At 72.4% G+C, this 41,771-nt stretch carries 43 protein-coding genes and 1 pseudogene; 27 read left to right on the forward strand and 17 right to left on the reverse strand.

Annotation, left to right across the window (positions count from 1 at the left end):
• Positions 1 to 96: 96 nt before the first annotated feature.
• Positions 97 to 1,533: a PDDEXK nuclease domain-containing protein gene (locus E6P78_RS29440; RefSeq protein WP_240799419.1), complete on the reverse strand. Its 1,437-nt coding sequence runs from the start codon at positions 1,531 to 1,533 to the stop codon at positions 97 to 99.
• Positions 1,534 to 1,827: 294 nt separating this feature from the next.
• Between E6P78_RS29440 and E6P78_RS29445 the strand changes: the two genes are divergently transcribed.
• On the forward strand, positions 1,828 to 3,714 hold the full coding sequence (locus E6P78_RS29445; RefSeq protein WP_136206685.1) for a bifunctional metallophosphatase/5'-nucleotidase: 1,887 nt from the start codon (positions 1,828 to 1,830) through the stop codon (positions 3,712 to 3,714).
• Positions 3,715 to 3,902: 188 nt separating this feature from the next.
• Here the strand turns inward: E6P78_RS29445 and E6P78_RS29450 are convergent, their stop codons facing one another.
• The 5 genes from E6P78_RS29450 to E6P78_RS29470 all read right to left on the reverse strand — a co-directional run bounded on the left by E6P78_RS29450 (position 3,903) and on the right by E6P78_RS29470 (position 9,285).
• Positions 3,903 to 5,339, reverse strand: coding sequence for a HAMP domain-containing sensor histidine kinase (locus E6P78_RS29450; RefSeq protein ID WP_136206686.1), 1,437 nt, complete (start codon positions 5,337 to 5,339; stop codon positions 3,903 to 3,905).
• On the reverse strand, positions 5,336 to 6,067 hold the full coding sequence (locus E6P78_RS29455; protein WP_136206687.1) for a response regulator transcription factor: 732 nt from the start codon (positions 6,065 to 6,067) through the stop codon (positions 5,336 to 5,338). Before E6P78_RS29455 ends, E6P78_RS29450 begins: the two co-directional genes overlap by 4 nt.
• An 86-nt stretch (positions 6,068 to 6,153) precedes the next feature.
• Positions 6,154 to 7,311 (reverse strand): trypsin-like peptidase domain-containing protein, encoded by a 1,158-nt coding sequence (locus tag E6P78_RS29460; RefSeq protein WP_136206688.1) that lies wholly within the window; start codon positions 7,309 to 7,311, stop codon positions 6,154 to 6,156.
• A gap of 111 nt (positions 7,312 to 7,422) precedes the next feature.
• On the reverse strand, positions 7,423 to 8,475 hold the full coding sequence (locus E6P78_RS29465) for a LacI family DNA-binding transcriptional regulator (protein ID WP_136206689.1): 1,053 nt from the start codon (positions 8,473 to 8,475) through the stop codon (positions 7,423 to 7,425).
• Positions 8,476 to 8,499: 24 nt separating this feature from the next.
• Positions 8,500 to 9,285: a response regulator transcription factor gene (locus tag E6P78_RS29470; protein WP_136206690.1), complete on the reverse strand. Its 786-nt coding sequence runs from the start codon at positions 9,283 to 9,285 to the stop codon at positions 8,500 to 8,502.
• 241 nt (positions 9,286 to 9,526) lie between these two features.
• Here E6P78_RS29470 and E6P78_RS29475 point away from each other — a divergent pair, with 241 nt between their 5' ends.
• The 7 genes from E6P78_RS29475 (at position 9,527) to E6P78_RS29510 (ending at position 15,153) form a co-directional block, all read left to right on the forward strand.
• Positions 9,527 to 10,435, forward strand: coding sequence for an alpha/beta fold hydrolase (locus E6P78_RS29475; RefSeq protein ID WP_240799420.1), 909 nt, complete (start codon positions 9,527 to 9,529; stop codon positions 10,433 to 10,435).
• Between the two features lie 62 nt (positions 10,436 to 10,497).
• On the forward strand, positions 10,498 to 10,752 hold the full coding sequence (locus E6P78_RS29480; protein WP_136206691.1) for a MoaD/ThiS family protein: 255 nt from the start codon (positions 10,498 to 10,500) through the stop codon (positions 10,750 to 10,752).
• Between the two features lie 10 nt (positions 10,753 to 10,762).
• A complete protein-coding gene (locus tag E6P78_RS29485; RefSeq protein ID WP_136206692.1) occupies positions 10,763 to 12,100 on the forward strand; it encodes a hypothetical protein in 1,338 nt (445 codons plus the stop codon).
• A 166-nt stretch (positions 12,101 to 12,266) separates the two neighbouring features.
• Positions 12,267 to 12,956: a DUF2993 domain-containing protein gene (locus E6P78_RS29490; RefSeq protein ID WP_136206693.1), complete on the forward strand. Its 690-nt coding sequence runs from the start codon at positions 12,267 to 12,269 to the stop codon at positions 12,954 to 12,956.
• A 486-nt stretch (positions 12,957 to 13,442) separates the two neighbouring features.
• Positions 13,443 to 14,288, forward strand: a complete 846-nt coding sequence (locus tag E6P78_RS29500; RefSeq protein ID WP_136206694.1) for a sulfurtransferase — start codon at positions 13,443 to 13,445, stop codon at positions 14,286 to 14,288.
• A 75-nt stretch (positions 14,289 to 14,363) separates the two neighbouring features.
• Positions 14,364 to 14,651, forward strand: a complete 288-nt coding sequence (locus tag E6P78_RS29505; protein ID WP_030925040.1) for a DUF1416 domain-containing protein — start codon at positions 14,364 to 14,366, stop codon at positions 14,649 to 14,651.
• A gap of 160 nt (positions 14,652 to 14,811) precedes the next feature.
• The gene (locus E6P78_RS29510) at positions 14,812 to 15,153 is read left to right on the forward strand and encodes a DUF3099 domain-containing protein (RefSeq protein WP_136206695.1); all 342 of its coding nucleotides are present in this window, start codon (positions 14,812 to 14,814) and stop codon (positions 15,151 to 15,153) included.
• A 12-nt stretch (positions 15,154 to 15,165) separates the two neighbouring features.
• Here the strand turns inward: E6P78_RS29510 and E6P78_RS29515 are convergent, their stop codons facing one another.
• Positions 15,166 to 15,528 carry a DsrE family protein gene (locus E6P78_RS29515; protein ID WP_136206696.1) on the reverse strand — a complete coding sequence of 121 codons (363 nt, stop codon included), beginning with the start codon at positions 15,526 to 15,528 and terminating at the stop codon, positions 15,166 to 15,168.
• Positions 15,529 to 15,636: 108 nt separating this feature from the next.
• On the opposite strand from E6P78_RS29515, the gene E6P78_RS29520 reads away from it, so the two are divergent.
• From E6P78_RS29520 to E6P78_RS29555, 6 genes are all read left to right on the forward strand, one after another.
• Positions 15,637 to 16,476, forward strand: coding sequence for a hypothetical protein (locus E6P78_RS29520; protein ID WP_136206697.1), 840 nt, complete (start codon positions 15,637 to 15,639; stop codon positions 16,474 to 16,476).
• A gap of 311 nt (positions 16,477 to 16,787) precedes the next feature.
• Positions 16,788 to 17,561: a hypothetical protein gene (locus tag E6P78_RS29530; protein ID WP_136206723.1), complete on the forward strand. Its 774-nt coding sequence runs from the start codon at positions 16,788 to 16,790 to the stop codon at positions 17,559 to 17,561.
• Entirely contained in the window at positions 17,558 to 18,478 is a 921-nt protein-coding gene (locus E6P78_RS29535) for a hypothetical protein (protein WP_136206698.1), read from the forward strand. Before E6P78_RS29530 ends, E6P78_RS29535 begins: the two co-directional genes overlap by 4 nt.
• A gap of 271 nt (positions 18,479 to 18,749) precedes the next feature.
• On the forward strand, positions 18,750 to 19,322 hold the full coding sequence (locus tag E6P78_RS29545) for an FABP family protein (RefSeq protein WP_136206699.1): 573 nt from the start codon (positions 18,750 to 18,752) through the stop codon (positions 19,320 to 19,322).
• Between the two features lie 67 nt (positions 19,323 to 19,389).
• The gene (locus E6P78_RS29550; RefSeq protein WP_136206700.1) at positions 19,390 to 19,869 is read left to right on the forward strand and encodes a Fur family transcriptional regulator; all 480 of its coding nucleotides are present in this window, start codon (positions 19,390 to 19,392) and stop codon (positions 19,867 to 19,869) included.
• Positions 19,870 to 19,889: 20 nt separating this feature from the next.
• Positions 19,890 to 20,855: a glycine cleavage T C-terminal barrel domain-containing protein gene (locus tag E6P78_RS29555; RefSeq protein ID WP_136206701.1), complete on the forward strand. Its 966-nt coding sequence runs from the start codon at positions 19,890 to 19,892 to the stop codon at positions 20,853 to 20,855.
• A gap of 28 nt (positions 20,856 to 20,883) precedes the next feature.
• On the opposite strand, the gene dtd is transcribed toward E6P78_RS29555, so the two are convergent.
• A complete protein-coding gene (dtd, locus tag E6P78_RS29560) occupies positions 20,884 to 21,333 on the reverse strand; it encodes a D-aminoacyl-tRNA deacylase (protein ID WP_136206702.1) in 450 nt (149 codons plus the stop codon).
• 117 nt (positions 21,334 to 21,450) lie between these two features.
• Between dtd and E6P78_RS29565 the strand changes: the two genes are divergently transcribed.
• The 5 genes and pseudogenes from E6P78_RS29565 (at position 21,451) to E6P78_RS29590 (ending at position 26,719) form a co-directional block, all read left to right on the forward strand.
• Entirely contained in the window at positions 21,451 to 22,107 is a 657-nt protein-coding gene (locus E6P78_RS29565; protein ID WP_206307952.1) for an ABC transporter substrate-binding protein, read from the forward strand.
• A 46-nt stretch (positions 22,108 to 22,153) separates the two neighbouring features.
• Positions 22,154 to 23,140 carry an asparaginase gene (locus tag E6P78_RS29570; RefSeq protein WP_136206703.1) on the forward strand — a complete coding sequence of 329 codons (987 nt, stop codon included), beginning with the start codon at positions 22,154 to 22,156 and terminating at the stop codon, positions 23,138 to 23,140.
• Positions 23,141 to 23,292: 152 nt separating this feature from the next.
• A complete protein-coding gene (locus tag E6P78_RS29575) occupies positions 23,293 to 24,546 on the forward strand; it encodes a GNAT family N-acetyltransferase (protein ID WP_136206704.1) in 1,254 nt (417 codons plus the stop codon).
• Positions 24,547 to 24,684: 138 nt separating this feature from the next.
• Positions 24,685 to 25,278 (forward strand): annotated as a pseudogene (locus E6P78_RS29580) (TetR family transcriptional regulator); the annotation flags it as partial.
• 325 nt (positions 25,279 to 25,603) lie between these two features.
• Positions 25,604 to 26,719, forward strand: coding sequence for a DUF4037 domain-containing protein (locus E6P78_RS29590; protein ID WP_136206705.1), 1,116 nt, complete (start codon positions 25,604 to 25,606; stop codon positions 26,717 to 26,719).
• Positions 26,720 to 26,733: 14 nt separating this feature from the next.
• Here the strand turns inward: E6P78_RS29590 and E6P78_RS29595 are convergent, their stop codons facing one another.
• Positions 26,734 to 26,958, reverse strand: coding sequence for a hypothetical protein (locus E6P78_RS29595; protein WP_136206706.1), 225 nt, complete (start codon positions 26,956 to 26,958; stop codon positions 26,734 to 26,736).
• 9 nt (positions 26,959 to 26,967) lie between these two features.
• A complete protein-coding gene (locus E6P78_RS29600) occupies positions 26,968 to 27,606 on the reverse strand; it encodes a sigma-70 family RNA polymerase sigma factor (protein ID WP_136206707.1) in 639 nt (212 codons plus the stop codon).
• 88 nt (positions 27,607 to 27,694) lie between these two features.
• Between E6P78_RS29600 and E6P78_RS29605 the strand changes: the two genes are divergently transcribed.
• Positions 27,695 to 28,567, forward strand: a complete 873-nt coding sequence (locus E6P78_RS29605; RefSeq protein ID WP_136206708.1) for an alpha/beta hydrolase — start codon at positions 27,695 to 27,697, stop codon at positions 28,565 to 28,567.
• A gap of 3 nt (positions 28,568 to 28,570) precedes the next feature.
• Here the strand turns inward: E6P78_RS29605 and E6P78_RS29610 are convergent, their stop codons facing one another.
• Positions 28,571 to 29,263 (reverse strand): TetR/AcrR family transcriptional regulator, encoded by a 693-nt coding sequence (locus E6P78_RS29610; protein WP_136206709.1) that lies wholly within the window; start codon positions 29,261 to 29,263, stop codon positions 28,571 to 28,573.
• 52 nt (positions 29,264 to 29,315) lie between these two features.
• Between E6P78_RS29610 and E6P78_RS29615 the strand changes: the two genes are divergently transcribed.
• The 4 genes from E6P78_RS29615 (at position 29,316) to E6P78_RS29630 (ending at position 32,180) form a co-directional block, all read left to right on the forward strand.
• The gene (locus E6P78_RS29615; protein WP_136206710.1) at positions 29,316 to 30,437 is read left to right on the forward strand and encodes an NAD(P)/FAD-dependent oxidoreductase; all 1,122 of its coding nucleotides are present in this window, start codon (positions 29,316 to 29,318) and stop codon (positions 30,435 to 30,437) included.
• A gap of 163 nt (positions 30,438 to 30,600) precedes the next feature.
• Positions 30,601 to 31,032 (forward strand): helix-turn-helix transcriptional regulator, encoded by a 432-nt coding sequence (locus tag E6P78_RS29620; protein ID WP_136206711.1) that lies wholly within the window; start codon positions 30,601 to 30,603, stop codon positions 31,030 to 31,032.
• Between the two features lie 51 nt (positions 31,033 to 31,083).
• A complete protein-coding gene (locus E6P78_RS29625) occupies positions 31,084 to 31,725 on the forward strand; it encodes a hypothetical protein (protein WP_136206712.1) in 642 nt (213 codons plus the stop codon).
• A gap of 119 nt (positions 31,726 to 31,844) precedes the next feature.
• On the forward strand, positions 31,845 to 32,180 hold the full coding sequence (locus E6P78_RS29630) for a DUF2516 family protein (protein WP_136206713.1): 336 nt from the start codon (positions 31,845 to 31,847) through the stop codon (positions 32,178 to 32,180).
• On the opposite strand, the gene E6P78_RS29635 is transcribed toward E6P78_RS29630, so the two are convergent.
• The 3 genes from E6P78_RS29635 to E6P78_RS29645 form a co-directional block, all read right to left on the reverse strand.
• The gene (locus E6P78_RS29635) at positions 32,162 to 33,505 is read right to left on the reverse strand and encodes a response regulator (RefSeq protein ID WP_136206714.1); all 1,344 of its coding nucleotides are present in this window, start codon (positions 33,503 to 33,505) and stop codon (positions 32,162 to 32,164) included. The genes E6P78_RS29630 and E6P78_RS29635 overlap by 19 nt on opposite strands.
• Before the next feature lie 672 nt (positions 33,506 to 34,177).
• Positions 34,178 to 35,260, reverse strand: coding sequence for a C40 family peptidase (locus tag E6P78_RS29640; RefSeq protein ID WP_136206715.1), 1,083 nt, complete (start codon positions 35,258 to 35,260; stop codon positions 34,178 to 34,180).
• Positions 35,261 to 35,642: 382 nt separating this feature from the next.
• Positions 35,643 to 36,422: a class I SAM-dependent methyltransferase gene (locus tag E6P78_RS29645; RefSeq protein WP_136206716.1), complete on the reverse strand. Its 780-nt coding sequence runs from the start codon at positions 36,420 to 36,422 to the stop codon at positions 35,643 to 35,645.
• Between the two features lie 289 nt (positions 36,423 to 36,711).
• Here E6P78_RS29645 and mshA point away from each other — a divergent pair, with 289 nt between their 5' ends.
• Positions 36,712 to 38,076 (forward strand): D-inositol-3-phosphate glycosyltransferase, encoded by a 1,365-nt coding sequence (gene mshA, locus E6P78_RS29650; RefSeq protein WP_136206717.1) that lies wholly within the window; start codon positions 36,712 to 36,714, stop codon positions 38,074 to 38,076.
• Positions 38,077 to 38,126: 50 nt separating this feature from the next.
• The gene (locus E6P78_RS29655; protein ID WP_240799421.1) at positions 38,127 to 38,708 is read left to right on the forward strand and encodes a YbjN domain-containing protein; all 582 of its coding nucleotides are present in this window, start codon (positions 38,127 to 38,129) and stop codon (positions 38,706 to 38,708) included.
• A gap of 6 nt (positions 38,709 to 38,714) precedes the next feature.
• Here E6P78_RS29655 and E6P78_RS29660 read toward each other — a convergent pair whose 3' ends face one another.
• The gene (locus E6P78_RS29660) at positions 38,715 to 39,722 is read right to left on the reverse strand and encodes an aminoglycoside phosphotransferase family protein (protein ID WP_136206718.1); all 1,008 of its coding nucleotides are present in this window, start codon (positions 39,720 to 39,722) and stop codon (positions 38,715 to 38,717) included.
• Positions 39,723 to 39,917: 195 nt separating this feature from the next.
• Between E6P78_RS29660 and E6P78_RS29665 the strand changes: the two genes are divergently transcribed.
• On the forward strand, positions 39,918 to 40,721 hold the full coding sequence (locus E6P78_RS29665; protein ID WP_136206719.1) for a hypothetical protein: 804 nt from the start codon (positions 39,918 to 39,920) through the stop codon (positions 40,719 to 40,721).
• A gap of 7 nt (positions 40,722 to 40,728) precedes the next feature.
• Here the strand turns inward: E6P78_RS29665 and E6P78_RS29670 are convergent, their stop codons facing one another.
• Both E6P78_RS29670 and E6P78_RS29675 read right to left on the reverse strand, forming a co-directional pair.
• Complete coding sequence (locus tag E6P78_RS29670) at positions 40,729 to 40,971, reverse strand: hypothetical protein (protein ID WP_136206720.1); 243 nt, start codon at positions 40,969 to 40,971, stop codon at positions 40,729 to 40,731.
• The gene (locus E6P78_RS29675; RefSeq protein WP_136206721.1) at positions 40,968 to 41,216 is read right to left on the reverse strand and encodes a hypothetical protein; all 249 of its coding nucleotides are present in this window, start codon (positions 41,214 to 41,216) and stop codon (positions 40,968 to 40,970) included. Before E6P78_RS29675 ends, E6P78_RS29670 begins: the two co-directional genes overlap by 4 nt.
• Between the last annotated feature and the right edge of the window lie 555 nt (positions 41,217 to 41,771).

The following is a 41,771-nucleotide window of genomic DNA, read 5'->3' on the forward strand; positions in this document are numbered from 1 at the left end:
GGTACATCCGGACCGCACGCTCACGCAACTCCAGCGGGTACTTTCTCGGGGCAGGCATCGTCTGGGCTCCTCTCATGACACCCATCTGACCCGCTGTCAGCATCTTTCGCATCTCGGGGGAACCTCAGTGGCTGGGCTGTCTGTGGGGATGGATATAGCTCGCAACACGGTTCTTCTCCTCGCCCTGGCACTCCTGGTCCGTAGTGTTGCGAACGAGGCTGCGGCGGCGGGCGCGTGCCTGGGCTTCCTGATCGTCAATGTCCTCCTGGGCCGTGTGCAGAGCCCCGACGGTCTGGAATCCCACAGTTGGTGGGCCGTGGCCCTGTACTCCTCCAGCAGTGTGGCGGCGTGGCTGGCTGCGGTGGCTTTCTTCCTGGCCGTACTTCCCCTGGTGTTCGTACGTCGTTCCGCTGCCCGCTGACATGGCTTCGAGCCCGGCGGGCAGTCTGCGGCGTGCGCGGTCGGGGCGGCCGCCTTCCCGGCCCCCGCCCCGCGACTCCGGCCGCCGCTGCTCGGACACGGGGCGCGGGCGTGGGTGTTGCGGGGTCTCCCGGCGCTCAGCCGGCGGGGTTCGGCGCGTTCAGCACGTTGTCCGCGATGCGGGAGCAGGTCGCGGACCCCGTCGGGCAGCGCGGCGTACGTACTGACGGCAAGGGGCTGGTTGTGTCCCCGCAGCGCGTACTCGACCATCGCCCGGTCGCGGCTCTCGGCGATGAGGATGCCGAGAGTGGGCCCGTCGTGCTCCTTGTCACGGACCAGGTCGTCGACGACCGAGACGTAGAAGCCGAGCTGCCCGAAGTGCCCGAGGCCGGCCTTGGGGATCTTGAGCTCCAGCACGACGTAGCAGTGCGGCTTGCAGTGGTAGAAGAGCAGGTCGATGCGGTATTCGCTGTCGCCGACCACGATGGGGTACTGGCGTCCGACGAAGGCGAAGCCGACGCCCGGTTCGGTCAGGAAGCGGACCAGGTTGGCGACGAGGGCGTCCTCCAGGTCCCGCTCGGCGGGCCGGCCCTCCAGCTCGGTGAAGTCGAGGCGGTAGGGGTCCTTGAAGATCTGCCGCACCGCGTCGGAACCGGCGGGGAGCGTGACGCCGAAGTTGTTGGCCGCGGCACCCTCGGCGAGGTGCAACTTGGTGTGGATCATCGAGCCCAGGTGGTCGCGGGACCAGCCGTGATGAACGGCGTGCTGGGCGTAGAAGTCCCGCTCGAAGCGGGTTTTGCACTTGCTCATGAGGGTGACGATGTGGCCCCAGGGCAATTGTCCAACGGCTTGTTGGACAATTGAGTCCGGCCACGTCCTGGCCATCTGCTGCATGTAGTGGATGTTGGACCGGCTGAACCCCCGCTGGTTCGGGAACTCCGTCCGCAGCTCGGTGGCGCTCCGGTCGACGACTTTCGTGCCCCACTTCTCTCCGCGCTGCCGCTCCAGGATCGTCCGTCCGATCGCCCAGTACATCTGGAGCATTTCGGTGTTGGCCTTGAGCTGCGCGCGCACATGTGCGCCCCGCACGATCGCCTTCGGGTCGTCGATCATCTCGTGGAGGCCCGGCGGCGGTTCTGACCCTTCTGATCCCTGCTGAGCAGGGACGACGGTCTTTGGTGTGGTGTTGCTGTCCATGGCGTACGGATTTGCGGCCTTGATGCGAGCGGTGACGATTCTGCTCGCATATGTACGCCATAGGGGTGAACGGCCCGGTTCCGCTCAGGCGGCGACCAGTTCGTAACCCCGGACACCTGTCGCGCTACGCGCGTTGACTCTAGGCTGCGGCACGCAGTCTCCAGACTCGTCACCACCCTCAAACCTCCCGCTGAACTCACAAGGGGACCGATGTCAGTGAAACCGCAGAAGAACCGCGCGTCCCGGCGGGCGCTCGCCGCCGCAGCCGGTCTTGCCACCGTCGGAGCGCTCGTCGCGGCCATGCCGGCCGGGGCGCAGGAGCGCGGCCACGGACACGGCAAGGACCACGGGCACCACAAGCCGGCCCGGACCGTCGACGTGCAGCTGCTGTCCTTCAACGACCTGCACGGCAACCTGGAGCCGCCGGAGGGTTCCGCCGGTACGGTCACCGAGACGCAGGCCGACGGCACGACGAAGGCCGTCCCGGCCGGCGGCGTGGAGTACCTCGCCTCCTCGCTGCGCACCGCGCGCAAGGGCCACCCGTACTCGATCACCGCGGCCGGCGGCGACATGGTCGGCGCGAGCCCGCTGCTGTCGGGGCTCTTCCACGACGAGCCGACCATCGAGGCGCTCAACAAGATCGACCTCGATGTGACGAGCGTCGGCAACCACGAGTTCGACGAGGGCGCCACGGAGCTGGCCCGCCTCCAGAACGGCGGCTGCCACCCGGTCGAGGGGTGCTACGAGAAGGGCAAGAAGTTCAAGGGGGCCGATTTCCCGTACCTGGCCGCCAACGTGACGGACGAGAAGACCGGTAAGCCGATCCTCCGCCCGTACACCGTGTGGAAGAAGAACGGCGTCAAGATCGGGTTCATCGGGGTGACCCTGGAGGGCACGCCGGACATCGTCACGGCCAACGGTGTCAAGGGCCTGAAGTTCCACGACGAGGTCGAGACGATCAACAAGTACGCCAAGGAGCTGGACCGGCAGGGCGTCAAGTCCATCGTCGCCCTGATCCACGAGGGCGGCGCGCCCGCCTCGGCCTCGTACGACTACGACTGCGACAGCCCGGGCGCCGGTGACGGCATCTCCGGGCCGATCACCGACATCGCCAAGGGCATCTCGCCGAAGGTCGACGCGCTGGTGACGGGCCACACCCACCAGGCGTACGTGTGCACGATCCCGGACCCGGCGGGCAACCCGCGCCTGGTCACGTCGGCCGCCTCGTTCGGCAAGCTGTACACGGACACGACGCTCACCTACGACCGCCGCACCAACGACATCGTGCGCACGGCGGTGAAGGGGAGCGGCAAGAAGGGCTCCAAGTCCTCGAAGCACCACAGCCCCGCCCCGTCGAACCCGGTCTCGGCGAACCACATCGTCAGCCGGGACCAGAAGCCGGCCAAGGACATGACGGACCTGATCGCCCGCTGGAACACCCTCGCGGCCCCGATCTCGAACCGGCCGCAGGGCTACATCTCCGCCGACATCAACGGCCGCGGCTCCACGGCCCCGGAGAAGCCGCTCGGCGACCTGATCGCGGACGCGCAGCTGGAGGGCCTGGCCCCGGCGGACAAGGGCGGTGCGGTCGTCGCCTTCATGAACCCGGGCGGCATCCGCGCCGACCTGGTCCACAAGGCGTCGGGCAGTGAGGGCGACGGTGTCGTCACGTACGGGGAGTCGTTCACCGTGCAGCCGTTCACCAACATGATGAACGTCGTGAACCTGACCGGCGCGCAGCTCGTCAGCGCCCTTCAGCAGCAGGTCAGCGGCTCCAACGAGGCCAGCCCGAAGATCCTCCAGGTATCGAAGGGCCTCACCTACACGCTGGACATGACGAAGTCCGGCGCGGCCCGCGTGGTCACCGACACGATCCTGCTGAACGGCGAGGCGATCGACCCGGGCAAGACGTACCGCGTCGCGATGAACGAGTTCCTGGCGGGCGGCGGTGACGGCTTCGCGGCACTCGGCGAGGGCACCGACAAGCTCGTCGGCGCCTCCGACCTGGACCTGTTCAACGACTACCTGGCGGCGCACTCCACGGCCTCGGCGCCGCTGGCCCCGCCGGTGACGGACCGGATCACGGTCGTTCAGTAACACCCGGAAAGGGGGAGGGGCTGCGGACCGTTCAACAGGTCCGCAGCCCCTCCCCCTTTCCTCCCCGGACCTGCTGGCCCTCCTCGCCGCCGGTCGCCGCGAGGGACGCCGAGGCCTGGCCGCGCAACTGACCGGTGTTTCGGAGGCGGAGGTCGCGGAGTTCCGGCGTCGGCTCTGACCCCGCTCGGCTACTCCCGCACCCCGCCCGGCGGCGGCTGCGGGGCGCCCGGGAGGCTGATCGACGCTTCCGTGCCGCCGCCCGGGGCCGGGCTCAGGGCGATCTCGCCGCCCGACTGCTGGACGGTGCGCGCGACGATCGACAGGCCCAGGCCGGAGCCCGGGAGCTGGCGGGCGGACGGGGAGCGCCAGAAGCGTTCGAAGACGTGGGGGAGTTCGTCGGCGGGGATGCCGGGCCCGTGGTCCCGTACCGTCAGCCGGCCCCGGTGCAGCACCACGTCGACCGTGGAGCCGGACGGGCTGAACTTCACCGCGTTGTCCAGGACGTTGACGACCGCCCGCTCCAGTGCGGCCGGTTCGGCGCGTACGTACCAGGGGGCCAGCTCCGCCGTGATCGTCAGCTCGGGGCCGCGCAGCCGGGCCCGTTGCAGGGCGGTACGGGTGATGTCGTGCAGGGCCACCACCTGGAGCGGGCCCGGCTGGGCGGCGTCCGGGCGGGCCAGCTCCTGGAGGTCGCCGATGAGCGAGGCCAGCTCGGTCATCTGCGCCTTCACCGACGTCATCAGCGCCTTGCGGTCGTCCGGCGGGATCGCCCGGCCCGTCTCGTCGCTACGGGCGAGGAGTTCGACGTTGGTGCGCAGGGAGGTGAGCGGGGTGCGCAGCTCGTGGCCCGCGTCCGCGATGAGCTGGGCCTGCCGGTCGCGGGACGTGGCCAGCGAGGCGGTCATCGAGTTGAACGAGCGGGACAGGCGGGCGATCTCGTCCTCGCCCTCGACCGGGATGCGGACGGTCAGGTCCTCGGTTCGGGCGACGTGCTCGACGGCCTCGGTGAGCTCGTCCACGGGGCGCAGCCCGGACCGGGCCACCCAGAGCCCGGCGGCGCCCGCGCCGACCACGCCGATGCCGGAGACGAGGAGGAGGACCCAGGCGAGGGTGGAGAGGGGTTTGTCGATCTCGCTCAGGGGGCGGGCGATGGAGACTCCGAGGTCGATACGCGGCTGGGTCGGCCCTCCACGTGATGCCGTCACCGTCACCGGGTAGGTGAAGACGCGCATCTTGACACCGTCGGCGTCGGTCTCCGTGTGCAGTGGGCCGGGCCGCTTGCTTCCGACCACCGCGAGGTCGGCCGCGGTCACCGGCAGTTCGGGCGAGTCGGGGGCGGTGCAAGCGGTCCCCTGGGCGTCGATGAGCTGGACGGTGAGGCCGGTGTAGGGCGAGGGCGGAAGCTCGCTGGTGCGGGTGCAGTACTGGTACAGGTTGCTCAGGTAGGTGTTGTCGACCGTCGTGCCGCGCAACGTCGCATCCCGCTGCTCCTCCAGCTGCGCCCGCGTCACGAACCAGCAGGCCACCGCCACCGCCGCCACCGCCACCGCCACCGCCGTCGCGACCAGCAGGGCCAGCCGGGAGCGCAGGGGCAGGGCGCGGAAGCGGTGCAGGGGGCCCGTCATCCGTCCCCACCGCCGGAGCGCAGCGCGTAGCCGACGCCCCGGACGGTGTGGACCAGGCGCGGTTCGCCGCCGGCCTCCGTCTTGCGGCGCAGGTACATCACGTACACGTCCAGGGAGTTGGAGCTCGGCTCGAAGTCGAAGCCCCACACCGCCTTGAGGATCTGCTCCCGGGTCAGCACCTGGCGCGGGTGCGCGAGGAACATCTCCAGGAGGGTGAATTCGGTACGGGTCAGCTCCACGCGCCGGTTGCCGCGGGTGACCTCGCGGGTGGCGAGGTCCATGCGGAGGTCGGCGAAGGACAGCACGTTGTCGTCGGGGACGGGGCCGCCCGCGGCCGCCGCGTACGAGCTGCGGCGCAGCAGGGCGCGGATGCGGGCGAAGAGCTCGTCCAGTTCGAAGGGCTTGACCAGGTAGTCGTCGGCGCCCGCGTCGAGTCCGGTGACGCGGTCGCCGACGGTGTCCCGGGCCGTGAGCATCAGGATGGGCGTGGTGGTGCCCGTGGAGCGGATGCGGCGGGCGGCGGTCAGGCCGTCCATGCGCGGCATCTGGATGTCCAGGACGATGAGGTCGGGGGCGTACGACTCCGCCTTGGTGAGCGCGTCGAGGCCGTCGACGGCCACCTCGGTGCCGTATCCCTCGAACGCGAGGCTGCGTTGCAGGGCCTCGCGCACGGCGGGCTCGTCGTCGACGATCAGGATGCGCTGCGGATCGTCTTCGGCGGGGCTCATCGCTGCTTCGTCCTCTTCTCGTTCGGTACCGGCCGGGGTGCGTACACCAGCTTCTCAGCCTCGCACGGCAGCCGGCACCGGACCGGTCAGGAGCCGTTGCCGGCCCGCAGGGTGTCGAGGTCGGCCTTCAGGGTGTTGACCGGGATCGCGAAGCCGAGGCCGACGCTGCCCGCGCTGGAGCTGCTGGAACCGCTGGCCGAGCTCGCCGAGTACATGGCCGAGTTGATGCCGATGATCTCGCCGTTCATGTTGATCAGCGCGCCGCCCGAGTTGCCCGGGTTGAGCGAGGCGTCGGTCTGGATGGCCTTGTAGGTGGTGGTGGACTCGCCGGTGTCGCCGTTGAACTGCTGCCCGCCGAACTCGAACGGCCACTGCCGTCCGCCGCCCTGCCCCTGCCCCTGACTCTGGTTCTGGCCGCTGTCGCCGTCCTTGGCGACCGTGACGTCGCGGTCGAGCGCGGAGACGATGCCGCTGGTGACCGTGCCGGTCAGGCCCTCGGGCGAGCCGATCGCGACGACCTCGTCGCCGACGGCGACCTTCGAGGAGTCGCCGAGCGTGGCGGTCTTCAGCCCGCTCGCGCCCTGGAGCTTGATGAGCGCGAGGTCCTTGTCGGCGTCGGTGCCGACGACATCGGCGGTGTACCTCTTGCCGGTGCTCAGCGTGACCTTGATGGCCGTGGCGCCCGCGACGACGTGGTTGTTGGTGACGATCTCGCCGTCGGAGGTGATGACCACGCCCGAGCCGGTCGACTGGCCGGCCGTGGACGTCGCGCCGATCTCCACGATCGTCGGCGAGAGGGCCGCGGCCACACCGGCGACCGTGCCCTTGCTGCTCTGCGAGACGGTGGTGCCCGGGATGATGCCGCCGCCGGCGGCGGTGGCGGTGCCGTTGTCGGTGAGCTTGCCGATCACCGTCGCGGTGCCGCCGCCCACGATCGCCGCCGCGATGGCCACCGCGGCGAGGAGCGCGACGGGCTTGCGGACCCGGCGCCGGGCGGCGGGCGGTTCGGCGGCGGACTGCGGCAGGCCGTGACCGTACGGGCCGGCACCGCCGCCGTGCCCGGCACCGCCGCCGTACCCGTCGGCGGGGGCGGGCGCGGGCCACACCGTGGTCCCGGGGCCCATCGGGACCGGCTGGACGGGCTGGACGGGCTGGTATGACGGCGGCGGCGGGTAGGCCGCGTCGCCGTTGCCGTACGAGGGGTACGTCGGGTACTCGCCGCTCGGGCGCTGGCTCTCTGTCATGCCTATGAGCCTGTCCGGCCAAGATGAGAGCAACGTGAGTACGCCCTGAGAAGCCCGGCAGAACCGCGTATGCCCGATATAAAGGCCGCCCGGCGCCCGTCCGGGCGACCCTCAGGATAGCGCCCGGCTCGCCGCCGGAGGCTCCCCGCAGCCGCACGAGCGGCGGACCACCAGCGCCGAGGGGAACTGCTTCAGCCGCTCCCGCCGCGACCCCGACACCCGCAGCGAGTCGTCGAGCACCAGGTCCACGGCCGCCCGCGCCATCGCCGGGCGGTCCGAGAAGACCGTCGTCAGCGGCGGATCGGTCAGACCGGCTTCCTTCACGTCGTCGAAGCCCGCGACCGCCAGCTCGCCCGGCACATCGATGCGCAGCTCGCGTGCCGCCCGCAGGACGCCGATGGCCTGGTCGTCCGTCGCGCAGAAGATGGCCGGGGGCCGGTCCGGGCCCGCGAGCAGGTCCAGTGCGACCCGGTAGGCGTCGTAACGGTTGTACGGGGCCTGGAAGAGCCGGCCCTCCGTCGAGCGGCCCGACTCGTGCATCGCCCGGCGCCAGCCCTCGATGTGGTCGGCGACCGGGTCGCCGACCGCCGGGGTCGACTCCATGCCGCCGAGGCACGCCACGTACGCGTTGCCGTGCTCCAGCAGGTGGCGGGTGGCGAGCTGGGCGCCGCCGACATCGTCCGTGACGACCGCGACGTCGTCGATCGCCTCGGGCCGCTCGTGCAGCAGCACGACCCGGGCGTCCCACGCCTCGATCTCCGCCGCCGCACGCTCGCTGGGGCCCTGGCTGACCAGGATCAGGCCGGAGACCCGCATGCCGAGGAAGGCCCGCAGATAGTGGACCTCGCGCTCGTCGCGGTAGTCGGAGTTGCCGACGAGCACCATTTTCCCGCGCTCGGCGGCGGCCTGTTCGACCGCGTGCGCCATCTCCGCGAAGAACGGCTGCCGGGCGTCCGGCACGATCATCCCTATGAGGTCGGTCCGCCGCGAGGCCATCGCCTGGGCGACCCGGTCGGGCCGGTAACCCAGCTCCTTGATCGCGGCGAGCACCCGCTCGCGCGTGGCCGGGGCGACCGGCCGGGGTCCGTTGTTGATGACGTAACTGACCACCGCGGTCGACGTACCCGCAAGTCTCGCCACATCGTCCCGCGTCACCTTGGCCACGCGCGGCAGTCTACGCGGATGGACCTACCTCTTGGCAGGCCGGACCGGGGCTTCTTCCGTGACGTCCGCAACGCCCGGCTGCTCCGAACGGGCGACGGTACGCGCGGCCGCCTTGGCCTCCTCGGCCGCCCGCTCCACCTTCTCGGGGGCGACGAAGCGGTAGCCCACGTTGCGGACGGTGCCGATGAGTGATTCGTGCTCGGGTCCGAGCTTGGCGCGCAGCCGCCGTACATGGACGTCGACCGTGCGCGTACCGCCGAAGTAGTCGTAGCCCCAGACCTCCTGGAGCAGCTGTGCGCGGGTGAAGACCCGGCCCGGGTGCTGCGCCAGGTATTTGAGCAGTTCGAATTCCTTGAAGGTCAGGTCCAGGACCCGGCCCTTGAGTTTCGCGCTGTATGTCGCCTCGTCCACCGAGAGATCACCGTTGCGGATCTCCATCGGGGAGTCGTCGGAAGCGATCTGCTGCCGGCCGGTGGCCAGCCGCAGCCGCGCCTCGACCTCGGCGGGGCCCGCCGTGTCCAGCAGCACGTCGTCGATGCCCCAGTCCGCGGTGACGGCCGCGAGCCCGCCCTCCGTGACGACGAGGACCAGCGGACAGCCGGGTCCGGTGGACCGGAGGAGCTGACAGAGCGAGCGGACCTGCGGCAGGTCACGGCGTCCGTCCACCAGGATGACGTCGGCGCCGGGGGTGTCCACGAGGGCGGGGCCTTCGGCGGGAGCCACCCGCACGCTGTGCAGCAGGAGGCCGAGGGCGGGAAGCACCTCCGTCGACGGCTGGAGGGCATTCGTCAGGAGCAGCAGGGAACTCATCGTCGCCCACCTGCCCGGTTCGTCGGTCGGTGATCGTGCACGGTTGGCTCGCCCATGACGTCGGTCCTCCTCGTTCCCTGCGAGAGGGGCACTCCCGGGCGGGGCCCGGGGGAGTATGCGGCTGTGCTTCGTACGCTGGTTCCGCTGAGCTTGTCGAAACGTCGCCGTAACAACGTCCGGAAAGCACAAAAGGACCCGGGGGCTGCTTTGCCCGGATCCTCTTCACAGGAGAATAACCCACATGAGTTCTGTGTCCGAGGGGAGAATTCCGGATTCCGCTGTTCGCTCGATCACGCGCGGCCCGCTGCGGACCACGTTGCGGGCGGACGACGGGGTCGGGATCGAGGCGGTGTACGACCCGTGTACGGCGGATGACGCGGCGGGCGGGGAGGCCGGGGGCCCGGGCCCGGCGATCGTCGTCGCGCACGGGTTCACCGGTTCGGCGGACCGCCCCGCGGTGCGGCGCGCCGTGCGGACGTTCGCCCGGTACGCGGCCGTGGTCAGCTTCTCCTTCCGGGGCCACGGCAGGTCCGGCGGGCTGTCCACGGTGGGCGACCGCGAGGTGCTGGACCTGGCGGCGGCGGTCGCCTGGGCGCGCTCGCTCGGGCACCGGCGGGTGGTGACGGTCGGCTTCTCGATGGGCGGCTCGGTGGTGCTCCGGCACGGCGCGCTCTACGCGGACGAGGCGGCGGACGGCGAGGGCGCCCGGCCCGTCGCGGAACAGGACGCGGAACACGGGGGGCGCACAGGGGCGCGTACGGGAGCACATGCGGACGCGGTGGTGTCCGTGAGCGCCCCGGCGCGTTGGTACTACCGGGGGACGGCCCCGATGCGCCGCCTGCACTGGATGGTCACCCGCCCCACCGGCCGCCTGGTCGGGCGCTACGGCTTCCGTACGCGCATCCACCACGACGAGTGGAACCCGGTACCGCTCTCCCCGGTCGCGGCGGCGGCCCTGATCGCCCCGGCGCCCCTCCTGATCGTGCACGGCGACCGCGACCCGTACTTCCCGCTCGACCACCCGCGCATGCTGGCCGCCGCCGCGGGCGACGCGGCGGACCTGTGGCTGGAGCGCGGCATGGGGCACGCGGAGAACGCGGCGGACGAGACCTTGCTCACCCGCATCGCCGACTGGGCGGTGCCGCGGTGAACCATGATGGGCAGCCGATGCACCGACCGGCACGGAACGAACGGAACGAAAGGAGCGCCGCCATGCCTGCGGGAACGATCCGCTACTGGGCAGCCGCCAAGGCCGCGGCCGGGACCGCGGAGGAGCCGTACGCCGCCGCGACCCTCAAGGAGGCGCTCGACGCGGTGCGCGCGGAGCACCCCGGCGAGCTGAGCCGCGTACTGCGCAGGTGCTCGTTCCTCATCGACGGCGATCCCGTCGGAACCCGGAGCCATGAGACCGTACGCCTTGCCGAGGGCGGCACGGTCGAGGTGCTCCCGCCGTTCGCAGGAGGGTGAACCGCAGAACATGAGCAACAGCGATCAGCAGCATCCGTACCACCCGGGCCCGGAGCAGCAGCCGCAGTACCCGGACCCGCAGCAGTACGCCTACGGACAGCAGGACCCGCAGCAGCAGCCCCCGTACCCGCAGCAGACGTACGGGCAGCAGCCCCCGCACCCGCAGCCGACGTACGGGCAACAGCCGCAGCCGCAGCAGCCCTTCGGCCAGCAGCCGTACGGTCAGCAGGCGTACGGCGATCCGTCGCACGGCGATCCGTCGTCGTACGGCGATCCGTCGCACGGCGGTCAGGGATACGGCGGTCAGGGGTACGCGGATACCTCGGCCGGGCAGGCGGACCAGGGCATGACCCAGACCTGGCAGGGCCAGACCTGGGACACCCAGTACCAGCCGGCCATCCAGCCCGAGCCCCGGCCCGCCCCGCCGGCGGACCCCGCCGGCCCCACGCCCCTGCCCCCGCAGCACGCCTCCGCTCCCGGGACCGGCTCGTACCCGCTGCCCCCCGAGGTGCGGGCCGCACCCGCCCCCGTGCCCGCCGGGGCTCCCGGCGACGACGGCTACAGCGCACCCACCACCCTGGGCAACGCCCGGATCACCGACGCGCAGCGCGCCCGCGCCGAGGGGCGTTCCCCGATCATCGCGCCGGGAATCCAGCCGGCCGCGATCACCGCGGGGCTCGGGCTGCTGCTCGCGCTCGGCGCGGCCATCGGCTCGTACGCCCTGGCCGTCCCGCTGGTGCTGCTCCAGGCGGTGACGGCGGCGGGCTGGTTCCGGCTCAACGGCATGTGGCCGGCCCGGCAGGGCATCGCGCTCGCGTTCGCCGGCGGACTGGTCGCCGATGTGGCGCTGCTCGCGGCGGGCCGGGAGAACGGTCCGGCCGCGATCATCGGCACACTCGGCGTCTGGGTGCTGCTCACCGTCGTCCTCCAGCTGCGCAGCCGGGCCGGTGCCGACGAGCGGATGCAGGGGCTGATGGCCACCGTCGCGTCCGCCGCGCTCGCGGTGCTCGCGGCCGGGCACCTCGCGGCCGTCCCGGACGCCGTGACGGTCGGCGCGGTCGCCGTCGCCGCCGCCGTGCTCGTACGGGCGCTGCCGCTGCCGGGAGCGGTCTCGGTCGTGGCGGCGCTGGTCGTCGCGGCGGGGGCGGGCATGGCGGCGGGGGCCGCCACCGACCTGGGCGCGAAGGGCGCGCTGCTCGGCCTCGCCGCCGGTGTCTGCGCGCTGATCGGGCTGCGGGTGGCGAGCTATGACTACCCGTCACGATTCGTGCACATGACCGCGGGTGTGGCCCTGCCGCTCACCGCGGCGGCCCCGGCCGTCTACCTGCTCGGCCGTGTGCTGACGTAAGTCCGTACGGCCGGAATCGGTACCGCGTCACCCGCATGGCGAAGCCCTCCACGGGGAACCGTTGGGGGGCTTTCGCACGTCGATCACCGCGGGGACGTGCCGTGCGGTCGCAGAGGGCTCACGGGCGCCAGGGTCCGTGCGGACGGCAGGTGGGGGAAGGACAGGCATGCGCGCACTGCGAACAACGCTCGTCGTCTTGGTGGTCCTGGCGGCGGTGTTCGTCGCCGTGGACCGGGTGGCGGTGTACGTCGCCGAGTCGCGGGTCGAGAGCCGGGTGGAGCTGCCGGGGGCGCGGATCGGCTCCACCGACGTCTCCATCAAGGGCTTCCCGTTCCTGACCCAGCTCGCCGGATCGGAATTCGACGAGGTCGAGGTGAAGATCACCGGGATCGAGACGACCGCCGCCGGCCGCACCCTGCGGATCTCCACCATGGACGCCGAGCTGCACGACGTGCGGCTGACCGACGGCTTCTCGGACGCCACCGCCGCCCATGCCACCGGGACCGCCGTCATCTCGTACGAGGACCTGACCAAGGCGGCCAGTGACGGCGTCGCCGTCGAGTACGGCGGCAAGGGCAAGGTGAAGGTGACCGGCGCGGTCAACATCCTGGGGCGCACGATCTCGCGCAGCGTCCTGTCCTCCGTCACCCTGATCGACGGCCACACCGTCCGCGTCCACGCGGACAAGGTGCCGGGCGAGGGCATCCCCGGCCTGGAGGGGCTGATCCGCGAGCAGACCGACTTCGAGCGGGAGGTCGGCGGACTGCCGAACGGCCTGAAGCTGGAGAAGATCCAGCCGACCGCGGACGGCCTGGAGATATCGGTGTCGGGCACCGACGTGCGCCTCGCGGGATGATCCGGCCCGAGACCGGGTAGGCCTCAGGCGCGTCGGCCCCGTCGCCTCGCCACATACTGAGACAGTCGAGTCCGGTCCGCAGATGGGCGGTCGGCGCCGTGACCTCGGAGGTGGCGCGGGGGCTGTGCGCACCCGTCCTTCATCCCACATCACGGACGATCGTGTCTCAATATGCGACACAACGGTGACATGTCCGCCCGTACGTCCCTACGATCGGTCCCATGCAGTGCTCTATTAGCGGTCTCCCGCAGCGGGGACAGGCGGATCTCACGAAGCGGCGGGCAGTGGACCTGTGCCGCGTCGCCGCCATGCTCTGTCGCACTGTCTGAGCGGGACGTCCGGTTTCCCGCATTCCCAGGCCCTTCGACCGCACGTCGGGGCCATCCGCATGTTGCCTGTGCTCGCGGGCCCGGCCCGCGCCCCGTACATCCGCATCACGCACGATTCGCATCATCTCGCCGCAGACTGCCCCGGAGGAGAAACACAATGAGCCGCAGTGACGTCCTGGTAGACGCCGACTGGGTCGAGGCCCACATCGATGACCCGAAGGTCGCCATCGTCGAGGTCGACGAGGACACCTCCGCGTACGAGAAGAACCACATCAAGAACGCGATCCGGATCGACTGGACCAAGGACCTCCAGGACCCGGTCCGCCGTGACTTCATCGACCAGGCCGGCTTCGAGGAGCTGCTGTCGAAGAAGGGCATCGGCAACGACACCACGGTCGTGCTCTACGGCGGCAACAACAACTGGTTCGCGTCCTACGCCTTCTGGTACTTCAAGCTCTACGGCCACCAGGACGTCCGCCTGCTCGACGGCGGCCGCAAGAAGTGGGAGCTGGACTCCCGCGACCTGGTGGACGGCGACCAGGTCCCGTCCCGCCCGGCCACGCAGTACAAGGCCAAGCCGCAGGACGAGTCGATCCGCGCCTACCGCGATGACGTCGTCGCCGCGATCGGCAACCAGAACATCGTCGACGTGCGTTCGCCCGACGAGTTCAGCGGCAAGCTGCTCGCCCCCGCCCACCTCCCGCAGGAGCAGTCGCAGCGCCCCGGCCACGTGCCGAGCTCGCGCAACATCCCGTGGTCGAAGAACGCCAACGACGACGGCACCTTCAGGTCGGACGAAGAGCTCAAGGCCCTCTACGAGGCCGAGCAGGTCGACCTGTCGAAGGACACCATCGCGCTGTGCCGCATCGGTGAGCGTTCGGCCCTGACCTGGTTCGTGCTCCACGAGCTGCTCGGCGTCGACAACGTCAAGAACTACGACGGTTCGTGGACCGAGTACGGCTCCCTCGTCGGCGTGCCGATCGAGCTCGGCGCCAACAAGTAAGGCCCCGTGCCACTCCGCCCGCGCGAGCCGGCGGACTCCCGACCAGCACGACTCCGACCAGAAGGACAGAACACCATGTGTGGAGCAAAGGCCGGCGGCCCCGACGCTTCGACCATCAAGCCCGGTGAGACCACCATCCAGGGCAGCGTGACCCGTGACGGCGAGCCCGTCACCGGCTACGTCCGCCTGCTGGACTCGACCGGCGAGTTCACCGCCGAGGTCCCGACCTCGGCCACCGGACAGTTCCGCTTCTACGCGGCCGAGGGCACCTGGACGGTGCGCGCCCTCGTCCCCGGCGGCAGCGCGGACCGCACGGTCGTGGCGCAGACGGGTGGCCTCTCCGAGGTGGCCATCGCCGTCTAGCAGTGGTGCCGGCGCAGCCGGCGACCGGCCGAAGGGCCGTACCCCAGGGGGTTGGACGCTTCCTTGGCGCGGGTACGGCCCTTCGGGCTGTCCGGACGGGGGTTCCGGTTCCGGTTTCTCCGGACCGGCCGCGCGGGCGAATCCGTCCTACGCTGGACTCATGTACCGCCGACGCCGGCGCGCCTACTTCGTACTGATGGGCGTATGCATCGTCCTCTTCGTCTCGGCCTGGGCCTTCGTGAGGCTTTGGTCGATTCCGGCCGCCATCGCGATGTGCGTGGTCGCGATGGTGATCCCGCCCGTCGCGGCCATGGTCGGCAACCGGAAAGGGCCGGAGGACCGCTGGTGGGACGAACCCGCCCCGCGGCCGGGGCCCCCACCCGGTGAGGCACGGTCCGGCAAGGACGCTGCCCCCGGCGCCCCCGGGCCCGCCGGCCGCACCGGCGATCCGGAGTCCGACGCCTGGTGGGACGAGCTGGACGGCAGGAAACGACGCGGCTGACGGCCGCCGCGCTCAGTAGACGAGCGCCTGCACGCCGTCGGCCATGATCTCGCTGACGAAGACCTGCGCACCGGCGATCCGCAAGCCCTCCAGGACGTCCTCCTCGGTGATGTCGCGCCGGGCCGCGCACTGGGTGCACAGCGTGATCCGGCCGCCCGCCTGAATCGACTCGATCAGGTCCGGCAGCGGCGCGGAGTGCGGCAGTTCGAACTCGGCGGCGCGCCCCGGCAGGGCGAACCACGCGGATTCCCCGGTCAGCCAGAGCGAAACCTCCACCCCGCTGGCGACGGCGACGGCCGCCACGGTGAACGCCTGCGAGCAGCGCTCTGCGGAGTCGGCACCTGCGGTCACCTTGATCACGAGCTTCTTCGACATATACGGAACTGTAATCGTCGGCCGCACAACCCCGTCGGCAACCTGTGGGTCAGTTGTGTGCGCGGATAACGGAATCCGCGCTTCAAGGTCTCGTGGGGGGACCCCATTTTGCATCCGAAAGACAGCATTTCCGCCGGGCAGCCCGAGCCGCCCGCCGACGCCGGTGCCGACAGCGGCGCCGAGGGGGAGGGCACACCGGAGCCCGTCGCCGCTGGGAAGCGGCGCCCGCGCGGGCGTACGACGCTGATCATCGCCGCCGCGGCCCTGCTCGGCATCGCGGGCGGCGTCGCGGTCGGTTACGGCGTCCAGGCCGGACGCGCACCGACGCCGCTCACCGCGCTCTCGCAGCCGGATCTCGCGTACCCGGCGAAGGCGCTGCCCGCCGGACAGCTGCCGGACCCGCTGCCGGCCTCGCAGGACCGCAGGGTGCGTACGGACGGCGACCTGCGCAAGCTCATCGCTCCCTGGCCGAAGGGCTGGGAGGAGGAGAAGCTGCTGAGCACCCTCGGATGGGACGGGTGGCTGGGGGTCGAGGACTACGCACTCGACTTCGAGGACGAGGACTACATGTACGGCAGCCTCCTCGACCAGGGCATCCGCCGGGTCGCGGGAGCGGCCTGGAAGAAGGGCGAGTACCGCACGGCCACCGTCTGGCTGGTGCAGTTCCGCTCGGGCGCCGCGGCTGCCGATCACGCGGAGGCCCAGCGCTCGTACATGCCCGAGGCCGACCACGGCGCGGGCAACGACGGCACCGCGCTCAAGGGCAGCGGGAACGGCCGGTACTACGTTTTCGCGGCCGACCGGAAGGCCGGGTACATGCCCGTCTACCAGGCCAGGGCGATCTTCCAGCGGGGCGACGTCATGGTCGACATCAACGTCTACGACACCGCGCCGATCAGCAAGAAGGACATCCGGACGCTGGCCGAGCGACAGCTGGAGCGCCTGTGAACGACGAGGAAACGCCCACGCCCACGCCCGCACCCACGCCCGAACCGGCACCCGCACCAGAGCCCACGCCCGCACCCGCACCGGAGTCCGCACCCGCACCGGAGCCCGTGGCCGCGTCCGAGCCGGCACCCGCGCCCGAACCGGCACCCGCGCCCGAACCGGCACCCGCACCCGAGTCCGCACCCACGCCCGAACCGGCACCCGCACCAGAGCCCACGCCCGAGTCCGCACCCGCACCCGCACCCGCACCGGAGTCCGCACCCGCACCGGAGCCCGTGGCCGCGTCCGAGCCGGCACCCGCACCCGCCCCCGTGGCCGACCCCGAGCCCGCCCCCGTGCGGAAGGGCCGGGCGCGGCGGGTGGTGCTCACGGCCGTCCCCGTCGTGCTGGTGCTCGCCGCCGTCGCGGGCGCCGCCGCGTACACGAAGGTCACCGTCGACGACGCGGACCGGACCGTCGCGACCCAGCTGTGGGAGAAGCCCGCGCACGACCCGGGCAAGGACCCCGCCGGTGACATGGCGCGGGGCCGGGCCTCCACCGAGCTGAGCAAGCTGCTGCTGCCCGTCCCGGCCGGCTACCGGCTCGGCCCGGACTCCGGCACCTACGGCAACGACGCCGAAGTCAGCGGCCGCGCGGCCGCCGCCGAGATGAAGGAGGGCGGCCGCGGCCTGTCCGGCCGGCAGCGGCGCGACTTCGAGAAGCGCGTCGACAAGCTGCGCATCCAGGGCCTGGCCGTCCGCACGTACGCCTCGGACGACAACGACCTGGTCGTCGCCACCCAGCTGGTGCGGATGAAGGACAAGAAGGCCCTCCGGGACCTCTACACCTTCCGGGCCGGCCTCTTCGACAGCATCGGCGTCCTGCGCGACGGGCCGGCGATCGAGGGCCACAAGAAGAACGCCAAGTGCTTCCGGGACCCCAAGAACGGCAAGCAGCGGATCGAGGGGATGTTCTGCATGGCCTACGAGGGCGAGGTGATGGTCACCTTCTCCGCCTCGGGGGTCAAGCCGTTCGACAAGGCGGCCGTCGCCGAGCTGGTGAAGGACCAGCTCAACCACATCACGTCCCCGGGGGAGTACGTATGACCGAGCAGACGGCCACACCGCCGACCGAGCCGGGACCCGAGGCGGCGGCGTCAGCGGCCGAACCCGGCCCCACCCCCGCCCCAGCCCCCGTCGCCCCGCCCATGCCGCTGCTGCCGCCGGCCCCGCCCCCGGCCCCCGCCCCGCCGTCGCCCCGGCCCCCGCGCCGGGCGCTGCGGGCCGTGGCGCGGTGGACCGTCGCCGTGCTGGTGTTCGGCGCGGTCGGGGCGGGTACGGCGTACGGCATCACCTCGATGGAGCGTACGGACGTGCCCGGGCTGGCCACCGAGGCCGACGGGCGCTGGGAGTACCCCCGGCTCACCCTGCCCGCGCTCCCGGCCGGCGAGCCGCGCCCCTTCAGCGCCGGCAACCCGTCCGAGATCCACCACGCCGACCTGCGCGAGCTGCTGCTCCCCGCCCCGGCCGGGGCCACCGAGGACAAGAAGCTCAAGGGCGGCTGGGTCGGCACGGAGCAGTTCGCCTCCGAGTACGCGAAGGACCGGCGCGCCGGCCTCGGCGAGACCCTGCGCGACGGGGCTCTGCGGCACATCGCGGCGCGCGGCTGGACCATGCCGGACGGCACGTCGAGCCGGATCTACCTCCTCCAGTTCAACTCGGCGGAGGACGCCGACGCGTTCCGCGACGACCGTTACATCGGGGCGTCCTCGGCCGGCGACTCGCTGCTCGGCACGCAGGACCTGAAGCTCGACGAGAGCTGGAGGGGCGGCGGCAACGTGGAGAACACCGCGTCGTACGTCTTCAGCGAGCCGAAGCCGTTCGGTCCCGCACAGGTGCGGGCCGGCTATGTGGTCGCGGGTGACACGGTCGCCCTGGTCGTCCAGTCCCGCAAGGGCGACGGCGGCACGCCCCGCGTCCCCTTCCACCAGACGGTGATCCTGCAGAACCAGCTGCTGGGCTGAGCCACCCCGCAGGACGCCCCGGACCGGCGGGGCCGGGCCCCACCCATTAGGCTGGGACCCGGTCCTGTACTGCCCTGTACTGCCGCCATACCGCTCGTTCGAGGAGCCCCCCGTGCTTGAGGCATTCTTCTCCGCCCTGCTGGTCCTGGTCTGCGTCGGCGTCCTCGCCTTCGCCGGCGTGACCGTGAAGAAGCTGTACCAGGGTCAGCGCTGACCACCTCTCCGTTCCCGGCGTCCCCGCCTCCCGCCTCACAGATCGACTGAGCCGCTCATGATCGAGATCCCGTCCGACCTCCACCCGGACCTCGTGCCGCTGGCCTTCCTCCTGGGCAACTGGGTGGGCGCGGGCGTGTCCGACTTCCCCGGCGCCGAGAAGTGCAACTTCGGCCAGGAGGTCACCTTCAGCCACGACGGCCGGGACTTCCTGGAGTACACCTCGCACTCCTGGGTGCTCGACGCGGAGGGCAACAAGGTCAGCCCCCTGGAGTCGGAGACCGGCTACTGGCGCATCGACAAGGAGCGCAAGGTCGAGGTCGTCATGGCCCGTGACCAGGGCGTCATCGAGATCTGGTACGGCGAGCTGGCCGACAAGAAGCCGCAGATCGACCTGGTCACCGACGCGGTGGCCCGGACCGCGGCCTCCGGCCCGTACAGCGGTGGCAAGCGGCTCTACGGCTATGTGAACAGCGACCTCATGTGGGTCGGCGAGAAGGCGACGCCCGAGGTCGAGCTGCGGCCGTACATGTCGGCGCACCTGAAGAAGACCGTCACGCCCGAGGAGGTCGAGGCGATGGCCAAGAGCCTCGGCGACCTGCCGGACGACGGCATCGCCTTCTTCAAGTAGGCACTGCTCGAGGCGGTAGTCCTCGCTTTTCGGAGCAGTCGTGCCGCCCGGACCTACACTGGGGGCTGTGGTGAGCACCGACTGGAAGACCGACCTCCGTCAGCGTGGCTACCGGCTGACCCCGCAGCGCCAGCTCGTCCTGGAAGCCGTCGACACGCTGGAACACGCGACGCCCGACGACATCCTCTCCGAGGTGCGCCGGACCGCGTCCGGCGTGAACATCTCCACCGTCTACCGGACCCTGGAGCTCCTGGAGGAGCTGGAGCTGGTCAGCCACGCCCATCTGGGCCACGGCGCCCCGACGTACCACCTGGCCGACCGCCACCACCACATCCACCTGGTCTGCCGGGACTGCACCGGCGTGATCGAGGCCGACGTCGGCGTGGTCGAGGAGTTCACGGAGAAGCTGCGCGGGGCGTTCGGGTTCGAGACGGACATGAAGCACTTCGCGATCTTCGGCCGCTGCGCCGACTGCACGGCGAAGGCGGCGGACGAGCCGGGCACCGCAGGGCCGTCCGGCGGCACCGCACCGGCGGCCGGGGCCTGAACCAGTCGTACGCTGGTCGCATGAAGAGCCCCCTGCTGTCCCAGCCCGGCGCCGTCCCCGCCGAGGGCCGCGACGAAGGCGTCGCCGCACACTACGGCGACCTGTTCCGCGAGCAGCGCGCCCTCGCCGACGGCTCGGGCCTGGTCGACCTGTCGCACCGCGGCGTCGTCACCGTCACCGGGAGCGACCGGCTGGCCTGGCTGCACCTCCTGATCACCCAGCACGTGACCGAACTCGCCCCGGGGCAGGCCACCGAGGCCCTGATCCTCAGCGCGAACGGCCACATCGAGCACGCCCTGTACCTCGTGGACGACGGCGAGACGGTGTGGATGCACGTCGAGCCGGGTACGCAGGGCGAACTGATCGCCTACCTGGAGTCGATGAAGTTCTTCTACCGGGTGGAGGTCGCCGACCGCACCGAGGACTACGCGGTGGTGTACCTGCCGGCCGGTTCCATCGCCGAGGTCCCGGACGGGGCCGTCGTACGCGAGACGCCGTACGGCCGCGACCTGTTCCTGCCGCGTGCCGGCCTGGAGGCGTACGCGGCCGAGCACGGCCCGCTCGCCGGGGTGCTGGCCCACGAGGCGCTGCGCGTGGAGGGCCACCGGCCGAGGCTCGGCTTCGAGACCGACCACCGCACCATCCCGCACGAGCTGGGCTGGATCGGCACCGCCGTCCACCTCCAGAAGGGCTGCTACCGGGGCCAGGAGACCGTCGCCCGGGTGCACAACCTGGGCAAGCCGCCCCGCCGCCTCGTCTTCCTGCACCTGGACGGCAGCGAGGTCCACCTGCCCGGCCACGGCACCCCGATCCGGCTCGCCGCCGACGGCGCCGAGGGCCGCCGGCTGGGCTTCGTCACCACCTCCGCCCGCCACCACGAACTGGGCCCGATCGCCCTGGCCCTGGTGAAGCGGAACGTGGCGGTCGACGCGCAGCTGCTGGCCGGGGACACTGCGGCGGCCCAGGAGACGGTGGTCGAGCCGTAACGGCCGCCGGACCGGCCGCCGTCCGGGTTCAGACCTCGACGATGAGGGTGAACGGGCCGTGGTTCGTGAGCGAGACCCGCATGTCCGCCCCGAACCGGCCCGTCTCCACCGTCGCCCCGAGCGCCCGCAGCTGCGCCACCACCTCGTCCACCAGCGGCTCGGCGACCTCGCCGGGCGCCGCGGCGTTCCAGGTGGGCCGGCGGCCCTTCCGGGCGTCCCCGTAGAGAGTGAACTGCGAAATCACCAGAAGCGGCGCATTCACGTCGGAGCAGGACTTCTCGCCCTCCAGAATGCGGACCGACCAGAGCTTGCGGGCGAGCTGCGCCGCCTTCTCCGCGGTGTCCCCGTGGGTCACTCCCACCAGCACACACAGGCCCTCGCCGACTATTTCACCGACGACCAAGGAGCCCCCGCCCTCGCCCGCGGCGTCCGCCACCGAGACGCTCGCGCCATCCACCCTCTGTACCACTGCACGCATACAGACCAACCTATCTTGGGCTGAACGGGTACAGAGCAACTCCACAAGGACCCTCGGGGTGGCACCATGCTCGGGAGGCGGTGCGCCGACGCACCGGTCGAGGGGATGGACACAAGCATGAGCACCCATGGAACCGGGCAGTCCCCGGGCGCAGTGCCGGTCGCGCGCCCCGGCGTCAACAGCAACACGAGTGCGGGCATCCGTACCGGCGCGAGTACCGGCACCAGCACCAGCACCATGCGCCCGCCCGTGCAGCGGACCGGGCAGGGCGGTGACGACGGCGACGGCGGCGGGCCCCGGTCCGAGCTGGGCGCCCTGAGACTGCCGGAGCTGCGCGCGCTGCGCCGCGACGCCCAGCGTGACGAGGCCGATCTCAGCTATGTGCGGCGGCTCGTCCAGGGGCGGATCGACATCCTGCGGGCGGAGCTGGCCCGGCGCCGGGGCCCGGAGTCGCCGGTGGTCGACCGGCTGTCGGAGATCCTTGCCGACGCCCCGTCGCCGCACCGTTCCTCCGCACGGCACGTCACGCTGTCCACGCCGCGCAGCGACGAGTACCGCAGGCTGGCGGCCGAGACGCTGGCCGAGGTCGAACTCTCCGACCTCGACGCCCGGACGGACGAGGAGCTGCACACCGCGATGGGGCGCCTGGTCCGCTACGAACAGCAGGTCTCCCGGCGCAGGCACCGGCTCCAGCGCACGGCGGACGGTTGCGGCGCGGAGATCGCCCGCAGGTACCGTGACGGGGAAGCACAAGTAGACGACCTGCTCGCCTGAGGCGATCCTTCCGGGGGCAGGTCCCGTCCGTCCCCGGAAGGCCGCCATGACGTCCAGCGCAGCCCGTACTCCCGCCATATCCGACCCGGCCCCCGGCCTGCCCGTGCTGGCCGAGGTCGTCCGGTCAGGCTTCGTGGAGGGCCATCACCGGGGCTCGCTCGTCGTGCTCGCCGCCGACGGCAGCGTGGAGCTGGCCCTGGGCGACCCGTCGGCGCCGGTCTTCCCGCGCTCCTCCAACAAGCCGATGCAGGCCGCGGCCGTGCTGCGGGCCGGTCTCGACCTGTCCGGTGAGCGGCTGGCGCTGGCCGCCGCAAGCCATTCCGGCGAGGGCTTCCACCTCGATCTCGTACGCAAGGTGCTCGCCGAGCACGGTCTGTCGCCGGACGATCTGCAGACCCCGCCGGACCTGCCGCTGGACCAGGTGGAGGCCGAGACGTACCTCGCCGCCGGCCGGGTCCGCGAGCGCATCACGATGAACTGCTCCGGCAAGCACGCGGCGATGCTCGCGGTCTGCGCCCGCAACGGCTGGGACCGGGCCGGCTACCTCGACCCCGCCCACCCGCTCCAGCAGCTGGTCCACCAGGTGGTCGAGGAGGCCGCGGGCGAACCGGTCGCCGCCGTCGGCACGGACGGGTGCGGGGCGCCGCTGATGGCGATCTCGCTGGTGGGGCTCGCGCGGGCGTTCCGTACGTTCGTCACGGCCCAGCAGGGCACGGCGGAGCGCCGGGTGGCGGACGCGATGCGCGCGCACCCGGAGTACGTGGCGGGCACGCGGCGCCCCGACACCTGGCTGATGCGGGAGGTGCCCGGCACGCTCTCCAAGATGGGCGCGGAGGCCGTGCAGGCGGTGGCCCTGGCGGACGGCAGGGCCCTGGCCTTCAAGATCGACGACGGCTCGACCCGGGCGCTGGGCCCGGTCCTGGGCCGCGCGCTCGGGCTGCTGGGGGTCGACGCCCCGGTGGTCTCACGGATCGGCCGGGCGCCGCTGCTGGGCGGGGCTGCGGAGGTGGGGGAGATCCGGGCGGTGTTCTGAGGCCTGCGTTCAGGGGTCCGGGGGTTCCGAGGCCCCGAGCTCCGAGGCCCGGGGTTCCGAGGCGCGGGGGTTTCGAGGTCTCGGCCCTTCCCGACCGTACGGCCGTCAAAACCATGCGACATCGCGCCCCGCGCTCTCCTAGCGTGGGGCGCATGACCGCCCTGGATGCCCGTACCGTCACCCCGACCGAGTTCCCCGACTGGCTGCGCGCCCTGAACACCGGCTTCCTGAGGCCGCCCACCCCGTCGGACGAGGAGGTCGCCGGACGCCTGGCGTACATGGACCTGTCCCGCACGCAGGGGGTGTTCGACGCGGGGCGGTGCGTCGCGACGTTCCGCTCGTTCGCGCAGGAACTGACGGTCGCCGGTGGCGCGACGGTGCCCACCGACGCGATCACCAACGTCACGGTCTCGCCCACCCACCGCCGCCGGGGGCTGCTCTCGCGGATGATGGCCACCGACATGGCGGCGGCGAAGGAGCGCGGTGACGTGGCGGCGACGCTGATCGCCGCCGAGTACCCGATCTACGGGCGGTACGGATTCGGCCCGGCGGCCGGGGCCACCGAGTGGGAGATCGACGTCCACCGGACCGGCCTCGACCCGCACCGCCCGGTCCCGGAGGCCGGGGACGGCGGCCGGATCGACCTGGTGGACGGTGCGGAGATACGCAAGCTGGGCCCCGCCCTGCACGACCGGCTGCGGGCCCGCCGGCACGGCGTGGTGAGCCGCAACGCCCGCTGGTGGGAACTGCTCACGGGCCAGTCGCTCTTCCCCGGCGACCACTGGACCGAACCCTTCTACGCCGTCTACCGGGGGCCCGACGGCGAGGTCGACGGGATGCTGGTCTACCGCGCCGACGAGAACTGGAACGACGCCAAGCAGCCGCTGAACCGTGCGACGGTCCGCAGCATGATCGCGGTGACCCCGGCGGCGGAGCGGGCGCTGTGGCACTTCCTGTGCTCGGTGGACTGGATCTCCACGATCCGCACCGGGTACCGCCCCGCCGACGACCTGCTCCCGCTGCTGCTCCCGGACCCGCGCGCGGCACGCGTCGTGACGCAGGCGGACTTCCTGTGGGTGCGCGTCCTGGACGTCGTACGCGCCCTGGAGGCCCGTACCTACGCGGTGCCCGGCTCCCTGGTCCTGGAGGTCCACGACTCGGCGGGCCCGGCGGCCGGCCGCTTCCACCTGGACGCCTCGCCGGACGGCGCCACCTGCACCCCGACGACGCGCTCGGCCGACCTGGCGATGGACGTACGGGAGTTGGGGACGCTCTGCCTCGGCGACGAGTCGGTCTCACGGCTGGCGGCGCTGGACCGGGTGGCGGAACTGGCCCCGGGCGCGGCGGCGTCGGCGGACGCGGTGTTCCGGACGGCTCGGCGCCCCTGGTGCCCGGACGTCTTCTGAGGCGGCGGGGGAGCGGGCCGGGCGGAGGGCTCAAGTCCGGTTGCGGTCAAGGGCGTACGCTTCAGGGTCATGAGCGCAGAGAAGGCCAGGTCGGGCGGGTCGGCGGGCAGGGACGCGGCCGGCGGGCCGCCCGCGCCGATGAGCCTGCGGGAGCGGAAGAAGCAGCTGACGTACCAGGCGGTCTCCGACGCCGCGATCACCCTGTTCCTGGAGCGCGGCTTCGACAAGGTGTCGGTGGCCGAGGTCGCGGCGGCCGCGGACATCTCCAAGCCGACGCTCTTCCGGTACTTCCCGGCCAAGGAGGACCTGGCCCTGCACCGGTTCGCGGACCACGAGGACGAGGCCGCGCGCGTGGTCGCCGCCCGCGCGGAAGGCGAGTCGCCCCTGGACGCGCTGCGGCGCCACTTCCTGGACGGCCTGGAGCGCCGCGATCCGGTCACCGGCCTGTGCGACGCGCCCCAGGTGCTGGCGTACCACGCCCTGCTGTACGGCACCCCTGCCCTGGTCGCCCGGCTCCACGCCTACCTGATCCGCTCGGAGGACGCGCTCGCCCGCGCCCTGGGGGGCGGCGCCCGGGACCGGCTGGCCGCGGGCCAGATCATCGCCGCCCAGCGCATCCTGGCCTCGGAGAACTGGCGGCGCATCAGCGAGGGCGCCGGCGCGGACGAGTTGTACGGGGAGGCGGCCGAGGCGGCGGAGCTGGGCTTCGCGCAACTGCGGTGGGGGCTGGAGGGCCCGGGGTCGGCGGGTTCGGCGGGTTCGGCGGGTTCGGCGGGTTTCACTGACGCGGCGGGCGCGGCGGGTTCGGCGGCTTCAGCGGGTTTCACTGACGCGGCGGGTTCGGCGGGTTCGGCGGGTTCGGCGGGTTCGGCGGGTTTCACTGACGCGGCGGGCGCGGCGGGCGCGGCGGGTTCGGCGGGTTCGGCGGGTTCAGCGGGTTTCACTGACGCGGCGGGCGGGGCGGGTTCGGCTGACTCGGTGGGTTCCGCTGACGCGGCGGGCGGGGCGCGGGCGTAATTCACTGGCCGGGATGCCGGGGCCCCCGCACAGTGACCGTATGACCCACCCCGAAGCCGCCTTCCTGCCCGGTCTTGAGCTCTCCCGCATCCTGTACGAGGAGGCGGTGCGGCCGCTCCTCGACGAGGCCTTCCCCGGGCTGTCGTACGCCGCCGCGCGGCTCGGTCCGGGTTCCGAGGTGCTGGGCTTCGACACCGCGCGCTCGGCCGACCACGACTGGGGCCCGCGCCTGGACCTCTTCCTCGCCCCGGCCGACGCGGCGGCGCACGGCGGGGCGATCCGGCGGCTACTGGCGGACCGGCTGCCCAAGGAGATCCGGGGCTGGCCCACGCACTTCCGTCCCGCCGGCGACCCGCTCGACCCGGCCGGGCACATGGCGGCGACCGAGGGGCCCGTCGATCACCGCGTCCTCACCCATGACCTCACCGCCTGGCTGACCGCGGAGGTGGGCTTCGACGCCACGGCCGCCGAACCGTCCGCCCGGGACTGGCTCGCGATTCCCCAGCAGAAGCTGGCCGGGATCACCGCCGGGGCCGTCCACCACGACGGCCCCGGCCTCCTCACCACCGCGCGCCGGCGTCTGGCCCGCTACCCCGAACAGGTCTGGCGCCACGTCCTGGCCTGCCAGTGGCAGCGGATCTCGCAGGAGGAGGCGTTCGTCGGCCGCTGCGCCGAGACCGGCGACGCGCTCGGCTCCGCCGTCGTCGCGGCCCGGCTGGTACGCGACCTGATGCGCCTGAGCCTGCTCCTTGAGCGGCGCTACGTCCCGTACACGAAGTGGCTGGGCAGCGCGTTCGCCCGGCTGGACACGGCCGAGGCGCTGACGCCGGCCCTGCTCGGCGCGCTGGCCGCGACGGAGTACCCGGAGCGGGAACGGCACCTGTGCACCGCGTACGAGGCGGTCGCGGCCCGCCAGAACGCCCTGGGCCTCATCGACCCGGTGGACCCCACGCCCCGCCCGTACCACAGCCGCCCCTACCTGGTCCTGCACGCGGAACGCCTCGCCCGCCCCCTGGCCGCCTCCGTCACGGACCCGGACCTGCGGGGCCTGCCGCTGACCGGGGCGGTGGACCAGTGGGCGGACAGTACGGACCTGCTGATGGGCCGGGACGCCGTGGCTCTGCGGGCGGCGAGTGAGGCGGTGAGCCGTTCCTGAGCCGCCCTCGGACGTCAGCCGCCGTGCCGCCACCACCGGACGGCCGCGTTGCGGGGGCGCCGGGGGCCACGGGCGCGGGGTACGCGCGGCAGCTCGCGCCGGTCGTGCAGGGGGCTCCACGGGTCGTCGGGCGAGGCCATCGGCGCCCGCCGGCGCACCTGTACGGCCACCCGGGCGAAGCATCCCATGACCGCCGCGAGGGCACCGGCGCAGACGGGGAGGGGCAGGAACTGGCCCATGCCGCCGAGCTAGGCGGTGCCGTGCCCGGCGTCGCCGCCCCTGAGCCGGTCGAGCTGGAGCCGGTCGAGCTGAAGCCGGTGGGCGAGGGCGCGGCGTACGGATGCCGAGCCGGCCGGGGCGGCGTCCGGCCGTGTCGGCACGTCGAGCGCGCGGCTGATCTCGTCGTACGCGGCCCGGTGCGCGGCCAGTTCATCCCCGTACCGCCGCAGATCCTCCTCCACGAGCCGCCGCAGCGCGTCGACGTTCTCCGGCGTGAAGCGCTTCCGGCCCCGGGTGAGGGCGTCGACGGCGGGGCCGCAGCGGGCGGTGGCGGTGTACGTCTCGGCGATGTCCTCGGCGACGCCCCACAGCCGCCCCTCCAGCCACGGCGGGTCGCCCTGGCCGAGGGAGAGGTCCAGCGGCTGCTGCGGTCCGGCGTCGCGGTGCTTGGCCACCTGCTTGGACACGGCGGGCTGGCTCATGTCGGTGAGCCGGGCGATGCGGTCCTGGGTCCAGCCGAGGCCGACGAACACCTTGATCATCCCGGCGCGGAGCCGGCGCATCTCCTCGCCCGCGCGAATGACCTCGTTCATCCCGGCGAGCATGCGCCCGGCCTGCTCCTCGGTGAGCGCGCCGGGGTCCTGCGGGGTGCCGCCTTCGCCTGCCATGACCCAGTTATACACCGCGAACGAGCGCTTATAACGAGGTTGTATAACCGGGTTGTATAACCAGGTTATGTGGTGCCACCCTTCCCCCATGAAGCCTCCAGTAACCGCGACGTTCCGCGCTCCCGACGGGACCCGGCTCGCCTACCGCACGTACGGGGACGCCCCCGGCGACCCGCTCGTCTGCATCCCGGGCGGCCCGGCGGACTCCCGTTACCTGGGCGACCTGGGCGGCCTGTCCGCGTACCGCCGTCTGGTCGTCCTCGACCTGCGGGGCAACGGCGGATCGGCGGTCCCGGGCGACGCCTCCACGTACCGCTGCGACCGCCTCGCCGAGGACGTGGAGGCGCTGCGCCGCCATCTCGGCCCGGCCCGTTCGGATCTGCTCGCCCACTCCGCGGGTGCGAACATCGCGGTGCGGTACGCGGACCGGCACCCGGAGCGGGTCGGCCGGCTCGCCCTGATCGCCCCGAGCACGCGTGCCGTCGGCATCGGGACCACCGGGGAGCAGCGCCGGGCCCTCGCGCGGCTGCGGTGCGCCGAACCCTGGTTCCCGCCGGCCTTCGCCGCGCTGGAGGCGATCACCCGGGGAACGGGCGCCGACTGGGAGGCCGTCGCGCCGTTCTTCCACGGCCGCTGGGACGAGTCCGCCCGCCGGCAGCAGGAGCTGGGCCGCCCCGGCAATCGGGAGTCCGTCACCCTCTTCGCCGCCGAGGGCGCCTTCGACCCGCCCGCGACGCGCCGGACCCTCGCGAAGCTCGCCGGCCCCGTCCTCCTGCTGGCCGGCGAGTACGACCTGAACAGTCCGCCGGGCGCGGTGGCGGAGTTCGCCGCCCTGTTCCCCGACGCGGCGCTCGCCATGCAACCGGGGGCGGGGCACTATCCGTGGGTGGACGACGCGGGGGCGTTCACGGCGGCGGTGTCGGGGTTCCTGGGCGCTGCCGAGGTGAGGCGCGGCCTTTGAGTGTCACGCCGGCGGCGGGGCGAGCTTGGCGGCCACGGCGTCGAGGACCCAGTCCAGGCCGGTCGCGAAGGATGCCTCGGCGTCCACGTCGGTGCCGTCGTACACGACCTTGGCCACCGCCGGGAAGCGGCCGGTGGCCAGCATTTCCGTCAGGTGCGGGCCGGAGGCGCGCTGCCAGTCGTGCTTGGACAGGCCCGAGGCGCGCTCGGCCCGCACGTGAGCGGTCTCGCGCCTGATCGCGCCGATGAAGTAGGCGCTGACCGTCTCCACTGCGCGCATGGCGGTGTCGACATCGGCGACGCCGTCGAAGGCGGACAGCGTGGCCTCGGCCACGGCAAGGCCGTTCGGGCCCATGGCCGGGCGGCCGCCGAGCAGGTCGGCGAACCATTCGTGACGCAGGGCGGCCTGCCTGGTGTGCTGGGCGAGGCCGCGCAATGCCTCCCGCCAGTCACCGGGCCGCTCCTCGGGGCGGATCTCGGCCTGGACCTCGTCCACCATGAGGTCGAACAGCTCCTCCTTGGTGGAGATGTACCGGTACAGCCGCATCGGGCCGGCGTCCAGGCGGGCGGCGACCTTGCGCAGGGACACCGCCGCCAGCCCGCCCTCGTCGGCCAGTGCGATGGCGGCGGCGACGATCCGTTCCCGGTCGAGCGGCACGGGTTGAGTCGGCGGCTCGGGCCGGTCCCACACAGTCATGCTCACACCGTACGTTGCGATACGCCGCCCTATGCCAATACAGTGTATCGACATGAGACAACGTATCGCCGTGGTCGGCGGCGGTCCCGCCGGCCTCACCTTCGCCCGGGCCCTGCACCGCCACGGCCACCCCGTCACCGTCCTCGAACGCGACCCCGCCCCCGACGCCCGCCCCCCGGGCGGCACGCTGGACCTGCAAGAAGGTCTGGGCCAGCTCGCACTGGACAAGGCGGGACTGCTGGCCGAGTTCCGGGCGCTGTCCCGACCCGAGGGGCAGGCCATGCGCATCCTGGACCCGGACGGGACCGTGCTGCGTGACTGGCGGCCCCGGCCGGACGACCGGGCCAACCCCGAGATCGACCGCGGGCAACTCCGTGACCTGCTGCTCGGCCCCCTCGACGTCCAGTGGGGGCGGGGCGTGACGCGGGTGGCGCCGGGGGCCAGAGGGGATGGTGCACTGGTCCATTTCGAGGACGGGCGGCAGGAGACGTTCGACCTGGTGGTCGGCGCGGACGGCGCCTGGTCCCGGACCCGCCCGGCCGTCTCGTCGGTGACGCCGCACTACACGGGGGTCACCTCGGTCGAGACCTCCCTCGACGACGTCGACACCCGCCACCCCGACCTCGCCCGGTTGACCGGCGACGGTTCCATGGCCGTGTACGGCGTGAACCGCGCTCTCGTCGCCCAGCGCAGCAGCGGCGGCCACGTCAAGGTGTACGCCCAGTTCCGCGCGCCGCTGGACTGGCACGCGAACCTGGACCTGACCGACGCCGAGGCCGTCCGATCGAGCCTGCTGGCCCTGTTCGACGGCTGGGCCGCTCCCGTCCTCGACCTCCTCCGCCACGGCACCGCTTTCATCCACCGCCCCCTTTACGTCCTGCCCGTGTCCCACACCTGGACCCACGTCTCCGGGGTGACGCTCCTGGGCGACGCGGCCCATCTGATGCCCCCACTGGGGGCGGGCGCGAACCTCGCGATGCTGGAAGGCGCCGAACTCGCCGAGTCCCTCGCCACCGGCCCCGGAGATCCGGACGAAACCGTCCGCGCCTTCGAGGAGCAGATGTGGGCGCGGGCCGGCAGGTGGGCGAAGATGACGACGGCCGGCCTGGAACGCCTCGTCAGCCCGGACCCCGCCGAAGCCCTGGCCCTCTTCGACCAGGTCCAGCCGTCCTGACCGCCTTCGTCCCGGTCCAGCTGTCCTGACCGCCTTCGACCCGGTCCAGCCGCTCTGACCGCCGAGCCCGAAAGCACCGGCTCATCCGCCCATGCGAGTGCCCTCGAACACTTTTGCAAGCAGGCGCTTGCAAAAGTTAGCAAGGCGGGTGCACCATCGACGCATGGCATCACTGAACGTCGGCAACCTCGGCGAGTATCTGCGCGAGCAGCGCCGCAGCGCTCAGCTTTCGCTGCGGCAGCTCGCCGATGCCGCCGGGGTGTCCAACCCCTACCTCAGCCAGATCGAGCGCGGGCTGCGCAAGCCCAGCGCCGAGGTGCTGCAGCAGGTCGCCAAGGCGCTGCGGATCTCCGCCGAGACCCTGTACGTGCGCGCCGGGATTCTGGACGAGCGGGAGCGGGAGGAGCTGGAGACGCGGGCGGTGATCCTCGCCGATCCGTCGATCAACGAGCGGCAGAAGAGCGTGCTGCTCCAGATCTACGCCTCCTTCCGCAAGGAGAACGGCTTGGACGACGAGCCCGGGGCGGAGGGAGAGGACGCGTCCGCACCGGACGCGCCCTTCAGTCCCGGTGGCGGTGCTGCCGATACAGCTTGAGAGCTTCCACCACCCTCACACTCAGTCTGATGATCCGGGAGGACCACAGTCATGGCCATCACCGATGACCTGCGCAAGACCCTCACCGACCCGACCCCCCTCTACTTCGCCGCCGGTACCGCCGACCTCGCCGTGCGCCAGGCCCGTAAGGTCCCGGCGCTGCTTGAACAGCTGCGGGCCGAGGCGCCCGAGCGCATCGAGGCCGTGCGCAACACCGACCCCCGGGCCGTGCAGGAGAAGGTCGCCGGGCAGGCCAAGGAGGCGCAGGCCACGCTGCAGACCAAGGTCGCCGAGGTGATCGGCGCGTTCGACACCGACCTGAAGAAGCTCGGCGAGAACGCCCAGGACCTGGCGCTGCGCGGTGTGGGCGTGGCCGCCGAGTACGCGGTCAGGGCCCGGGAGACGTACGAGAAGGTCGCCGAGCGCGGCGAGCAGACCGTGCGGACGTGGCGGGGCGAGACCGCCGAGGAGATCGTCGAGATCGCCGTCGTCGTCGAGCCGCGCAAGAAGTCCCAGCCGACCGTCGCCAAGCCGGCATCCACCACGAAGCCGGCCCCGGCCGCCAAGCCCGTCACCGCCGCGAAGCCCGCCGCCACCGCCAAGCCGGCTGCCGCCAAGCCCGCCGTCCCCGCCAAGAAGGCGCCCGCGCGCAAGCCCGCCGCGAAGAAGGCCACGCCGCCCTCCGCCAAGTAGCACCACGTGTCCGGCAGGAGTGCCGGGAGGGCGGGCGGGAACCTTTCGTTCGGGGTCCGGCCCGCCCTCCCGGTACCTTGGCCGGGAGGCGCTCACCCACTCACTAGGCGGTGCACATCATGTTGCTCGAAGGCTTCCAGACGTTCCTCGGGCTCATCTTCATGGTCATGACCCTTCTCGCCGTCGTGGCGCTGGTCATGGCCGCGATCGCCCGCGAGGACGCGTACCGCGCAGCGAACAAGCAGACGAAGGTCTTCTGGCTGATCATCCTCGGGATCGCGGTCGTCGTGAACCTCTGGGTTCCCATGGTCTTCCTCCAGATCGCCGGGCTCATCGCGTCCATCGTGTTCTTTGTGGACGTACGGCCCGCCCTCAAGGCCGTCTCCGGCGGTGGCCGCCGGCGCGGCGGCTCCAGCAGCGACGGCCCGTACGGTCCCTACAACGGCGGGCGCTGAGCCCCCGCGGGTGAGGCCCGGCCGGGGCGGGGACGCGGGATGTTCACGCTCCGGCCGCCGCCCGGGGGCCGCAGGCGCGCGGTGTCCTGGTCACGGTCGAGCAGCAGGACCGCGACGTCGTCGGTCAGCTCGCCGCCGTTCAGCTCCCGTACGCGGCTGACCGCCGCCTCCAGCAGGTCCTCGCCGGCCAGTCCCTCGGCCAGCTGACGGTTGACCATCGCGACCATGCCGTCCTGGCCCAGCCGCCGCGTGCCTTCGCCGACGTGGCCCTCGATCAGCCCGTCCGTGTACATCATCAGGCTCCAGGAGCCGCCCAGCTCCACCTGCCGGCGCGGCCACCGCGCCCGCGGCAGCAGGCCCAGGGCCGGCCCGCCGTCCTCGTACGGCAGCAGCTGCGCCGCCCTTCCGTGGCGGGCGATCAGCGGTGCGGGATGGCCCGCAAGGCACAGGCCCGCCCGGCGGCCGTCCGGGGCGATGTCGACCGTGCAGAGCGTCGCGAAGATCTCCTCGCTCTCCCGCTCGTGCTCCAGGACCTGCTGGAGGGTGGACAGCAGCTCGTCGCCGCAGAGCCCCGCCAGCGTCAACGCCCGCCACGCTATGCGCAGTTCCACACCGAGCGCCGCCTCGTCCGGGCCGTGGCCGCAGACGTCGCCGATCATCGCGTGGACCGTGCCGTCCGGGGTGCGGACCGTGTCGTAGAAGTCCCCGCCGAGCAGCGCCCGGCTGCGGCCCGGCCGGTAGCGGGCCGCGAAGCGCAGGTCGGAGCCTTCGAGCAGCGGGGTGGGGAGCAGTCCGCGTTCCAGCCGGGCGTTCTCCTGGGCGCGCAGCCGGGACTCGGTGAGCTGGTGCTGCGCGACGTCGGCGCGTTTGCGTTCGACGGCGTAACGGATGGCCCGGCTCAGCAGCCTGCTGTCCAGCTCACCGCGGAAGAGGTAGTCCTGCGCGCCCACCCGGACCGCCTCGGCGGCCAGCTCGGCGTCGTCCTCCGCCGTGAGGGCGAGCACCGCGTGGCGGGGCGCGATCCGCAGGACGTGCTTGAGCGTGGCGAGCCCGTCCTCCTCGCCCTCCGGGCCGCCGCGCGTTTCGGCGCCGGCCGGCAGCGCCAGGTCCAGCAGAATGCAGTCGACGTCGTCGGTGAGGAGCCGGCCCGCCTCGGTGAGGTTGCGGGCGGCACGGATACGGACCCGGGCACCGGCCGCGGCGGAGAGCTCCGGGGCGCTGAAGGTGCCCGCGGGGTCGTCCTCGATCACCAGGAGGGTGAGGCCGGCGCCGGAGCTGGTCTCCGCAGCGGGCGCGGAACACGGCTGCGGTACGGGTACGGGCATCGGTTCGGGTTTCCTTCCCTCCCCCCGAGGGCGCGGCGGAGCGACGATCGACGACCCGCCAGACGGGGACCATAGCGGTACGGGGCGCGGGAACGGAACGGCGACCCGCACGCGGCGCCCGGCCTATGCACCGCCATAAGCCGCGTCAGGTCACGGATCAGGCGCGATGGGCCGCTTCGGGGCCACTCATGACGGCATGACAATGCTCACCCCGGCCGGGGGCGGGAGGCGGAGTGGCGCTGCCCACCCCGGCCGGGGGAGGGAGGCGGAGTGGCGCTGCTCACGCCGAAGGCCAGGCGCCGGGGCCGGCGCGTACGCCGGGGCCCGCCGCCCTGTCCGCCTGTCCTGGCGCCTGGGCCCGCCGCCCTACGCGCTTGTCCGGCCACCTGGGCCCGCCCGCCCTGCCAGCCGTCCAGCCATTCAGCCGCCCGCCCGCCGCCCTGCGCGTGGCCGCCCGCAACGGTGGCGGCCAGCCGCCCCGCGCGTGGCCGCACCGCCGGGCGCCCGACGGCGGAGGCCTCGCCGCCCGGAGGCCCGTCGCCGGGCACCACGCACCGCCGCGTCCGCCCCGGGCCCGTACCGCCCGTCCGGGGCCGCCGTGCGCCAAGGACCACGTGTCCGGGGCCGCCGTGCGCCAAGGACCACGTGTCCGGGGCCGCCGTGCGCCAAGGACTACGCGTCCGGGCGGACCACGCCGAGTATCTGCATCGAGCCCGCGCCGGCCAGCGTGACGTTGCGGCCGGGGCGCGGCGCGTGGACGATCGCGCCGTCGCCGACGTACATCCCGACGTGGGTGGCGTCACCGTGGTAGATGATCAGGTCGCCGGGGCGCATGTCCTTGATCGCGATGTGCGGGAGCAGCCGCCACTGCTCCTGCGAGGTGCGCGGGATCGGCCGGCCGGCCGCCGCCCACGCCTGGGACGTCAGCCCGGAGCAGTCGTACGACTTCGGACCCTCCGCGCCCCACTGGTACGGCTTGCCGATCTGCGCGGTCGCGAAGGCCACTGCCTTCTTGCCGCTCGCGCTGGCCTCGCGGTTGATCTCCTTCAGCGAGCCGGAGCTCAGCCAGGCGGTCTGCGCCTGGTACGCCGCCTCCTGCTCCATCTCGAGGAGCCGGGCGCGCTCCTCCTTCTCCAGCTGGGACTCCAGCTTCTTCGCCGCCGCGATCTGCGCGTTTATCTTCTTCTTGGCCTTGGCCTGCTTGACGCGACTGGCTTCGAGCTTCGTCCAGTTGGTGCTGGCGTCCTTGGTGTACGTCTCCAAGTCGTTCTGGGTCCTGGTCAGTTCTCCCAGGAGCCCCTTGGTGGCCTGCTGGCCCTGGCGGGCGCGGCTCACCCCGTCCAGGAAGAGCTGCGGGTCGCCGCTGAGCATGAGCCGCGCGCCGGGCGGCAGTCCGGCGTTGCGGTACTGCTCGCGGGCCTCGGCGCCGGCCCGGCTCTTGAGGTCGGCGATCTTCGCCTGGCCCTCGACTATCGCCTGCGCCAGCTCGACCAGCTCGCCCGACTGCTTCTTGGCCTTCTCCTCGGCGAGGTTGTACGCGTCCGTGGCGGCACCGGCCTTGAGGTACAGCGCGTCGATCTCCTCGCGCACCTCTTCGAGGCTCTTCTTCCCGGGCTCCGCCGGCGCCTCGGAAGGGGCGGACGGCGAGGTCGGCACGGGCGGTGTCGGTGCGGCGAACGCCTGGACCGGCGAGGCGAGGACCGCCAGCGCGCAGACCAGAGTGAGCGCAGCGGCGGCACTGTGACGTCGGTACACGAGCTCCCCCTCCGAGCGGTTCCCAACTATCTGATTTACCGTCAGTAACATGTAGCGTCGACGAGATCGTGTCATGCCGTGCGGAAAAGCAACAGAGGCAGACACACCCCGACCTATGGACATCGCTCCGCTACTCCGTCGCTCCCCGCCACCCCCGCGCTCGCGATGTCCCCGCGCCCACGCTCGCGATGTCCCACTCACTCCGACGAACGATCCCGGGCCGGCGTTCCCACCGCAGGGGTGAATCCCGGCGCCGCGCGACACTCGCGCCCGCGCCGCGACCCCCGGCGCCGCGCAACACGCGCACCCGCGCCCCGCGCCGCCCCCCGGCGCCGCGTAACGCCCCGTCCGCGCCGCAAACCTCGGCCTCGACCGCGGCGCCTCACAGCCCTCCTGGCTCCAGCGCGCCCCACTCCACCGTCACTTCGCCCTGGCGCCACCGGCGTACGCCGTCCGTCAGCGGCCAGGTGCCCGACAGTGCCCGTACGGCCGTGATCCAGCGCTGCCGGGCCCCCAGGGAGGCGTACGGGGCCGCGGCCGCCCACGCCCGGTCGAAGTCGCGCAGGAACGCGTGCACCCGCTCACCCGGCACGTTGCGGTGGATCAGCGCCTTCGGCAGGCGCTCGGCGAGATCGGACGGCCGGTCGAGCGAGCCGAGCCGGGTCGCGAAGGTCACCGTGCGCGGCCCTTCCGGACCCAGCGCCACCCACACGTGCCGGCGCCCGATCTCGTCGCAGGTGCCCTCCACCAGCAGCCCGCCCGGCGCGAGCCGGTCGCACAGCCGCTGCCAGACGGCGGCCACCTCGCCCTCGTCGTACTGGCGCAGCACATTCGCCGCCCGGATCAGCACGGGCCGCTCCGGCAGCGGGATCTCGAAGCCGCCGTGCCGGAAGGTGAGGCCCGCGCGCGCGTACGGCTGGGCGGCGTCGACCCGCTCCGGGGAGATCTCGATACCGACCACCTGGGTGCGGGGCTCGGCGGTGCGCAGGCGCTCCAGCAGCTCGACGGCGGTCCAGGGCGCGGCCCCGTAACCGAGGTCGACCGCGACGGGGGTGCCGGCGCGGCGCAGGGCGGGGCCGTGCGTGGCGGCGATCCAGCGGTCCATGCGGCGCAGCCGGTTCGGGTTGGTGGTCCCGCGGGTGGCGGTGCCGATCGGGCGCATGACACAGAGCGTAACGATCCGCACGATCCGCGCGGATGCGGGTTGCCGGCGGGCGGGGGACCATCATGGCGACGCGCCGCAGCACCACCGCCGACGTGCCGCAGCACCGCCCCGACCCACCGCAGCACTGCCGCCGACGCGCCGCAGCACCCCCCCCCGTAATGATTTGGTAAAGCGGAAATGAAAGGAGGGATTCCGCTGTTCCCCACCTTCGAAGGGACCGTGCGCCCCTTCGGTGCCATGCCGTGAACCATGCCGGCACCAGGGCCCAGCGAGGAGGACGGACGACGTGAGCCAGTACGTCTCTCGGCTCGGCAGCAGCCGTGGCACACCGCGTCGCAGGTTCCCCGCAGGCCTCACCGGCTCCTTCTCCGGCGGCCACCGCAGACCGCGCCGCATCGCGATGCTCTCCGTGCACACCTCCCCCCTGCATCAGCCGGGGACGGGCGACGCCGGCGGCATGAACGTGTACATCGTGGAGCTGGCCAAGCGGCTGGCCGCGATCAACATCGAGGTCGAGATCTTCACCCGCTCCACCACCGGCGGGCTGCCCGAGGCCGTCGAGATGGCGCCCGGCGTCCTGGTCCGGCACGTCGACGCGGGCCCGTACGAGGGTCTGGCCAAGGAGGAGCTGCCCGCCCAGCTCTGCGCCTTCACGCACGGCGTGATGCAGGCGTGGGCCGGCCAGCGCCCCGGCTACTACGACCTGGTGCACTCCCACTACTGGCTCTCCGGCCACGTCGGCTGGCTCGCCGCCCAGCGCTGGGGCGTCCCCCTCGTCCACGCCATGCACACCATGGCCAAGGTCAAGAACGCGGCGCTCGCCGAGGGCGACACCCCCGAACCCGCCGCCCGGGTCATCGGCGAGACCCAGATCGTCGACGCGGCCGACCGGCTGATCGCGAACACCGCCGAGGAGGCCGACGAACTCGTCCGCTTCTACGACGCCGCCCCGCACGCCGTCGCCGTCGTCCACCCCGGCGTCAACCTGGACCGCTTCCGCCCCGCCGACGGCCGCGCCGCCGCCCGCGCCCGGCTGGGCCTGCCCCAGGACGCCCTGATCCCGCTCTTCGCGGGCCGCATCCAGCCGCTGAAGGCCCCCGACGTGCTGCTGCGCGCGGTCGCCGTGCTGCTGGACCGCGACCCCTCGCTGCGCTCCCGGATCGTGGTGCCCGTCGTCGGCGGCCCCAGCGGCAGCGGGCTCGCCAAGCCGGAAGGGCTGCAGAAGCTCGCGGCCCGGCTCGGCATCGCGGATGTCGTACGGTTCCACCCGCCGGTCGGGCAGGACCAGCTGGCCGACTGGTTCCGGGCCGCGTCCGTGCTGGTCATGCCCTCGCACAGCGAGTCCTTCGGCCTGGTCGCCATCGAGGCCCAGGCGGCCGGCACCCCGGTCGTCGCGGCGGCCGTGGGCGGCCTCCCGGTGGCCGTGCGCGACGGGGTCAGCGGCTTCCTGATACCCGGGCACGAGCCGGTGGCGTACGCGCAGGCGCTGGAACGGTTCGCCGGGGCGCCGGAGATGGTCGCCCGCATGGGCGGAGCGGCGGCGGAACACGCGCAGCGGTTCGGCTGGGACACGGCCGCGGCGGCGACGGCCGAGGTGTACACGGCGGCGGTGCAGGAACACCGCAGGCGGGCACGGACCCGCCACACATAGGGGCGCCGCCCCCGCCTCCGTGCTCCCGGCACCTGACGTACGCTCGAAACATGGCTGACGCACCCGAGGAAGCACCGAACAGCGAGGTCACGCAGGCCGCACAGGCCGCACCCGCCACCCAGGTCACCCCGGCCCCGGAGGCCCCCCGGGCCGCCCAGATCCTCGAAGCGACCTTCGCGGACGCCGGGCTCGACTGGGAGAGCCCCGCACCCGGCAGTTACGTCGTCCAGCTCCCCGGCACCCGCAAGCTCGCGACCACCTGCTCACTCATCGTCGGCGCCCACAGCCTCTCCCTCAACGCGTTCGTCATTCGGCACCCCGACGAGAACCACGCAGCGGTGCACCGCTGGCTGCTGGAGCACAACCTGCGCCTGTTCGGCGTGAGTTACGCGATCGATCCGCTCGGGGACATCTACCTCGCCGGCAAGCTGCCGCTCTCCGTGGTGACGCCCGAGGAACTGGACCGGCTGCTCGGCTCGGTCCTCGAAGCGGCCGACGGCGCCTTCAACTCCCTGCTGGAGATCGGCTTCGCGACCGCGATCCGCAAGGAGTACGCCTGGCGGGTGTCGCGCGGCGAGTCCACCCGCAACCTGGACGCCTTCGCCCACCTCACCCAGCGCCCGGCCCGCTGACCCCGGTCACCCCCGCGCCGCCGCCACCTCATCCAGGGCGGCTTCCAGCCGGGGCACGACCTCGTTCCAGGTCCACTCCAACTGCTCGCCGGACGAGCCGCGCGGCACCGTCTCCACCAGCATGATCAGATACAGGTACGCCCGGTAGAGCGCGAGCCGCAGCCGCAGCGAACCGTCGAACTCCACCGGCCCGCCTGGCGCCGAAGCCCCGTAACCGGCAAGGAAGTCCTCGTCGTCCGCGATGTCGCCGAAAAGGGCGAGCGACACGAAGTCGGCGGCCGGGTCGCCCCAGAACATCCGCTCCCCGTCGATGATCCCGCCGACCCGCCGTGCGCCCGGCTCGCCGGTGACCAGGATGTTGCCCTGCCACAGATCGAAGTGGACGAGCGCGGGCCGGGTGACGTCGTCCAGGACGTACGAGGCGGAGCCGAGCAGCCCGTCGATGTCCGCCGCCGGGCAGGGCAGCCGCGCCGCATACCGCCGCGCGTCGGCCAGCACCGCGTCCGTCATCGAGGTGAACGCCTGCCGCCAGGTGGGCGCGAGCGGGCCGAGCGCCCCGGAGGGGTAGCCGAACCCGCCCGGTGCGGGCAGACCGTGCAACCGGCCCACGATCCGGCCGAGTTCGGTACGCAGCCGCGCCTCCTCACCGTCGGCCATGGCCCCGGTCAACTCGTGCCAGGGCTGCCCGGGGCGCGCGGACATGACCACGTACGCCCCCGTGGCAGCGGCCCGGTCGAGCTCCTTGCCCACCACGTGGGGCACGGCGGTCTCCTCGGCGACCCCGGAGGCCGCGGAGTAGAACGTGACCTCGTTGACCAGCAGGTCGCGCTCGTACGCCAGGCAGTCGCCTGCGGCGGGCGGCGGGATCTTCACGACCCACTCCCGCCCGTCGTCCAGCGCCACGCGGGTGACGGCGTTGTACGTGCCCCCGGTGAGCGGCACGCACGAGGCGACCAGCTCAGGCGGTATGCCCGACGAGCTGAGCACAGCGGAGAGAACGGAATCGATCGGCACGGCCAACTCCCTCTGAGCGGTGTGAGCGAAGTGATCACAACGTCGTCACGATCACGTGCGATGCCCACAGTAAAGGTTTGTCAAACCACAGTGTCCTCATAGAGTTGGATCACCCCACGACCTCCTACCGGCCGCGCCGAACCCGGCGTGGTTGTTTTCGTGCGGGCGAAACACCTTGAGACAGAAGGACGGGCCATGCGACCCACTGCCATACGCCGAACCGCCGTTGCCGCCACCGTGATGTCCCTGGCCCTGTTCACCGCGGCCTGCGGCTCGGACAGCGACGACAAGGACAGCGGCAAGGCGGCGGGCTCCGCTTCGGCACAGCCCTCGGACAAGGGCGCCGACAAGGGCGCGGACCAGTCGTCCGCCAAGGCGCTGACCGCCGCCGAGCTGGAGAAGGCCTCGCTGAAGCAGGGCGACGTCAAGGCCCACAAGATCACCAAGGCCGGCCCGGCCGACGCCGTCGAGGGCAAGGACGTGACCGTGGACAAGGCGGCCTGCGACGTGTTCGCCGATGTGCTGATGGGTGCCAAGGCCGGCTCGCCCGCCGCCTCCACCCAGCGCAAGGTGATCAACGAGCCGAAGAAGGACGCCGCCAAGGGCGGCACCGACCCCGAGGCGTTCGAGGCCGCTTTCGACATCACGACGACCCTCGCCACGCTCTCCTCGTACGACGGCAAGGGCGCCGAGGAGGCGCTGGCCTCGCTGCGCACCGCCGCGACCGAGTGCGCGTCCGGCTTCACGTTCACCGTCGCCGGGGACAAGCAGAAGGTCGTCAAGATCGCGGAGGAGCAGGTCAAGGGCGGCGAGGAAGCCGCCGCCTGGACGGTGACGGTGGAGGCGGACGGCGAGAAGAGCGCGCTGAAGCTCATCGCGATCCGCCAGGGCACCACGCTGGCCTCGCTCGCCTCGCTGAACCTCGCCGCCGCGGGCAGCGGCGGCGACTTCGACATGCCGACCGCGGTGATCGACGCGCAGGCCGCCAAGCTGGCCTGACCTGGTATCAGGGGAGCGGGACGAGCCGTACGACGGTGACGGTCAGGACCGAACCGGAGACGTAATAGAGCACGATCGCCCCGGCGACCGTCGCCTCACGGCGATCGCGCTCCCCCTTGACGGCGGACGACCCGTGCCCGTAGGGCTCACGCCCCAGGGTGCCCGCCATCTCGTCCCGGAAGGCGTCACCGTCCCGCATCTTGGCCAGGGTGTCGTCGGCGGGCGGCGCGTAGGAGATCCGGAAGCTCAAGCGACGCTCCGCCTCTCGGCCTCGTCCTGCGCCAGCCGGTCCAGAATCCGTTCGGCCTCCGGATCGGGCACGGCCTCCAGCATCCAGTGCCGCATCACGGCCTGGATCTCATGCACCCCGGCCTCATTGATCGCCCGGTCGAACTCCTCGCGCCGCCCCTCGGGCAGCGCGTCACGGATCGCCGGAATGCTGTTGGGCACCTCGACCTCGGCACCCCCGACAAAGGTCTTCAGAGGCTCACCCATGTCCGCCCTCCCGATCTCCCCGCACGCCACAGAGTACGACGCGGGGTGAGGGGCGTCACACGGGGCGGGGGATTCGGTCCGGGCAACGAAGAGGCCCCCTGATCGCGGAACGTCCGCGATCAGGGGGCCTCTTCGTGGTCGGCAGGGCTGCGGCTACTTCTTGCCCTGGTTCTTGTCGGGGAACTTGGTGAGCTGGGGTTTGCCGGTCGGGCTAGTACCTGGTAATTGGACAGCGGTCGTCATTGGACGTTGTCGGCCACTGTTGAGCGCCCTCGGACGGCCCAGGCACGGCCCAGAGGCCCCGTAAACGGTGCATGACTTCAGGGCTTCGTCAGCGCCGGTTGACACTGCCGCGTAGCCACTCGAACCAGCTCACGAGGAGCCACCACAGCCTCCGCAACCAACCTCTTCGGCGGGGCCGCACCGGATGTCGGCGACGGGTGAATCGTGACCCTCTGACGGCGGATCAAAACTGACCCACCTCGTGGTCTACCGACCATCCTGATCTTGATCGAAGGTCAGGAGAAGAGGGTGATTTCCGTGGAGGACTGGGCA

Origin of the sequence: Streptomyces sp. A0958 (genome assembly GCF_004795035.1) — a bacterium.
Lineage (GTDB): Bacteria > Actinomycetota > Actinomycetes > Streptomycetales > Streptomycetaceae > Streptomyces.

Bases quoted from the DNA above. Each gene is read 5' to 3' on its own strand.
- E6P78_RS29625 (WP_136206712.1), top strand. From the start codon at position 31,084: ATGGCCATCACCGATGACCTGCGCAAGACCCTCACCGACCCGACCCCC.
- E6P78_RS29490 (WP_136206693.1), top strand. From the start codon at position 12,267: ATGCGCGCACTGCGAACAACGCTCGTCGTCTTGGTGGTCCTGGCGGCG.
- E6P78_RS29665 (WP_136206719.1), top strand. From the start codon at position 39,918: ATGCGACCCACTGCCATACGCCGAACCGCCGTTGCCGCCACCGTGATG.
- E6P78_RS29635 (WP_136206714.1), bottom strand. From the start codon at position 33,505: ATGCCCGTACCCGTACCGCAGCCGTGTTCCGCGCCCGCTGCGGAGACC.
- E6P78_RS29610 (WP_136206709.1), bottom strand. From the start codon at position 29,263: ATGACTGTGTGGGACCGGCCCGAGCCGCCGACTCAACCCGTGCCGCTC.
- E6P78_RS29450 (WP_136206686.1), bottom strand. From the start codon at position 5,339: ATGACGGGCCCCCTGCACCGCTTCCGCGCCCTGCCCCTGCGCTCCCGG.
- E6P78_RS29570 (WP_136206703.1), top strand. From the start codon at position 22,154: ATGACGTCCAGCGCAGCCCGTACTCCCGCCATATCCGACCCGGCCCCC.
- E6P78_RS29445 (WP_136206685.1), top strand. From the start codon at position 1,828: ATGTCAGTGAAACCGCAGAAGAACCGCGCGTCCCGGCGGGCGCTCGCC.
- E6P78_RS29600 (WP_136206707.1), bottom strand. From the start codon at position 27,606: ATGGCAGGCGAAGGCGGCACCCCGCAGGACCCCGGCGCGCTCACCGAG.
- E6P78_RS29480 (WP_136206691.1), top strand. From the start codon at position 10,498: ATGCCTGCGGGAACGATCCGCTACTGGGCAGCCGCCAAGGCCGCGGCC.
- E6P78_RS29590 (WP_136206705.1), top strand. From the start codon at position 25,604: ATGACCCACCCCGAAGCCGCCTTCCTGCCCGGTCTTGAGCTCTCCCGC.
- E6P78_RS29555 (WP_136206701.1), top strand. From the start codon at position 19,890: ATGAAGAGCCCCCTGCTGTCCCAGCCCGGCGCCGTCCCCGCCGAGGGC.
- E6P78_RS29535 (WP_136206698.1), top strand. From the start codon at position 17,558: ATGACCGAGCAGACGGCCACACCGCCGACCGAGCCGGGACCCGAGGCG.
- E6P78_RS29645 (WP_136206716.1), bottom strand. From the start codon at position 36,422: ATGCGCCCGATCGGCACCGCCACCCGCGGGACCACCAACCCGAACCGG.
- E6P78_RS29595 (WP_136206706.1), bottom strand. From the start codon at position 26,958: ATGGGCCAGTTCCTGCCCCTCCCCGTCTGCGCCGGTGCCCTCGCGGCG.
- E6P78_RS29515 (WP_136206696.1), bottom strand. From the start codon at position 15,528: ATGTCGAAGAAGCTCGTGATCAAGGTGACCGCAGGTGCCGACTCCGCA.
- E6P78_RS29655 (WP_240799421.1), top strand. From the start codon at position 38,127: ATGGCTGACGCACCCGAGGAAGCACCGAACAGCGAGGTCACGCAGGCC.
- E6P78_RS29460 (WP_136206688.1), bottom strand. From the start codon at position 7,311: ATGACAGAGAGCCAGCGCCCGAGCGGCGAGTACCCGACGTACCCCTCG.
- E6P78_RS29605 (WP_136206708.1), top strand. From the start codon at position 27,695: ATGAAGCCTCCAGTAACCGCGACGTTCCGCGCTCCCGACGGGACCCGG.
- E6P78_RS29485 (WP_136206692.1), top strand. From the start codon at position 10,763: ATGAGCAACAGCGATCAGCAGCATCCGTACCACCCGGGCCCGGAGCAG.
- E6P78_RS29455 (WP_136206687.1), bottom strand. From the start codon at position 6,067: ATGAGCCCCGCCGAAGACGATCCGCAGCGCATCCTGATCGTCGACGAC.
- E6P78_RS29470 (WP_136206690.1), bottom strand. From the start codon at position 9,285: ATGAGTTCCCTGCTGCTCCTGACGAATGCCCTCCAGCCGTCGACGGAG.
- E6P78_RS29510 (WP_136206695.1), top strand. From the start codon at position 14,812: ATGTACCGCCGACGCCGGCGCGCCTACTTCGTACTGATGGGCGTATGC.
- E6P78_RS29440 (WP_240799419.1), bottom strand. From the start codon at position 1,533: ATGATCGACGACCCGAAGGCGATCGTGCGGGGCGCACATGTGCGCGCG.
- E6P78_RS29620 (WP_136206711.1), top strand. From the start codon at position 30,601: ATGGCATCACTGAACGTCGGCAACCTCGGCGAGTATCTGCGCGAGCAG.
- E6P78_RS29505 (WP_030925040.1), top strand. From the start codon at position 14,364: ATGTGTGGAGCAAAGGCCGGCGGCCCCGACGCTTCGACCATCAAGCCC.
- E6P78_RS29575 (WP_136206704.1), top strand. From the start codon at position 23,293: ATGACCGCCCTGGATGCCCGTACCGTCACCCCGACCGAGTTCCCCGAC.
- E6P78_RS29475 (WP_240799420.1), top strand. From the start codon at position 9,527: ATGAGTTCTGTGTCCGAGGGGAGAATTCCGGATTCCGCTGTTCGCTCG.
- E6P78_RS29545 (WP_136206699.1), top strand. From the start codon at position 18,750: ATGATCGAGATCCCGTCCGACCTCCACCCGGACCTCGTGCCGCTGGCC.
- E6P78_RS29615 (WP_136206710.1), top strand. From the start codon at position 29,316: ATGAGACAACGTATCGCCGTGGTCGGCGGCGGTCCCGCCGGCCTCACC.
- E6P78_RS29565 (WP_206307952.1), top strand. From the start codon at position 21,451: ATGAGCACCCATGGAACCGGGCAGTCCCCGGGCGCAGTGCCGGTCGCG.
- E6P78_RS29630 (WP_136206713.1), top strand. From the start codon at position 31,845: ATGTTGCTCGAAGGCTTCCAGACGTTCCTCGGGCTCATCTTCATGGTC.
- E6P78_RS29500 (WP_136206694.1), top strand. From the start codon at position 13,443: ATGAGCCGCAGTGACGTCCTGGTAGACGCCGACTGGGTCGAGGCCCAC.
- dtd (WP_136206702.1), bottom strand. From the start codon at position 21,333: ATGCGTGCAGTGGTACAGAGGGTGGATGGCGCGAGCGTCTCGGTGGCG.
- E6P78_RS29675 (WP_136206721.1), bottom strand. From the start codon at position 41,216: ATGGGTGAGCCTCTGAAGACCTTTGTCGGGGGTGCCGAGGTCGAGGTG.